The organism is Rothia mucilaginosa, from assembly GCF_964211445.1.
GTDB lineage: Bacteria > Actinomycetota > Actinomycetes > Actinomycetales > Micrococcaceae > Rothia > Rothia mucilaginosa_E.
This window is the reverse complement of sequence record NZ_CAXOQT010000002.1, coordinates 57,672-115,342: the sequence shown is the minus strand read 5'-3', so window position 1 is coordinate 115,342 and position 57,671 is coordinate 57,672. Positions and strand designations below refer to the sequence as shown.

36 protein-coding genes, 1 tRNA gene and 1 CRISPR repeat array (2 of these 38 cut by a window edge) are annotated in these 57,671 nt (G+C 56.4%); of the genes, 26 read left to right on the top strand and 11 right to left on the bottom strand.

Annotated features, from left to right (window positions below):
• From AB8E48_RS01015 to AB8E48_RS00950, 14 genes are all read left to right on the top strand, one after another.
• Positions 1-113, top strand: partial view of a YaaA family protein gene (locus tag AB8E48_RS01015; RefSeq protein ID WP_297606814.1) — the final stretch only. It extends 679 nt beyond the left edge of the window; 113 of the gene's 792 nt are visible here — the last part of the coding sequence; its start codon lies beyond the left edge, outside the window; its stop codon occupies positions 111-113.
• Positions 114-489: 376 nt separating this feature from the next.
• Positions 490-1,560, top strand: coding sequence for an S-layer homology domain-containing protein (locus AB8E48_RS01010; protein WP_368885471.1), 1,071 nt, complete (start codon positions 490-492; stop codon positions 1,558-1,560).
• Between the two features lie 483 nt (positions 1,561-2,043).
• Positions 2,044-5,220: an S-layer homology domain-containing protein gene (locus AB8E48_RS01005; RefSeq protein ID WP_368885470.1), complete on the top strand. Its 3,177-nt coding sequence runs from the start codon at positions 2,044-2,046 to the stop codon at positions 5,218-5,220.
• Between the two features lie 219 nt (positions 5,221-5,439).
• Entirely contained in the window at positions 5,440-8,760 is a 3,321-nt protein-coding gene (locus AB8E48_RS01000; protein WP_368885469.1) for a siroheme synthase, read from the top strand.
• Positions 8,761-8,961: 201 nt separating this feature from the next.
• Positions 8,962-11,019: a superoxide dismutase gene (locus tag AB8E48_RS00995; RefSeq protein ID WP_368885468.1), complete on the top strand. Its 2,058-nt coding sequence runs from the start codon at positions 8,962-8,964 to the stop codon at positions 11,017-11,019.
• A 448-nt stretch (positions 11,020-11,467) separates the two neighbouring features.
• Positions 11,468-13,456 carry an S-layer homology domain-containing protein gene (locus AB8E48_RS00990; RefSeq protein ID WP_368885467.1) on the top strand — a complete coding sequence of 663 codons (1,989 nt, stop codon included), beginning with the start codon at positions 11,468-11,470 and terminating at the stop codon, positions 13,454-13,456.
• A gap of 418 nt (positions 13,457-13,874) precedes the next feature.
• Complete coding sequence (locus AB8E48_RS00985; RefSeq protein ID WP_368885466.1) at positions 13,875-15,710, top strand: S-layer homology domain-containing protein; 1,836 nt, start codon at positions 13,875-13,877, stop codon at positions 15,708-15,710.
• A gap of 445 nt (positions 15,711-16,155) precedes the next feature.
• On the top strand, positions 16,156-17,037 hold the full coding sequence (locus AB8E48_RS00980) for a lysozyme (protein WP_368885465.1): 882 nt from the start codon (positions 16,156-16,158) through the stop codon (positions 17,035-17,037).
• A gap of 376 nt (positions 17,038-17,413) precedes the next feature.
• Positions 17,414-19,360 carry a gluconolactonase gene (locus tag AB8E48_RS00975; protein ID WP_368885464.1) on the top strand — a complete coding sequence of 649 codons (1,947 nt, stop codon included), beginning with the start codon at positions 17,414-17,416 and terminating at the stop codon, positions 19,358-19,360.
• A 317-nt stretch (positions 19,361-19,677) separates the two neighbouring features.
• Positions 19,678-21,651, top strand: coding sequence for a gluconolactonase (locus AB8E48_RS00970; protein ID WP_368885463.1), 1,974 nt, complete (start codon positions 19,678-19,680; stop codon positions 21,649-21,651).
• 362 nt (positions 21,652-22,013) lie between these two features.
• Entirely contained in the window at positions 22,014-23,549 is a 1,536-nt protein-coding gene (locus AB8E48_RS00965; protein WP_368885462.1) for a peptidase, read from the top strand.
• A gap of 367 nt (positions 23,550-23,916) precedes the next feature.
• Positions 23,917-25,482: an S-layer homology domain-containing protein gene (locus AB8E48_RS00960; RefSeq protein WP_368885461.1), complete on the top strand. Its 1,566-nt coding sequence runs from the start codon at positions 23,917-23,919 to the stop codon at positions 25,480-25,482.
• 275 nt (positions 25,483-25,757) lie between these two features.
• On the top strand, positions 25,758-27,329 hold the full coding sequence (locus AB8E48_RS00955) for a gluconolactonase (protein WP_368885460.1): 1,572 nt from the start codon (positions 25,758-25,760) through the stop codon (positions 27,327-27,329).
• 338 nt (positions 27,330-27,667) lie between these two features.
• Positions 27,668-29,296 (top strand): S-layer homology domain-containing protein, encoded by a 1,629-nt coding sequence (locus AB8E48_RS00950; RefSeq protein WP_368885459.1) that lies wholly within the window; start codon positions 27,668-27,670, stop codon positions 29,294-29,296.
• A 130-nt stretch (positions 29,297-29,426) separates the two neighbouring features.
• On the opposite strand, the gene AB8E48_RS00945 is transcribed toward AB8E48_RS00950, so the two are convergent.
• Positions 29,427-30,359, bottom strand: coding sequence for a Nif3-like dinuclear metal center hexameric protein (locus AB8E48_RS00945; RefSeq protein ID WP_368885458.1), 933 nt, complete (start codon positions 30,357-30,359; stop codon positions 29,427-29,429).
• Positions 30,360-30,509: 150 nt separating this feature from the next.
• On the opposite strand from AB8E48_RS00945, the gene msrA reads away from it, so the two are divergent.
• The 11 genes from msrA (at position 30,510) to AB8E48_RS00890 (ending at position 40,582) form a co-directional block, all read left to right on the top strand.
• Positions 30,510-31,031, top strand: coding sequence for a peptide-methionine (S)-S-oxide reductase MsrA (gene msrA, locus AB8E48_RS00940; RefSeq protein WP_368885457.1), 522 nt, complete (start codon positions 30,510-30,512; stop codon positions 31,029-31,031).
• Positions 31,032-31,277: 246 nt separating this feature from the next.
• The gene (locus tag AB8E48_RS00935; protein ID WP_368885456.1) at positions 31,278-32,054 is read left to right on the top strand and encodes a DUF6318 family protein; all 777 of its coding nucleotides are present in this window, start codon (positions 31,278-31,280) and stop codon (positions 32,052-32,054) included.
• A gap of 142 nt (positions 32,055-32,196) precedes the next feature.
• Positions 32,197-32,997, top strand: a complete 801-nt coding sequence (locus AB8E48_RS00930; protein WP_368885455.1) for a DUF6318 family protein — start codon at positions 32,197-32,199, stop codon at positions 32,995-32,997.
• Between the two features lie 219 nt (positions 32,998-33,216).
• Positions 33,217-33,996 (top strand): DUF6318 family protein, encoded by a 780-nt coding sequence (locus AB8E48_RS00925; protein ID WP_368885454.1) that lies wholly within the window; start codon positions 33,217-33,219, stop codon positions 33,994-33,996.
• 270 nt (positions 33,997-34,266) lie between these two features.
• On the top strand, positions 34,267-35,031 hold the full coding sequence (locus tag AB8E48_RS00920; protein ID WP_368885453.1) for a DUF6318 family protein: 765 nt from the start codon (positions 34,267-34,269) through the stop codon (positions 35,029-35,031).
• Between the two features lie 261 nt (positions 35,032-35,292).
• Positions 35,293-36,033 carry a DUF6318 family protein gene (locus AB8E48_RS00915; protein WP_368885452.1) on the top strand — a complete coding sequence of 247 codons (741 nt, stop codon included), beginning with the start codon at positions 35,293-35,295 and terminating at the stop codon, positions 36,031-36,033.
• Between the two features lie 40 nt (positions 36,034-36,073).
• Positions 36,074-36,877: a DUF6318 family protein gene (locus tag AB8E48_RS00910; RefSeq protein WP_368885451.1), complete on the top strand. Its 804-nt coding sequence runs from the start codon at positions 36,074-36,076 to the stop codon at positions 36,875-36,877.
• Between the two features lie 105 nt (positions 36,878-36,982).
• On the top strand, positions 36,983-37,744 hold the full coding sequence (locus AB8E48_RS00905; protein WP_368885450.1) for a DUF6318 family protein: 762 nt from the start codon (positions 36,983-36,985) through the stop codon (positions 37,742-37,744).
• 199 nt (positions 37,745-37,943) lie between these two features.
• Entirely contained in the window at positions 37,944-38,654 is a 711-nt protein-coding gene (locus tag AB8E48_RS00900) for a DUF6318 family protein (RefSeq protein ID WP_368885449.1), read from the top strand.
• A 205-nt stretch (positions 38,655-38,859) separates the two neighbouring features.
• Positions 38,860-39,570: a DUF6318 family protein gene (locus AB8E48_RS00895; RefSeq protein WP_368885448.1), complete on the top strand. Its 711-nt coding sequence runs from the start codon at positions 38,860-38,862 to the stop codon at positions 39,568-39,570.
• 163 nt (positions 39,571-39,733) lie between these two features.
• The gene (locus AB8E48_RS00890) at positions 39,734-40,582 is read left to right on the top strand and encodes a DUF6318 family protein (RefSeq protein ID WP_368885447.1); all 849 of its coding nucleotides are present in this window, start codon (positions 39,734-39,736) and stop codon (positions 40,580-40,582) included.
• A 361-nt stretch (positions 40,583-40,943) separates the two neighbouring features.
• On the opposite strand, the gene AB8E48_RS00885 is transcribed toward AB8E48_RS00890, so the two are convergent.
• The 4 genes from AB8E48_RS00885 to AB8E48_RS00870 form a co-directional block, all read right to left on the bottom strand.
• A tRNA-Glu gene (locus tag AB8E48_RS00885) sits at positions 40,944-41,016 on the bottom strand.
• Between the two features lie 296 nt (positions 41,017-41,312).
• Positions 41,313-43,505, bottom strand: a complete 2,193-nt coding sequence (locus AB8E48_RS00880; RefSeq protein WP_368885446.1) for an LPXTG cell wall anchor domain-containing protein — start codon at positions 43,503-43,505, stop codon at positions 41,313-41,315.
• Between the two features lie 579 nt (positions 43,506-44,084).
• Entirely contained in the window at positions 44,085-47,261 is a 3,177-nt protein-coding gene (locus AB8E48_RS00875) for a DUF5074 domain-containing protein (RefSeq protein WP_368885445.1), read from the bottom strand.
• Between the two features lie 376 nt (positions 47,262-47,637).
• Complete coding sequence (locus AB8E48_RS00870; RefSeq protein WP_368885444.1) at positions 47,638-48,720, bottom strand: S-layer homology domain-containing protein; 1,083 nt, start codon at positions 48,718-48,720, stop codon at positions 47,638-47,640.
• A 491-nt stretch (positions 48,721-49,211) separates the two neighbouring features.
• On the opposite strand from AB8E48_RS00870, the gene AB8E48_RS00865 reads away from it, so the two are divergent.
• Positions 49,212-49,964: a nicotinamide mononucleotide transporter gene (locus AB8E48_RS00865; protein ID WP_296545257.1), complete on the top strand. Its 753-nt coding sequence runs from the start codon at positions 49,212-49,214 to the stop codon at positions 49,962-49,964.
• Positions 49,965-50,122: 158 nt separating this feature from the next.
• Positions 50,123-53,263: a CRISPR direct-repeat array (repeat unit 29 nt; unit sequence CGGCTCATCCCCGCTCGCGCGGGGAACAT).
• Between the two features lie 94 nt (positions 53,264-53,357).
• Here AB8E48_RS00865 and cas2e read toward each other — a convergent pair.
• From cas2e to casB, 6 genes are all read right to left on the bottom strand, one after another.
• A complete protein-coding gene (gene cas2e, locus AB8E48_RS00860; protein WP_368885443.1) occupies positions 53,358-53,696 on the bottom strand; it encodes a type I-E CRISPR-associated endoribonuclease Cas2e in 339 nt (112 codons plus the stop codon).
• On the bottom strand, positions 53,693-54,634 hold the full coding sequence (gene cas1e / locus AB8E48_RS00855) for a type I-E CRISPR-associated endonuclease Cas1e (RefSeq protein ID WP_049361774.1): 942 nt from the start codon (positions 54,632-54,634) through the stop codon (positions 53,693-53,695). Before cas1e ends, cas2e begins: the two co-directional genes overlap by 4 nt.
• 112 nt (positions 54,635-54,746) lie before the next feature.
• The gene (gene cas6e, locus AB8E48_RS00850) at positions 54,747-55,427 is read right to left on the bottom strand and encodes a type I-E CRISPR-associated protein Cas6/Cse3/CasE (protein WP_368885442.1); all 681 of its coding nucleotides are present in this window, start codon (positions 55,425-55,427) and stop codon (positions 54,747-54,749) included.
• Complete coding sequence (cas5e, locus tag AB8E48_RS00845; protein WP_368885441.1) at positions 55,424-56,176, bottom strand: type I-E CRISPR-associated protein Cas5/CasD; 753 nt, start codon at positions 56,174-56,176, stop codon at positions 55,424-55,426. Before cas5e ends, cas6e begins: the two co-directional genes overlap by 4 nt.
• A complete protein-coding gene (gene cas7e / locus AB8E48_RS00840; protein WP_313987843.1) occupies positions 56,176-57,297 on the bottom strand; it encodes a type I-E CRISPR-associated protein Cas7/Cse4/CasC in 1,122 nt (373 codons plus the stop codon). The genes cas5e and cas7e overlap by 1 nt, the downstream gene beginning before the upstream one ends.
• A gap of 28 nt (positions 57,298-57,325) precedes the next feature.
• Positions 57,326-57,671 carry the 3' portion of a type I-E CRISPR-associated protein Cse2/CasB gene (gene casB, locus AB8E48_RS00835; protein ID WP_368885440.1) on the bottom strand. 269 nt of this gene lie beyond the right edge of the window, so only the last 346 of its 615 coding nucleotides appear in the window; its start codon lies off the right edge, out of view — the gene reads right to left on this strand; the stop codon is at positions 57,326-57,328.

Here is a 57,671-nt window from a genome sequence, read left to right as displayed (position 1 = left end):
CGGCTGGTATTGCCGAATTTTTGGAAGCGGTCAGCGAGGATTGGTCGGTGGAGTGTACCCTGCCGACGGCGCGTAAGGCGGGTATTTTGACGCTGCTGGTGCATGAGCAGTAGCGGCTGTTTGCTGTTATTTCTGACTATTTTCATGTGTCAGCACGAAGATTTTTTAACTATTTTTTCGGGGATTTTTAATGTATTTCCCCCTGTAAAACCACTTTTTCCCACATTTTTTGGGCTGGTTTTAACGCATCAAGAAGGCGGATGGTGTCTATCTATCCGCCTTCTTTTTATGCACAGAAGTGCTTATAGTATTTAATGACTCGCCACTGGTGGCGGGCGATTCACTCACTACCATTCACACTTGCAACTCAACACACATGGAACACGAAACACCACATACGTAAAGCAGATAGTCAGCGGTTCACTCCCCTGGCTATAGGTTTGCTAGCGTAAAAATAACCGCTCAGAAACACATCGATGGGACAACGTTATGTCTACTTTTTCCTCTCGTCGCGCCCTTTTTAAGGGTGCAGCAGCACTAACAGTCGCTGGCGCTTTGGGCGCTTACCACGCCAGCGAGCAGAACGCCCAGGCTGCCACCTTGGACGTTAAGACTACTCCGCTGACGTTCAAGATTACCGAGGCGTCGTTTGATATTAGCGGCTTCAACCTCAGCTATGAGATTACCGGCTTGCAGGCCGTGATTGATAGCGGCCTGTACACCCCGTACATTGAGGTCGGCTACTACACCAAGGAGAAGGGCTTCACCCAGTTCTATTTCTTCTCTCTTGAGCCGAAGAAGCGCATCGAGAATGATGTCTACATTAGGCATCACGTCATTGATCCTGAGATCACCGGTGGCCCGAATGCAGACTTTGGTGTTCGCCTGTCTCTTCGTCCGCGCCGTGAGCAGTACACCATTCTGCGCACTCTTGAAGTTCGCCCCAAGATTGACACGGAGTTCGCGTGGGCACCTTTCATTGTGGATATTGATATGGATGGCGAGTACGCCCCCGATATCTACAGGTCATGTAAGGCAAAGGTTCTGCTGCTCGATAAGGAACGTTGCTTCTACCCTAAGCGTGCGGTGACCCGCGGCGACCTGATGGATGCAATCTACCGAGGCGCCCGCTCGCCGAAGGTGAAGCTTCCTGCGCGTTCTCCTTTCCCGGATTTGTCCCCGAAGGATGAGCGTTACCCGGCGTATATTTGGGCGTATCAGAACGGTCTGACTTCCGGCTGGTCTGACGGTAAGATGCACCCGGAGGCGGTGGCTAGCCGCGCTACGATGGCTGCGTTCTTCTACCGTTACTTTATGCTTACCCCCGGTCGTCGTTCTTATTGGTTCCGTCCCACTACCCCGCAGGATATGAAGCCGGGTGCCCCGTTCTACACCGAGTCGGTGTGGCTGCACTCGTCGGTGAATATCGATACGAGATATCACTATAAGAGCAAGGATTTCCGTCCGACCAAGACTGCTACCCGCGAGGAGCTGGCTCGTGTCCTGTCAATGCTCGACATGCTTGACACCATCCCCAACAGCCCCTATATCGATGATTAGGATTCGGCAGGTGCCTTGAACCGTACGGTTGCCCCTGCGTGTTTTAGCTTGGGTTGACTTCTAAGAACAGCAGCTGAAGATAGTGGCTATAGAAGGGGCGGTGAGAGTTTTTCTCTCACCGTCCCTTTTTGTGTGCCCGTTTTCTGGTACTGGCGCTGCTGGGTGCCGTTTTTAGCGTTGGTGATGCTTCCATTTTTGTCTCTCTATTGTGTGGTCTTTTTGGGGTTTGGGCTTTGTATAAAACATGGGCGTAATTTTTGAATTTTTTGTCTTATAACTCTCTTCGACATGTTTTTTCTCGTGTTTTCATTGAATGTTCGAGTCAGGGGTTGGTAGGCTGAGATTGCACTTCAGCATGCTGCCGCTTCGGGTCCTCTACGATATGGATTCGGTGTGGATTCGGTGCGGTGGACTGTCACTCATTTATCCTCTCAACTTCTTTTCTCATTCGTCCTCTTTCATGCAGAAAATTCAGATTGGATAATGATGTCCTCGTTCTTTAAGCCTGCTCGCAGCACGCACCGAAAGGTTGCGGGTGCTTCCCTGGTTTTGGGTTTGAGCCCGCTGCTGGCTTTGACGCCGGTGGCGGCCCAGCCGGCGCCCGCCTCCCCCGCGCAGAACGCACCCGTACAGAACGCGCCCGTGCAGGGTGATAAGCAGGATGCTTCCCTGCCGACCCTGCGCGTATCCAGCGGCTCCCTCGACATTCTTCACGGCGATACCGTGCACGTGGAAGGTACCGGGCTGAGCCCTGAGTTCTTGGCGCATCACGAGCTACGTAGCCTCACGATTGCCCCGAAGGGCTCTTCGACCTACGCCAACCCCTACCAAAAGGTCGATCACCGCGGCCTCGTCTTTGACGCCCCGAAACCAGCTGCCGACGGCAGTTTCAGCGCCGACCTGACGGTTCCAGCGAATAGCCTGCCGGCAAACCTGGAGTACGAGGTCATTCTCACCTACCGCCCCGTAGATGAGGCGCACCCTTACGCATGGAACACTGAGGATCGCGTCCGTACGGCGCTGCCGGTGGAGTTCAACCTCCCGAAGGCGCAGCTCCCCTCCATCACCTATGATGTTTCGGCTATTTCTGAGGAGCAGATTGCTTCCGGCCAGCCGATTGAGGTGACGCTGACGGGTACCGGTTTTCAGGATGTCAGCTCCGTGGACTTCACCCTGTCCGAGCATGATGAGCAGGGAAAGGTCACGAACTCTAATGTGGCTTCGCTTGGTGAGCTGAAGGCACCGGATACGGAAGAGAATCAGCGCATTTTCAAGGGTCTGATTCCTAACGGCTATTTCCAGAAGAAGATTACGATCCCTGCGGGAGTCCTGAAGTCCGGTAAGGGGTATTCCCTGGATGTTTCCGGTGTAGAAACCCACGGGGGGAACGGGTGGAAGAAGCTGTCGCGTAAGTTCCCCTTCGTTCCTGTGGGCAATCACCCTGCGCGCATGGCATATCAGGATAATTCGTTCAGGAATACCCTGCCGAAGGTATCTGTTGCTGCGCAGGATTTTGATCCCGGTCAGGACCGCGTCTATAAGGTGACTATTTCTAATATCTCACCCGAGGTGGACCTGGGGTACTACCTTGAGTCTGTGGCGATTTATAACGCTACCTCTGGTGAGAAGGCACCTTTTGCGAAGAATGATGTAGCCGACCAATACTATAAGCGTGACGAGCTGGTAACCCGCAATGCTGACGGTACTCTGACCGTGGAGGTTGAGTATAAGGTTGACGGTTATTCCAGCTATAGGCCGACTTCTCGCGGTTCAGTGGCTGAAGTGCGTGTGGTGTTCTCGGACTATGAGTATTCGTACGGTCACCATAAGTTCACGGTGAGCACCCAGCTTCCGATGGCGCCTCTTGCCGCTGATGCTTTTGATTGGGTGAACCCGGCAAATGTTCAGTTGAAGGTCGATTCGGGAACCCTCAATATTTCTCAGGGTGGCACGGTGTCGGTGACGACTTCTCCGTTGAGCGCTGAATTCCGTAAGAAGTACACTTTCTACGAGCTGGTTCTGGTGCAGCGCGGATCGTTGTACGCGTATGCGGAACACAATAGTTATGCGCCTCTCGACGAGTACGGCGGGTTTCTCAAGGACTTGAAGCCCCAGGTGCGGGAGAACCCGGACGGTAGCCTCACCTACACGTTTGAGGTTCCCCCGCAGTACATTGAGGCTGCCGACGGTGAGCTCTTCGATGTGGTGATGACGTACTACTGGTCGTCGGATGAAGCTGAGCTGGAACCTTGGAGTTTGGCGGACCGTTTGTATGCCCGCGCCCATATTGATGTGGTTCAGGATGCGCAGCCGACCCGTGGGACCTACACCTTCAGTCAATCCGCTATCAATGACCCGTGGAAGGATACGACGCTGCGGGTTGAGGGACGCCATGTCCTCGTGCGGGCTAGGGAACTGATTTCTAATGATTCTCCGGTCATCGCTATCTATGAGGCTGACCCTGCAACGGGAAAGATGGTGGGTGAGCCTGTGTTCACTCAGCGGGTGGACTACACGTACTACGGGGTTAACTCCAGGTGGTTCCGCAATAACTATTTCAGCACGGAGATGAAGATTCCGGCGGGTACGTTGAAGCCGGGCAAGCTCTACTTTATTGGCATGTATGGGGACGGGTTGCCTTACCCTGGCATGGAAGATTCTCCGGGTTCTATGCTGAATGATGTTGCTGAGTTCCTTCCGGTGCATTCTCCCGAGCACGAGTCCACGGGGCCCACACTGCACCTTGGGTCGGTGGGCCTGAGCCCGTACGCGAAGACGAACTCGTTTACGGCACGCGCTACCGGGCTCTCTGCGCCGGGTGAAGGATCGTACCGTCTCTCGGTGCATCATGTTGATGAGCAGGGACGTTTGACCGGTCAGACGGTACTCCAGCAGGCGATTCCCGCCGATCGCATCCAGAATGGCAGGGTGGAGATGGACCTGACGATTACTCAGCAGCTGAGCTATTCGGGCGCTTATCGTCTGGTCTTGGAGAAGGTCACCCCCGCTAAGGATGGTGCCGCGGAGTCGGTGGAGCAGCTTGATGTCGAGGATATTCCTCTGAAGCTGACGCGTGAGGATGAGCTGCAGGCGGCTGAGAGCTGGTTTGCTGAGCGTGAGATTCTGCCTGGTCCTTCGCCAATGTCCTGGAATAGCAATCTGACGCGCCGCGATGTGACGGTGGCGCTGTACCGTTTGGCTGGTTCCCCGAAGGTTGAGCTACCTGCTTTTAGCCCGTATGCGGATGTGGCATCGAGCGACCCGGACTACGCCGCGTTCATTTGGGCTCGTCAGAAGGGTATTACCTTCGGTTGGGCGGACGGCAAGTTCCACCCGGATGCGCCCCTTTCGACCCCGTCGACGGTGGCGTTCCTGTACAGGTACCAGAAGGCGACGGGTCAGGTCACGCCGAAGGCACCGACCTCTTCTTCGTTGCCGGGTAACCAGGATGCGCCCCAGAGTTCCGGTGGCTGGCAGCATCAGGTTCGTGAGGGTAGCGCTTTCTGGCGTGAGGCTCAGTGGGCTGTTGATTACCGCATGTGGGGTTACAGCGTTGACGGGGAATACGCCTATGAGGGCTTTGATAATTCTTCCATTTCCTCTGGTGATTTTGCGTTGATGCTGTACCGCTTGGAGCACGGCGGCAGCCACCTCAGGTAGCGCCCGGTCGTGGTGAGGAGTGACCGGTGGGCTGGGATGCTCGACGTAGTTCGGCTTTTCAGCCCGCCGGTGCAGCCTCTTTCCCCCCTCCCGAGCGACTTCTCTTGCCTGATACCAGGATTTACGGGGCTTCTTCTCCCCTAGCCTGGCTTTTCAGGCTCTATCCGCTCGACTTCTTCGCTCGCTTCACTCACCATACAGTTTTTTGTAGAAGGGATAATGATGTCTTCATTCTTCACACCACGAGGTGCCTCGCACCACCCGGCGAGCGCCCGTGCGCTCAGCCTATCGTTGCTGCTGGGTTTGAGCCCGCTTGCAGGTATCACTCCAGCGGCACTGGCGGCGCCCGAACACCCGGCGCAACCGGCACAGGTTGCACCCGCTCAGGCAGACCCGGAACAGGCGACCCCAGCCTCCCCCGCTGCAGCTTTGGTTCAGAAACAAGCAGACAACCAGCAGAATCCTGTAGCCCAGGGCGAGCAGACCAGTTCGCTACCGACTCTGCGCGTCACTAGCGGAGCGCTAAGAATTTATGCTGGCGGCACGGTGCATGTTGAGGGTACCGGCTTCACTCCCGAGTTCTTGGCACACCATGAGCTGCGTAGCCTCATTATTGCGCCCAAGGGTTCTTCTACCTATGTGGGCCCTTACCAGGAGCCAACATACCAGGGGCCGCGCTTTGATGTTCCGAGGCTTTCAGCAGACGGAACTTTCAGCGCTGACTTGGAAGTATCCTCCAACGGTATACCTGCAGGCATGGAGTACGAAGTTATCTTGACCTACCGCCCGCTGGATGACGCACACCCCTATCAGTGGAATACTGAGGATCATATTCGTACGGTGCTCCCTGTGACGAATGATTTTCCGGCATCTGTTCTGCCTTCTATTACCTATGATGTGGATTCTATTTCTGAGGAGCAGATTAATTCCGGAAAACCGATTGAAATCAATATGACGGGTTCGGGTTTTGACGGGATGAATAAGCTAAGTTTTACTCTCGTAGAATATGACCCGACTGCAAATGTTACCCATAAATATCTCAAGGAGCTGGAGCATTTTGACCCTTCAGATTCTCCGTACTTGAAGCGGGTTTTTCATGGTCTGATTCCTAACGGTCATTTTCAGCGTAAGATTACGATTCCTGCCGGTTTTTTAAAGCCTGGTAAGGGGTATTATCTGAGCGTGGTTGGATCTTATCCCTCTGGGGTTGATTCTTCTCCCTTCGGCATTAACGCTATAGCGCGCGATTTCCCCTTCATTCCTGTGGGTAAGAAACCCGCGAAAATGCCTTACCAGAGCAATACGTACCGCAATACTCTTCCGAAGGTTTCACTGTCTCCTCAGACGGTTGATCCGTACCATGCAGGGAAATATAAAGTTACTATTTCTAACATTTCCCCGGAAGTTGATTTGGGGTATTACGTCAAATCCGTCGACATTTATAGTAAAACCGCTCGAAAGACTATCGTCGGAATTACTGACATTCCTTACTTTGATCATGACATTATTGTTGTCCGTAACCCTGACGGTACCCGCACCGTAGAACTTGAAATTGACTCTGCAGTCATCAAGGAGTTGCAGAATGTGTACCTTGGTTCTGAGGCAGAGCTGAGGGTAACTTTCTCAGATTCTCTTTATCAGAAGGGTAGTCACATTTTTACGGTCACTGCGCCCGTGCAGCTGGCTGCTCCTCCGACCCCGATAAATCCTCCCGCATCTGATGAAGTGCGTTTGAGTGTCACTTCAGGTACCCTCAATATTTCTGAGGGCGGCACTGTCTCTGTGACGACTGCGCCGCTGAGTGCTGAGTTCCGCAAGAAGTACACGCTCTTCGAGTTCGGCATTGTGGAGCGAGGGAAGGACTACGAGTGGTCAAGCTACGGCAGTAAGCTACCTGAAGCCCAGTACGGTAAGAGAGTCGCTACCCTTCGAAATCAGGGGAAGGTTCATGAAAACCCTGATGGAAGCATTACGTTCACCTTTGATGTTCGCAAGCAAATCTTTGATGTACCCGAGGACACTCTCTTCGATGTCGTGTTGACGTTCTACCCGTCTGATGAAGCTGAGCCGGATTTGCGTTGGGAGTCGACAGACCGCCGTCTTACGGCACGAGCTTCTCTGCCGGTAGTGCGTGACCCTGAGCCGGTTCAGCCAACGTACCGCTACAGTCTCTCGGCAATTGACAAGCCGTGGCAGGATACCACTTTGACAGTTGAGGGCTACCATATCCTCGATCCTCATGCGGTAGGTGGTCATGAATCGGTTGCGCACCTCACCCTCTACGAGGCCGACCCGGCCACCGGAAAGATTATGGGACGCCCTGTTTTCTCCGGCATCATTCCGCTGACAGAGTGCGGACAACTTTGCGGCGGATTCCATAATCGTTACTTCAGCACGGAGATGACAATTCCGGCGGGTACGTTGAAGCCGGGCAGGCTCTACATGATTGGCATCTACGGTTCTAATCTGCCTCGTCCTGGCGAAGAGGAGTACAGCGGTAGCCTACTGACCAGTGTCGCTGAGTTCCTTCCCGTGCGGTCTACGCAGCCTAACCCTGACCAACCTGTAGCGCGTCCGGACTTGTACATTCTGAATAAGCGCATCAGCCCGTACGAGGAGATGAATACCCTCACCGCGCGTGTCTCGAATCTTCCGAAGCTTACCGATGGTCATTACCGTTTCTCGGTTCAGGCAACGGATGATTCTGGCGAGCCAACCGGCGAGAAGGCCCTGGAACAGGTCATTCCTGCTGAGCGCCTTCAGAATGGTTCTACGGATGAGAAGCTGAATATTCCCGGTAGCGCTCTGAATTATGAGGGGTCTTACAGGGTTGTTCTGGAAAAGGTAACCCCCGGCAAGGATGGCGCCGCGGACACGGTCGAGCAGGTCACTTCTGAGGGCCTTGAGCTCTTTGTAAGCTACACTGCGGAGCGGGAAGCGGCTGTTGAGTGGGTTAAGCAGCAGGCTCTTCTGGATGAGCATAAGGCTGTGCTGAGTCGCCGCGATGTCACGGTGGCGCTGTACCGCCTGGCGGGCGCGCCTCATGTTGAGCTACCTGCAACCAGCCCTTACGCGGATGTAGCCCCGGATGATCCAGACTATGCCGCGTACATTTGGGCTCGTCAGAAGGGTATTACCTTCGGTTGGGTCGATGGTAAGTTCCACCCGGAGGCGAACCTTTCGATTGCCTCGACGGTGGCATTCCTGTACAGGTACCAACGAGCGCTAGCCCCTGCGTCTTCGCCGGAATCGAGCAGTTTGCCGTCTTCGTCTATACCGAAGAGCGATACGTCAGATAGCAGTAATGTACCGGAGGAGTCTCCCACACGGGATTCACGTTCGCGCGTGCACTGGCCTGAGTATGAGCGTATGGATACTGCGTTCTGGCGGGAATCATTGTGGGCTACCCAGCAGATTATCTGGGGATACGCAGAATATTATCGAGGCCACGGTGAGAATTTCAGCTTGGATACTGTTTCCTCTTGGCAGTTCTCACTGATGCTCTACCGTATGACGCACGGTGGAAGCCACCTCAGGTAACGCCCGGTTGTGGTGAGGGGGTAACCGGTGGGCTGGAATGTTCGGACTAGTTCGGCTTTTCAGCCCACCGGTGCCGCCCTTTCTATTCGCCTCTCCAGGATGCTTCTTCTCCCCTGTTCGGGGTTTTCTTTTCACGCTTTATCCACTCGCTTCACCTGTTTGCTCGTTTCATTCACCGTACAGTTTTTTGTAGATGGGATAATGATGTCTTCATTCTTCACACCACGAGGCGCCCCTCCGCACTCCGATACCCCGCGCCGCCCGGCGAGCGCCCGCGTGCTCAGCCTGTCGTTACTGTTGGGTTTGAGCCCGCTTGCCGGTATCACCCCGGCGGCGCTCGCAACACCGGCCCAGGCGGCATCTGACCGGCCGACTCAGGTTGCCCCCGCTCAAGCAGCCTCCACCTCCCCCGCCGCAATTCTAGAGGACGCTAACGAGTCCGAGCAGACGCTTCCGCATGTGCGAGAAGAGCCCCGCAACCCTGAAATGGACGGGTTTAAAGTCTCTCCCGAGACTCTCAACATTTCTCGAGGCGGCACCGTAACGCTGACGACGCCTCCGCTCAGCGCTGAGTTCCGTCAGAATTACGAATTCTACGAATTTTCTCTGGTCGAACGCGGTTCTTCTTACTTCCATCTTGGGCACAACTACTTCCGCACGCCGGGTACCCAGTACGGCTACGTCTTTGACCGTGACCCCAACCCGGAGCAGATGGTAGAAAACCCGGATGGGAGCTACACCTTCTTCCTCAATGTTAAGCCGCTCGTTATTGAGGCTGAAGAAGGCACTCTTTTCGACGTCATTCTGACGTACTACCAGAAGGGGTACCATCCGGGGCCTTGGCAGTCTGACCTCCGTCTCGTGGCGCGTGCACCTATTAATGTTGTGCAGGACCCTAAGCCTACCGAGACGAAGTATATTTTCGGTACCTCCGCGATTGATGACCCGTGGAAGGATACGACTCTGACGCTTGAGGGGTTCCACATTACTGCGAGCGGTAATCGTGAATACCTGGGAGGTCCGGCGCTTCTGGCTCTTTATGAAGTCGACCCGAAGACCGGAAAGATTGTAGGCGAACCGGCATTCACCGATTGGATTCTGTATACGGATTGCGGTGAGTTCTGTAGCGGCTTCCTGAATGAGCATTTTAAGACGTCTATTACGATTCCTGGGGGCACGCTTAAGCCGGGTAAGGTCTATAAGATTGGTTTCTACGGTTATGACCGTCCGGATGATGAGAAGTACCCCGGTGAGTTGCTGAAGGATGTTGCTGATTTCATTCCGGTACGTTCGCCTAATAAGGAATCGGCTAGCCCTGAGATGTATCTGAAGGCTACGACGATGAGCCCTTATGATGGGGAAAATATTCTGCCGGTACGTGCTGTGGGTCTGAAGAAGCAGCCTGGGGTTTCTTACCGTTTCTCGGTGCAGCATGTTGATGAGCAGGGACGCTTGACCGGTCAGAAGGCGCTGGACCAGGAGATTGTTGCTGAGAGCATCCATGACGGCACGGTGGATGAGAAGCTGAACGTCCTCGGTGAGGCACTGAATTATGACGGCTCGTACAGGCTCGTTTTGGAGAAGGTGACTGCCGGTAAGGACGGTGCGGTTGAGTCGGTTGAGCAGCTTATTTCGAAGGACCTGCAGCTGGAGGTGACGAAGGATAAGGAAGGCGATGTTGCCTGGGAGTGGTTTAGGTATCGTCAGATTCTTCCTGAGTTTTCTGAGTCAGGTAGGAACAGCTATATGACGCGCCATGATATCACGGTGGCGTTGTACCGTCTGGCGGGTTCGCCAAAGGTTGAGCTTCCGGCGACGACTCCTTATGGAGATATCACCCCGGATGACCCGGATTATGCGGCATATATTTGGGCTCGTCAGCAGGGTGTGACCTTTGGCTGGATTGACGGGAATTTCCACCCGTATGTGCAGCTTTCTCCTCGCTCTATTGTTGCGTTCCTGTACAGGTATCAGCGTTCGCACGGTAAGGTGTCCCCCAGCTTGCCGACTGCCGCACCTCAGCCTCGTAATGGTAGCTTGCCGGGGTCGAAGGATTCTGAGCTGAGCACTAAGAATTGGGCTACGGAGTTGGAGGAGGGTAGCGCTTTTTGGCGTGAATCTCGGTGGGCTGTACAGCAACGTATTTGGGGCTACGCCAAGGATGGGCGACACGAGTACTTTACGTGGGAGCAAACGCCCACCGAAGACTTGGCGTTGATGCTGTACCGCATGGAGCACGGCGGCAGCCACCTCAAGTAGCCGCCTCAAGTAGTTGCCGTGAAGTAGCTATTTAAGAGTCACCTCCTGCGGCAACACGGCATGTTGTTGTAGTGCTTTACAATCGGTGATGGCGGGCTGAAATTTTCGGGCTGATTCGCCCGGCTTTTCAGCCCGCCAGCACTTTCGCTAAGACGCACTGTGCACCCCTTTTTCTACTCAACTTTTCGTTCATTTCTCCCCTTCCACTCAACGTTTTCCCTCACTCACTTCAATCACCGTACAGAAAGCCACCGTGCAGAAAACCACTGTGCAAGAAACACCGTGTAAAGCCCCGGTATAGAAAGCACAGTGCAGAACATTAGATGGGATAACCGTGTCTTCTTTCTTCCGACCAACCACAACTCAGGGCGCTAAGACGCCTGCCCAGAAAAACCGCCTTCAAAATACCCGGGGCAAAAAGGCGATTAGCCTCTCCCTGCTGTTGGGCATGACCCCACTTGCGGGTATTACCCCGGCGGCACTGGCGGCGCCGAACCAGCCTGCGCAAGCGGATGCGGCGAGCCCCGCCTCCCCTGCCGCATCGTTGCAGGCAACCCCCGTAGCTGCCGCCCCCGCTGCCTCAGGTACAGGTGCCGCAGCCACTGGCGTCAGCGATGCTGACAAGATTGATTTGAAGGTCACCACCGGCACCCTCAATATTTCTCAGGGCGGCACGGTGTCCGTGACGACTTCCCCGTTGACCCCCGAGTTCCGTAAGAAGTACAAGCTCTTCCAGTTCGGCCTCGTGAACCGTGGTACCGGTTACGAGTGGTCCCGTACCGGCGAGGCAACCCAGAATCCCCTGTACCGCGGCAAGGTCGATCATCTTCGAGAAGACGGTATCGTCCGCGACAACCCGGACGGGAGCCTCACCTTCACCTTTGAGGTCAAGAAGCAGACCATCCGGGCTACCCCTTCGCCTGCCCTTGACGTGGTGCTGACCTACTACCCAGCGGGTGAGCGCGAGCCGAGCATTGAGGAGTATGAGGATCCCCGTCTTACTGCCCGCGTTCCGCTCAGCCTGACTCAGGACCCTGAGCCGGATCATACTACTTACGTGTACAGCATGCCGGCGATTAATAACCCCTGGGTTGATACGCAGCTGACGATTGAGGGCTACCATATTCTCTCTAAGCAGCTTCTTGAGCCGGGGAGCGCCCCGGCGTATCTGATGCTGTATGAGGTTGACCCCGCCACGGGTTTGATGGTGGGCAAGCCCGTTTTCACTCATGCGGTTCGCTATACGGATTGCGGTGAATACTATTGTTGGAGTTTTCTGAACAACTATTTCTCTGCGGATGTGACAATTCCTGCGGGTACTCTGCGACCGGGTAAGTCGTACATGATTGGCGTCTACAGCGGTCTCTTCCCGAATCCGGATGAGGAGAAGGTACCCGGTAGCCTCTTGACGGATGTTGCCCCGTTTATTCCGGTGCGCTCGCCCAACCCGAACACCGAGGTGAAGGATGCTGCCCCGGTGCTGCGTGTTGAGTCGCCGCAAATGAGCCAATATCATTCTGACTCACCGCAGGTGAGCCCCTATTGGGAGAAGAACACGTTGCAGGTGCGTGCCGTGAATCTGCCGAACCTCGCTGAGGGCCATTACCGCTTCTCGCTGCAGGCTACGGATGCTTCTGGCAATCTGACGGGTCAGAAGGCGTTGGAGCAAGATATTGCGGCTGACCGCATCCAGAGCGGTTACACGGAGGCTACGCTCACTATTCCTGGTGAGGCACTGAATTATCAGGGCGGTTATAAGCTGGTGGTGGAGAAGGTTCTTCCCGGTCGGGGTGGTGCCGCGGATTCTGTGCAGCAGGTTGTTTCTACTGACCTTGGTTTGGTGGTGAACGCGTTTGAGGAGCGTGAGGCTGCGAAGAGGTGGTACAAGGCTCAGCATCTTCCCAAGTCAGAGTCCTATTTTTCTGAGAATTTGACGCGCCGTGATCTGACGGTGGCTCTCTATATGTTGGCGGGTTCGCCGAAGGTTGAGCTTCCGGAGACCAGCCCGTATCCGGATGTTCAGCCTAACGACCCGGACTACGCCGCATATATTTGGGCTCGCCAGAAGGGCATTACGTTCGGTTGGATTGATGGTAATTTCCACCCGGATGCAAAGGTTTACGATTCTTCGGCGGTGGCGTTCCTGTATAGGTATCAGAGGGCGCAGGGTAAGGTTCCTGCGGCGAAACCTCGTCCTGTTTCTTCGGCGTCAAAGAAGAGTAGCCTGCCGGATGGTTCTTCTGAACGCGGGTGGAATACTGTTCTCGGCTGGCATTACTCGTTCCATAAGGAGTCCCAGTGGGCGATTGATCAGCACATTTGGGGCTATATCAGCGAACAGTCTATCTATGAGGCGTATGGGCAGTCGTTTATTGGGCACACGGAACTCGCTACGATGCTGTACCGTATGGAGCACGGCGGCAGCCGTCTCACATAGTGTCTCGCCGTGGCGTTAGCTATTTTGGGTAGCTTTCGTCAAATAGGCGACTTTACGACCCTGTTTATGTGCCACTTTTATTGTGAGTGACTTTTATGTTGCTTTGCCCACCGCATTGTGAATATTCTCAACCTGCAGAGGTTGCATAGGTGTGAATTTTTCGAATGCGGTGGGTTTTTTGTGCTTTCTTTTTTGTACAGTGACCAGTGTTTGTGCTTATCAGCACACTATTTAGGCATATTTTCCACATCATGCAGACACTTTTTAAAGCTATACTTCACCTTAAGATATGCAACAAAACACACAGACATTTTCGCGCTGATGACCTTTCAGGTTCCAGCACGTCTTATCTATTTGCTACGGTGTTTATGCGCACCACACTCGATGCGTGACACCGATAAAAACTGATTGGATTACAATGTCCTCACTTCCCAACCACATGCGCTTTGCGCTACCCAAAAACATGGCCAAGAGCGGCTGCGCCATCACCCTGGCGGGCGCCATGCTCTTGCCCCTCTCCCCCGCATTTGCGGCGCCTACTGCTACTCCGGTAGCAACCCAGGCTGTTGAGCAGGGCGAGGCTCAGGGTGCTCAGCGTCTGCAGGTTACCTCCGGCACTTTTGACATTCTCAAGGGCGGCAACGTGACGGTTAGCGGCTCCGGTTTCTCCAAGGACTTCGTCAAGGGCAAGTCGTTCCGCCTGTACGTTGTTCCGAAGGGTGAAAGCGTTGCTTTCCCGCCGCACCGCCCGCGTGATTACCCGTTCTATGTTCAGGATGTTCCCGCGTCCGCTTTTGCGGCTGACGGTTCCGTGAACCTGACCGCTTCTATCGGCGCTAACTATCTGGAGGCCAATGGCTCGTCCTTCGATGTTGTGCTCGGTTACCGCGATGACGCTGAAGACGGCTGGATTCCCTCGGATGAGGTTCGTGCTGAACTGAAGGTTGCGGATGTTCCCGCCGTTGATTCCCCGACCCTGTCGTACGGCGCTTCGTCGGTGAATGCTTCTGAGAACACTAAGGTCACCGTGAACGGTGCTGGCTTCCAGAACATTTCGTACAACGGTAGCGAGTCGCTGATTGTTGCGGTTCGTGCGGTTGATCCGGCGACCGGTAAGGCGACCGGCCCCGCACTGGCGCAGTCGGAGGCTAAGTTCACCTCCTACTCTGCTTTCTTTGGTCAGTACATGGGTTACACCAACGGCCGTTTCTCGACTGTTCTGGACATCCCGGCGGGCACCCTGAAGTCTGGTAGCTCCTATGTTGTGCAGACTTTCGAGTTCAACGTTCCGGAAGATAACGATGAGGCGAACAGCCAGGCGCTGAGCACTCAGGCGTTTGTTCCGGTGAACGGCGAGAACGTTAAGAAGGCGTCTCCTTCGGTTTCTTTGAGCACTGACAAGGTGGATCTGAGCTCTTCGACCACTATCCGTGTGAAGGGTAAGGATTTCGACGTTCCCGCTGGTGCTACCGTGAACGTGCTGTTCTCGGCTGCTGAGGCTGACGGCAACCCGACCGGTGAGGCTCTAGATAGCATCACTCTGAACGCTGACCGTGTGGCGACCGGCGCGTTTGAGACGACCGTTAACGTTGACGGCACCAAGCTGGATGAGGATAGCCACTACGCTATTTTCGTAACCATCAACTACGCCGATGGTCAGCGTGAGCGCATCGCGGCTGATTACCTGACTCTGACCGGTGAGTCTGCGAACAAGAAGGCTCGTGAGCGTTTCGCTGATGTTCCGGCTGCTCACGCGAACCACAAGGCTGTTCTGTGGGCTGCTGATCAGAAGCTGATTGATTCTCGTGAGAAGGATTGGTTCGGCGTTAATGATGATGCGACCCGCGGCGAGCTGACTGTTGCGCTGTACCGCATGGCTGGTTCCCCGAAGGTTACCCTGCCGGCTACGAGCCCGTACCCGGATGTGAAGACTGATGACCCGAACTACGCTGCGTACATTTGGGCTCGTCAGAAGGGCATTACTTTCGGCTGGTCTGATGGTAAGTTCCACGCGAATGCGTCTGTTTCTAACGCTACTGTTGCGGCGTTCCTGTACCGTTTCGATGGTAAGAAGTCGGTTGCTGTGGCTGAGGCGCCGTACACCGATGTGAAGGTCGGTTCTGCGTTCTACCGTGAGATTGCTTGGGCTAAGCAGCAGAAGCTGCAGGTTTTCCCGGGTTCTGAGTACCACCCGTCTGCGCTGGTGAGCCGTGGTGAGCTGGCTGGTTTCTTGATGAACTACAAGGTCCGCTAGGGTTTTGCTAGTTCGCTGGGTTTAGGTTCTAGGGATTATGCCGGGCTGGCGGCGATGAAACGTTGGTTTCATCACCGCTGGCCCGGCTTTTCTGTGCCCTTGCGGGGCAGCTACAAGGTGCTTACAGGGCGCCTCAAGGGGCGTGATCGGAGCTGTTGTCCGCTAATGTTCCGCGGTTTTTCGGGGTCTTTTTGCCGGTTGCCACGCTAGTGTGGGCTGTACCGCATGTGGGGCGCACCTCATGCGGTACCCGCTATTGGGCGGATTTTTGGGGTGCTCCACTCCCCTTTTTAAGAATGTTCTGTGGAGTGTAAATTAATATTTTTCAAGCTGTGGTTTATGCTTAGGACTGTTGGGCCCCCTTGGTGCGCGCCCTTATCCGGCTGGGTGCGTAGAACTATAGGGAGCCCATTACACACCGATACATCAACCACATTGAGGATTTATGTCCCAGGATTTTAAGCAGTCGACTGATACTGCCCATAATTCTTCTGCACCTCTGCTGGCACCGGAGGGCACCTCCGAGGCTTCTTCTCAGGCTGAGTCGAAGAAGCGTAAGCGCCGCCGTATTGAGCTGGCTGTTGGCGCTGTGGCGCTGGCGGGTGTTTTGTATCTGCCGTTCTCACCTCTTTTCTCTTTTTATGATCCGTCGGAGGCGCGTCTTTCTTCGGCGGATACTGCTGCGCCGGCGACCGCTTCGGCGATTTCTACTTCTGCTCTGGTGTCGAGTTCTTCGACCCAGGGCCCGAAGATTCTGCGTCCGTCCGTGACCGCGCCGGATGCGAACACTATTTTTGCTGATGCCCCTGAGGATTCTGCGTACTATGCGGGTATCCGTTGGGCTGTTCGCACCCAGACGATGGAGCCGGTTTCTGAGGACCAGTTTGGTGCTGAGGATCCGGTGGCTCGTGGCGAGTTGATCACCATGTTCTATAAGCTGGCGGGTGCGCCGGCGGTGGCCCGTCCGGAGCATTCGCCGTATGCGGATGTTGATGAGTCTGACCCGAACTATGATGCGTACCTGTGGGCGCGTCAGGAGCGTATTACGTCCGGTTGGGTTGATGGTAAGTTCCATGCGGAGGCGCGCCTGTCGAATGCTTCCGCTGCGGCGCTTCTGTACCGCGCTGATGGTGCGCAGAAGATTCAGATGTCGGGTACTTCCCCGTTTAGCGATGTTTCGTCTGCGACTCCGTTCTACCGTCAGATTGTGTGGGCTTCGCGCCATGGCGTGTCGACGGTGTCTGAGGGTAATGCTTTTGAGCCTACGGCTCAGACGTCCCGCGGTCGTGTTGCGATGATGATGTACCTATACTTCCGCACTTCGTAGTTTTTACACTTCGTATTTTTGACGCTTTGCTTTAGCGTTTGGTTAGTGTGTTTGGCGGCCCTGTGCTCCTTGTTGGGAGTGCGGGGCCGCTCGTATTTTGAGGACTGTGCGCGGGGTTGCCTGGGGGTTGGGGCCGCCTGGGTTTTGGGTTTCCTGTGCGCAGCATCATGCACGCAGTGAAATATTTCGGAAGGTTCAAGTTTTTCTTGAGTAACGTACCAATTTCTACTTGAAGGTTTGTTAGGGTGAGAGTGTTTCCTGAACCGATGGGGACACTCAACCACTTCTCATTGGGTTGGTGCAGATTCGACGGAGATTTCTCATTCCTATTTAGAACCTGCATCGGCGCAATGGACATGACCGATAAGGAATGTTTATGTCCGCTCTTCCGAACTCTAAGTCTTCACTCCTGTATGCAACTCGCAGCTGCAGTGCACTGGCGCTGGCGGGTGCGATTATTCTGCCGGTGACTCCGGCGCTTGCCCAGAATGCTACTGCAGATACTCCTGTAGCGGCTGGTTCTCTGCCGGGTGATCGCGTCCGTGAGAATCCCACTGATACTTCTACTGAGTTTAATCCCCATTTGGGCTACCACTCGTTGCAGAACACTGACGAGGATCAGGTTCTGGACTTCTGGGGTTGGGGGTTTGAGGGTGATTTTAACTCCCCGAAGGGTGTTCAGGTTGTTGTGCGAGAGGTGGGTTTGAACTCCCCGGTTCTGGTGGTTAGCGACATCGTTGAATATAACCACGAGAATCTGGCTTTCGCTTACCAGAGCGGCTACATCCACGGTACGGCGAAGATTCCGGCAAACACCCTGGATAAGGAAAAGGATTATGTTATCGAGGTGTGGGGTAACAACGGCTATGAGGGCGACGAGTTCATTACCCCCGTCGTGGGTCAGGCACCCGAGGGTCGCGGTACCCTGCTGGCTACCCAGGAGCTGGACTTCGAAGGCTCTGACGGCACGACAGCTGCGGATATTCCGGGTAAGACCCCGCAAAAGGTTACGTTCAGGTATCGGTACGACGGCGAGGATTCGTACCTGTACACCGCTGAGGGCGGCACCATCCATGTGAAGGGTTGGGGCTACACCAAGGAGTGGCATGAGAAGCACGGCAAAGTAGTGTTTTATATTGCTACTTCTCGGGGTGTTCCTGACGACGGTGATTTCCTGCCTGCTAAGGATGTGTTGCTCCGTTTTGAGGAGGGTAAGGATTTCACCATTGCTGAAAACGGCACCCTGAATGCTCAGTTGAGGGTCAAGCCCGGTGAGCTGCAGAACTACTACGAGCCTCGCATCCCCTTCCCCGGTGCTCCGAGTTACGAGAAGCGTTACGAGGTGAATTATGAGATTGGCATGTTTACCGAGAAACAGGGTCAGCCCCAGATGACCCTTGATGATCTGCGGGCTGGCAAGAACGTACTGTTTCATAGTGCGCTGTACACTCAGGCGTTCCGACCCAGCCCGTTTGCTCCCAAGGTGGAGTACAAGGCTCTGGGTGATACTACCGCTGATCAGAACATTTACTTCTTGGGTACCGGCTTCTACGGCCAGTTTAACTTCTCCAGGGGTGTTCAGTATGTGATTCGTGAGAAGGGCTCAAACACCCCGGTTCTGGGGACGAGCGACATTTTTGAATATAACCACCCTAGCCATATTTCTGAGTTCAAGAACGGCAAGGTACGCGGCGTCGTGAAGGTTCCGGCGAATACTCTGGATCCGGCGAAAAAGTACGTGGTGGAGGTTTGGACTAACAACGGCTACAAGAACGGCGAGAATGCCGGCCCTGTGGTGGGCAAGGCACCTGAGGGTCGCAGTGAGCTGTTGGCTTCTCAGGACCTGAACTTCAAGGGGTCTGACGCTGATGAGGGTAAGCAGCCCAGCCTGACTGATGAGCAGCGTAAGGAACGCGCTACCCGCGGCGAGCTGACGGCGGCACTGTACGCTCAGGCTGGTAGCCCCAAGGTGGACCTCCCGGCGGTCTCCCCCTGGCCGGATGTAAAGACCACCGACCCGAACTACGCCGCCTACGTATGGGCTCGCCAGAAGAGCATCACCTTCGGCTGGTCTGATGGTAAGTTCCATGCGGAGGCAAGCATCTCGAACGCTACGGTTGCGGCGTTCACCTACCGTGCAGCGGGTTCCCCTACCCTTGATCATGACTGGCACTCGTACACTGATCTGACCCCGGATTCTGCGTTCTTCCGTGAGATTGTGTGGGCTGGTCAGAACAGGGTTGCGCTAAGCACCAGCGGCACGTTTGACCCCAAGCATATGGTGACTCGCGGTGAGCTGGAGGTTCTAATGATGGCTTTCTAGGTTCGCTAAGATAGCCCCCTCTGAATAACCCCGTGTTCCCGAATGGTTTTTCTGTTCGGGAGCACGGGGTTCTGTTTTTCGAAGTTCAGCGTGCTGGGTTCTTAGCGGCTGGTCAACCTGGGAAAACCCTCAGAACCTTCAAGTCTCTCTTGAGTGTTCCTGACATCTGTTCAACCCTTTGCTAGGGTGAAAGTGTCCCCTGAATCGACGGGGATATTCGACCATTTCTCATTGGGTTGGCGCAGATTCGACGAAGATTCCTCACCACCTTTTAGAAACTGCATCGGCGCGATGGGTTCGACCGATAAGGAATGATTATGTCCGCTCTTCCGAATTTCAAGGCTTCGTCCTTCTTCCGTGCAGCACGGGGTTGCGGTGCATTGGCGTTGGCTGGCGCGATGGTTTTGCCGATGGCTCCGGCACTTGCCCAGAATGCTACTGCAGATGCGCCTGCAGCTGCGGCGGCTGGTTCTCTGCCGGCTGACCCTGCTCCGAAGGCCGCTGTCGCCCAGAAGGCTGAGGCTGATGCTTTCGCTCCTCATTGGCGTTACAACGCTCTGACTGATACGTCCAAGGATCAGGAGCTTCGCTTCTCCGGTTGGGACTTCAACGGTGACATTCAGTCCCCCAAGGGTGTGCAGATTCTTGTTCGCGAGAAGGGTTCGAACACCCCGGTTCTGGCTATTAGCGACATCATCGAGTACAACGACCCCGAGTATTCGTCCCAGTACCAGCATGGACTCCTCAACGGTAACGTTAAGATTCCCGCTAACACCCTGGATACGGCGAAGCAGTACACCGTTGAGGTGTGGGGTAACAACGGCTACGATAACGACGAGTTCATTACCCCTGTCGTAGGTAAGGCACCCGAGGGCCGCGGCACCCTGCTTGCTTCTCAGGCGCTGAACTTCAATGGTTCTGATGGTTCGCAGGCTGCGGATGTTCCGGGCGCTAAGGCCACCCAGGAGTCTACCCCGACGTTTGAGGTTCTGTACGACGGCAAGGCTCAGCTGCTGTACACCTCCGAGGGCGGCGCCGTTCACGTGAAGGGTTCGGGTTTCACGAAGGAATGGCGTGAGAAGCACGGCAATGTGGCTGTTTATATGACTGCTTCTCAGGGTGTTCCTGCTGGCGCTAATCTTTTGCCCGCTGACGATGTTCTGCTCCGTTTTGAGGAGGGTAAGGACTTCACCATTGCCGAGGACGGCACCCTGGATGCTCAGCTGACCGTCAAGCCGGGCGCTCTGCTGAACTACTACGAGCCTCGCAACTACTTCCCCGGTATCCCGCGTTACGAGGTGCGTTACGAGGTTGACCTGGTTGCTGAGAAGCAGGGCGACCCCCAGCTGACGGTTAAGGACCTGTGGGCTGGTAAGAACGTGGTGCAACGTATTGCGGTACAGACTCAGGCGTACCGCCCTGAGAAGTTTGCTCCCAAGGTGGAGTACAAGGCTCTGGGTGACACCGCGGCAGATCAGGATATTTACTTCTCGGGTACCGGCTTCTACGGTGAGATTGCTTCCCCCAAGGGTGTTCAGTATGTAATCCGTGAGAAGGGTTCGAACACCCCGGTTCTGGCAACCAGTGACCTTATTGAGTACAACCACCACGACCGAGCCTTTGAGTTCGTAAACGGTGAGCTGTCCGGTAGCGTCAAGGTCCCGGCGAACACTCTGGATCCGGCGAAGAAGTACGTCGTGGAGGTGTGGGGTAACAACGGTTACGAGGACGGCGAGTTTGTCGCTCCCGTGGTGGGTAAGGTACCCGAGGGCCGCGGTACTCTGCTGGCTTCTCAGGACCTGAATTTTAAGGGTTCTGATGCGTCCAACACTGATGATAAGAAGCCTAGCCTGACCGATGAGCAGCGCAAGGAACGCGCTACTCGCGGTGAGTTGGCGGTGGCTCTGTACCTTCAGGCTGGCGCGCCCGAGGTGAAGCTGCCGGAAGTCTCTCCCTGGCCGGATGTGAAGACTGACGACCCGAACTACGCTGCGTACATTTGGGTTCGTGAGAAGGGCATCAGCTACGGCTGGTCGGACGGCAAGTTCCACGCTGACGCTGGTATTTCGAACGCTACCGTTGCAGCGTTTACTTACCGTGCGGCGGGTTCTCCTGCGGTGACGGGTAATTCCCCCTACGTGGATGTTAAGCCTGGTGCTCCGTTCTATCGTGAGATTCTGTGGGCTAGCCAGAACTTGCCTACTGTGTACGGTGGTCAGTATTTCCTTCCTAAGCAGCTGCTGACTCGCGGCCACTTGGAGACTGTTCTGACTGCTTTCCAGTCTCGCTAAGCTAGCTCGCTAAACTGGCTCTACTTATCGACTAGTCGCACGAATAACCCCGTGTTTCCGAGTGGTGTTTCTATTCGGGAGCGCGGGGTTCTGTTTTCGGGGTTTAGCTTGCTGAGTTTAGCTTGCTGGGTTCAATTTTTAGTGGCTGATCAACCCGTGAAAAACCTCAGAACCTTCAAGCCTCTCTTGAGTGTTTCCTGACATCTGTTCACCCCTTTGATAGGGTGAAAATGTCCCCGAAACCGACGGGGATATTCGACCACTTTCTCATTGGGTTGGCGCAGATTCGATGGAGTTTTCTCACCCCCAGGAACCCTATGAACCTGCATCATCCCGGTGGGTACGACCCGTTAGGATGATGTATGTCCACGCTTCCGAACTCCAAGTCTTCTTTCCTCCGTGCAGCACGGGGTTGCGGTGCATTGGCGCTGGCTGGCGCGATGGTTTTGCCGATGGCTCCGGCGCTTGCCCAGGATGCAGCACCTGCCGCTAATGCACCGGCAGCAAATGCTGTAACCCCCAAGCCGGCAGCTCAGGACGCTGCCGCGCAGCCGACGTACTCCACCGACTATGACGGCATTCTGTACACCGGTGAGGGCGGCACCGTGACTCTGAAGGGTACCGGTTTCACCAAGGAATGGCGTGAGCAGCACGGCACCGTTGTCTTCTACATTGCTGCCACGAAGGATCGCCCCGGTAACGCCGAGCCTTCAACGTCGATGCTCCGCTTTGAAGAGGGTAAGGACTTCACCATTGCCGATGACGGCACTTTTGAGGCAAAGCTGACCATCAAGGCTAAGGCTCTGGAGAGTTTCTACACTCCCATCGATTATTTCCCGGGTATCACCCTGGATGAGGTGCGTTACGAGACGGGTATTTTGACCGAGGCTAAGGGCCAGCCGCAGTCGAGTATTGAGGATATTTGGGCTCGCAAGAACGTTATCGCCCACCACCCGATGTACACCCGCGCCTACCATCCTGAAGTCATGGCACCTAAGTGGAAGTATGATGCTCTGAAGGACACCACGAAGGATCAGGAACTGCTGGTCCAGGGTGAGGGTTTCGTTGGTGAGGAGCTGCCCGGCCGTGAGGGTGCCATGTACGTGATTCGTGAGAAGGGCACCGGCACCCCCGTCCTGGCGATGAGCGATATGAAGTCCTACTATGAAGGTCCCGATGGCGTAACCCGCCTGGAGGGAGGCACTCTTTACCGCACCATCAAGATCCCCGCAAACACTCTGGATCCGTCTAAGCAGTACGTCATTGAGGCGTGGAGCGACTACGACTACGACCTCACCAAGAAGGACAGGCCCCTCATCACCCCGATTGTGGGTTTGGCGCCGGAGCACCGCGGTGTTCTTATGGGCCGTCAGGATCTGAAGTTTGAGGGTGTTCAGGACTTCGCGGATGCTACCGTGCCTAAGGGAGAGTACAAGAGCCTGATTTCGAAGCTCACCTACCAGGAGCAGCAGCAGCGCGCTACTCGCGGTGAGCTGACGGCTGCGCTGTACGCTCAGGCTGGTAGCCCCAAGGTGAATCTCCCGGCAGTCTCCCCCTGGCCGGATGTGAAGACCACCGACCCGAACTATGCCGCCTACGTGTGGGCTCGTCAGAAGGGCATTACTTTCGGCTGGTCGGATGGTAAGTTCCACGCGGATGCAGGCATTTCGAACGCTACGGTTGCGGCGTTCACCTACCGTGCAGCGGGCTCTCCGGCTGTTTCTGGTGTTTCTTCGTTCACGGATGTTAATCCGAGTTCCGCCTTCTACCGTGAGATTCTGTGGTCCACGCAGCAGTATGTCATTAATCCGGATTTCGGCGCTTTTAATGCGACGGACCTGGTGAATCGTGGTCAGCTGGAGCAGATGCTGTTCAACTTCCAGAATCGAGCTAAGTAGAACGGTGCCAAGTAGAACCAAGCCAAGTAAGGCGGACTATTTCTAAGCTGAATACCCCGTGTTCCAGAATGGTTTTTCTATTCGGGAACACGGGGTTTTCTATGCCCGTTTTCTCTGCTTTTTTCTGCACTATTTTTGGGTGCTCGCGGAATCATTGCGGCACAAAAATTCAAAACTTTCAACTATTCCTTGAGATTTCTCGCGACTTCTCATTAAGGGTTTGATATGCTGAGGCTACCCCCAAAACCGATGGGGATAATCAACGATTTTCTTATTGGATTAGCGCAACTTCGACGGTGAAGATTCGGCCGGAAATCATCCTGCAGGAATTGCAAACATCCAATGGGACGTACCATAAGGATGCTTTATGTCCTCACTTCCGAGTTCTAAGTCTTCATTCCGCCGTGCAACGCAGGGTTGTTGCGCTCTCATGTTGGCTGGCGCTATGGTTCTGCCGATGACTCCGGCGCTGGCTCAGGATACAGCACCGGTCACTAACATTTCTACCCCTAACGCACCGGTTGCCAATACCGCGTCCCCGGTTTCTCAGGACGTCACGGATGGGCCGTCTTTCACCATTGATTATGGGGAAGGCGCTGCTTTGTACACCGATGAGTACAACCAAATTACGGTGAAGGGCACCGGCCTCACCAAGGAATGGCGTGAGCAGCACGGCAAGGCAGTCCTTTACATTGCCGCTACAGAGTATCATCCCGATAACGTTGAGCCTTCAAGGTCGGTGCGTTTCTTTGAAGAAGGTTGGCGTTTCCCTATTGCCGATGACGGCACTTTTGAGGCAGAGCTGACGATCAGATATGGCGACCTGGAGAGTTTCTACACCCCCGCTTATGGGGTCCCGTATTTCCGCGGGGAGGATGTGCACTATGAGATTGGCATCCTCACCGTGGGCGAGGATCAGCCGTGGCCGACCATTGAGGATATTTGGGCTCGTAAGAACGTGGCTATTCACAAGCCAATATATACCCGTCGCCATCCTGAAATTATCGGGGCCCACTGGAGGTACGATCCACTGAAGGACACCACGAAAGATCAAGAGCTGATGATTAAGGGTGAGGGTTTCAGCGCGTATGAGCTCCCCGGTCGTGAGGGTGTCATGTACACGATTCGAGAGAAGGGCACCGGCACCCCCGTCCTGCTCATGAGCGAGATGGAGCGCTACTACGAACGTAGCGATGGCGTAATGGCGCTGTGGGGAAACGCTGTTTACCGCACCATCAAAATTCCCGCGAACACTCTGGATCCGTCTAAGCAGTATGTCCTTGAAGCATGGAGCGACTATGGCTATGTCAACCAGACGGATAAGACTCTCATCACCCCGATTGTGGGTTTGGCGCCGGAGCACCGCGGTGTCCTTATGGGCCGTCAGGACTTGAAGTTTGAAGGTCTTGAGGAATTCACGAATGTATCTCTACCCAAGCCCAAGTATAAGCATCTCTTCTCAAAGCTTAGCGATGAGGAACAGCAGCAGCGTGCTACTCGCGGTGAGCTAGCTGCGGCACTGTACCTTCAAGCTGGCGCCCCCAAGGTGAACCTCCCGGCGGTCTCCCCGTGGCCGGATGTAAAGACAGACGACCCGAACTACGCTGCGTACATTTGGGTTCGTGAGAAGGGCATCAGCTTCGGCTGGTCTGATGGTAAGTTTCATGCGGATGCAGGTATTTCACGCGCTACTGTTGCGGCGTTCACCTACCGTGCAGCAGGTTCCCCAGCTGTTTCCGGTGTTTCTTCGTTTACGGATGTGAATCCGAGTTCCGCCTTCTACCGTGAGATTTTGTGGTCTGCTCAGCATGGTGTCATTAACCCGCAGAGGGGTATTTTTGAGGCGACCACGATGGTAAATCGTGGTGAGCTGGAGCAGATGATGTTTATTTTTCAGAACCGCACTGACTATGGTGGGTTGCTTCTAGTCTGAGTCATAACCCCGTGCACCCTGAGAGTCTTCTTCTCACCGGGTGCGCGGGGTTCGGTTTTTATCGGCTGATCAACCTGTGAAATACCTCAGAACCTTCAAGTCTCTCTTGAGTGTTCCCTGACATCATTTCGAAGGTTTGATAGGGTGAAAATGTCCCCGAAACCGACGGGGCTTCCACCCACTTTTCTCATAGGGCGCAGCAGATTCAACGGCGAATTCCCTACCCGCCGGTGAACTCGCAGGGCCCTGCGAGAAACAACTTTTAAGGATGTGTTATGTCCTCGCTTCCGAGCTCTAAGTCTTCATTCCTCCGCGCAGCTCAGGGTTGCGGCGCGCTGGCGTTGGCTGGCGCCATGGTTCTGCCGATGGCCCCGGCGCTGGCTCAGAATGCCGCTCCTGCCGCTGATGCAGCCGTTGCTGCCGCCACCCCGCAGGCAGGTAACCAGGACGCTGCGGATACCCCGACCCTGGATGTATCCATCCCTGACGGTTACAAGTACGACGGCGTGAACCCCTTCCTCATCACGACCGAGGGCGGTACCGTTCATGTGAAGGGTGCGGGGTACACCAAGGAGTGGCGTGCTCAGCACGGCACCGTGGCGCTGTACATTGCCCCCGCGAACTACGCACCGTCCGGCTACGAGATTCCGACTTCGAAGATGCTGCGCTTCGTGGAGGGTCAGGACTTCACCATTGCCGATGACGGCACCTTTGAGGCTGACCTGAAGGTTGAGGCGTACAAGCTTGCCGCCTACTACTTCGTTGATGATGACAACTTCCACGATCCGACCGGCGGCACCAAGTACGATGTCCGCTACGAGATTCACGTGGTTGCTGAGCAGAAGGGCCAGAAGCCTCTGACCGCTCAGGAGCTGTGGACCAGCAAGAACGTGGTGAGCACCCAGGTGCTGAGCACTCTGGGTGAGAAGCCGGCACCGTTCGCACCGCGCCTGGGCTACAACGGTGTGGCTGATCCCGCGAAGTCGCAGGATCTGAACGTTGGTGGCCAGGGGTTCAACGGCGATATCCACTCCGTTAAGGGTGTTCAGTTTGTGGTTCGTGAGAAGGGTTCGAACACCCCGGTTCTGGCAACCAGTGACATCATCGAGTTTGATCACCCCACTGAGTCGTCGGCGTACCGTGACGGCAACCTGTACGGTAACGTGCATCTTCCGGCAAACACTCTGGATGCTTCGAAGAAATACGTGATTGAGGTGTGGGCTAATGACGGTTACAGCGAGACGGGCGAGCTGCTCGCACCGGTTGTGGGCAAGTCCACTGAGGGTCGCGGCACCCTGCTCGCATGGCAGGACCTGGATCTGAACGGCACGAACGGTTACAAGGATGCGAACCTGCCCAACGCTCAGGACCCCAAGAAGGACGACAGCCAGAAGCCTGATCCTTCCGATGAGAAGCTGAAGACCCCCGCAACCCGCGGTGAGCTCGCGGCCGCCCTGTACATTCAGGCGGGCACCCCCGAGGTGAAGCTGCCCAAGACTTCTCCCTGGCCGGATGTGAAGACCGACGACCCGAACTTCCCCGCCTACGTGTGGGCTCGTCAGAAGGGTATTACCTTCGGCTGGTCGGACGGCAAGTTCCATGCTGATGCCGGCATTTCGAATGCTACCGTTGCGGCGTTCACCTACCGTGCGGCTGGTTCGCCCGCAGTGACGGGCAACTCTCCCTACAGTGATGTGGCTCCGGGTTCGGCGTTCTACCGCGAGATTCTGTGGGCTCAGCAGAACAAGGTGGTGCTGAACGCTAGCGGTGCTTTTGACGCTCAGCATATGGTGACTCATGGTGAGCTGGAGACTCTGATTGAGGCGTTCCAGGCTCGCGCTAAGTAAGGTCGCTTAGACCGCCTGCGTCTCCCTCGTACCTTGAGGGAGAGTGCGGCGCATCGGATAGTTCTCTGAATCCCCCGTGTTCCCGAATGGTTTTCTATTCGGGAGCACGGGGATCAGCTTTTAACAGCTACCGCTGTGTGAGATTTCCAAGAACCTTCAAGTACCCCTTGAGTGTTTCCTGACAATCGTTCAACGCTTTGATAGGGTGAGGATATCCCCGAAACCGAGGGGGGATTTTCAACCACTTTTTCTCATAGGGCGTGCGCAGATTCGACGGTAGATTCTCAGCCGGCCGGTAAGCTCGCGTAGCCCCGGAGAAATGACCTTAAGGATGTCTCATGTCCTCGCTTCCGAACTCTAAGTCTTCATTCTTCCACGCGGCTCGGAACTGTAGCGCGCTCGTACTGGCGAGCGCGATGGTCCTGCCGATGACCCCGGTGCTGGCCCAGGACGCAGCCCCCGCCGCAAATGCACCTGTGGCTAACGTGCCGACTGCCAATACCCCCGCTCCTGCAACTCAGGATGTCGCGGATGAGCCGTCTTTCACCGTTGTCTATGAGGATTACTACTACCAGGACGGCCGTGACGTCTTCATGCAAGAGGGCGACGGCCTGTACACCGGTGAGGACAGTAAAATTACGGTTGTGGGCACCGGCTTCACCAAGGAGTGGCGTGAGCAGCACGGCAAGGTGGTTATCTATATCGCACCCGAGGAGAACGTCCCCTATAACGCTCTGCAGATTACCGACACTCTTCTGCGGTTCGAGGAGGGCAAGGACTTCACCATTGACGAGGACGGCACCTTTGTCGCTCCGCTGAAGGTTGAGGCTAATACTTTGCCGAGTTACTACACCCTCACGGAGTATTTCCCGGATATGACCCTGGACAAGGTGCGTTACGAGGTTGGCATCCTTGCCGAGCCCGAGGGTCAGCCGCAGTCAACCGTTCAGGATATTTGGGCTCGCAAGAACGTTGTGACGCATCATGGTCTGAGCACCAATGATTATCACTTCGATACCTTCGCACCTAAGTTGAAATACGATGCTTTGAAGGACACCACGAAGGATCAGGAGCTGCTGATTCAGGGTCAGGGCTTCGTAGGGACTGACATCCCCGGCGTTGAGGGCATGATGTACGTCATTCGCGAGAAGGGCACGGGTTCCCCCGTCCTGGTTATGAGCGAGATGAAGCATTACGTCCAAGGCGATGATGAGTACGAGAGGAGCCTGGAGGGAGGCTTCGCTTTCGTCAATCTCAAGATTCCCGCGAACACGTTGGATCCGTCCAAGCAGTACGTCATTGAGGCGTGGAGCGACTACGGTTACCCGAGCAAGACGGATAAGACTCTCATCACCCCGATGGTGGGTTTTGCCCCGGAGCACCGCGGCGTTCTTTTGGCGCACCAGGATTTGAAGTTTGAAGGTGTCCAGCGGTTCACGAATGCTTACGTACCCGTAGAGGAACGTATGTACTTCTCGACATCGCTGAACGACGAGGAACGGAATCAGCCCGCCACCCGCGGTGAGCTGGCTTCCGCCCTTTATGAGATGAAGGGCAGCCCCAAGGTGGATCTCCCGGCGGTCTCCCCGTGGCCGGATGTGAAGACGGACGATCCGAACTACGCCGCCTACATTTGGGCTCGCGAAAAGGGCGTTACTTTCGGCGGACCTGACGGAAAGTTCCATGCGGAGGACGGTCTCACGAATGCAACCGTTGCCGCAATGATTTACCGTGCGTCTGGTTCACCGGAAGTATCGGGTGTTTCGTCCTTCCCGGATGTTACTCCGGATTCCGCGTTCTACCGTGAGATTCTGTGGGCTACCCAGCAGAATGTTATTACTCCCGAGACTGGCGTGTTTGAACCGAATCATGCTGTGACCCGCATTGAGTTGGACTGGATGTTGTTTTATTACCGGCATCGTGTGCTGAACCCCATCACTACCGGCTTGTATCGCATCGCCAACTAAGTAGGCAGGGCCGGTTCTAGCCCGGGCACCTCGTCACGATGGACGGGGTGCCCGGGCTCTTACGCACTGAGTACGCTCTGAGGGAATCCGCGCGGATTCTTCTAGAGTTCTCGCCCCTAGAATTCTCGCCTTAGAGTTCCCATGCGGGGGCTGCGGCGGTGCTTGCCGAGTGCGCATCCTGACCGGTTGCCACGCCGGTGGAGACGGTGAAGTCCCACGGGTCGGTGTTCAGCGCGGACAGCTTCGTTTCGATGGCGAAGCCGCGCTCGGCGAGCAGGGCACGCAAGCGGTCGGCTGCCGAACGCAACCACAGCGATTCACTGGCCGGATGGGAGCAATCAATTAGCGCAATATTGCTGCCGGTAACGCGTGCGGTTTCACGGAACTCGCTGGCGGGGTGGTGACGCAGGTCTGCGGTAATGTACACCTGCGCGTCGGTGGCGCGCACAGCGTCGAAGAGGGAGTCACCGGCACCACCGCAGAGGGCGACGCGGCGGATCGGCTGGTCGGCACGTCCGGCGATGCGCAGGCCTCCGGCGGTTGCGGGCAGTGCCGCGGCGAGGCGCTCGGCGAGCTCCTTGAGGGTGATTTCTTCGGGCAGGGTGCCGAGGCGGCCGGTACCTACCGCGTGCTCCTGCTCGTCGAGCACCTGGGTCTGTGCCTCGGTGAGCGGTTCGCGGTCGATGAGGCCGATAGCGTCGCAGAGTGCTTCGTTTACGCCTTCGACGGCGGCATCGGCGTTGGTGTGCGCGCCGAGCAGGCCACATCCGCCCTCGATGAGGGTGTGCAGCACGTTGCCCTTGTAGTCGCTGTCAGGGATGAACTTTGCGCCGCGCAGCAGCAGCGGGTGGTGGGTAATGAGCAGCTGCGCACCTTCGGCGATAGCCTCCTCGGCGGTAGCGGTGAGGGCGTCCACCGCGAAGAGCACGGTGCTCACTTTGGCGGCAGCGCGACCGGCGACGAGGCCGGAGGCGTCCCATCCGGCGGCGAGTTGCGGCGGGAAGAGCGTGTGGAAGGCGTCGACGACTTCTGCGAGGGTGGGGGTTTCTAGTTTTTCAGTCATACCTCTATTGTGGCAGGTGGCGCGGCGGGAGTACTGGCGGTTTACGCTGATGCAGGCGGGAGCTCAGGAATATCTGCCCGCCCTGCGGTGTTCTTTAGGTAGTGTGGATTTCTAAGTGTTAGTTCAAGGCTAAATATTCGAGGAGGAATCATGACTGATGTTGTTCTTGCCGGCGGCTGCTTCTGGTGCCTGGATGCGGTGTACCGCCAGTTCCGCGGCGTTGAGGCGAGCGTCTGCGGTTATACGGGTGGTGAGACTCCCGACCCTGATTATCGTTCGGTGTGTTCGGGTACGACCGGTCACCAGGAGGCGCTGAAGCTCAGCTTTGACCCGCAGGTGATTGACCTGGATACGGTGCTGGATATTTTCTTCACGAGCCACGACCCGACTAGCTGGGATCGTCAGGGTGCGGATACCGGTTCGCAGTACCGTTCGGTGCTTTTCTACGCTGATGAGCAGCAGCGTGAGGCGTTTGAGCGTGCGGTGGCGCGTGCTCAGCAGCTGTATTCCTCCCCCATTGTTACGGAGATTAAGCCGCTGGGTGTGTTCTATGAGGCTGAGGAGTATCACCAGAATTATTACGCATTGAATCCGGCGCAGGGTTATTGTGCGTTTGTGGTGAGCCCGAAGGTGGCGAAGGCGCGCCGTAATTTTGCGCATCTTCTCCGCTAGGTTGTACGCCTCTCCAGTTATTTTGCCCCGCGGCTGTTGTTCCTTCTTCGAAAATATTCGGAACAACGGCCGCGGGGCTTCTTCGCCTATACCCGTCTATACCCGGTTGCACTCCCCTGTGCTCGGCTATGCTCGGGTATTTGTTGTTCGCCGGTTGCTTTACGGTGGCTCTAAGGTGTGCCCGGTATGATGGGGGTGTCGACTCACTCCTCCTCCTCATCTGTTGACCTCTTCGAAAGACTGCTGATGACTAGCTCTTCTTCTAAGTCCATCGCTTTGAGCCGCCGCGCCGTATTGGGTGTGGGCGGTATTGGTCTTGCCGCTGTGGTGTCTGCGTGTGCGCGTACGGTGCATCCGCCAGCTGATGTTGCTGAGTCTGGCTCGGCGAGCGCGAGTGCTTCAGCGAGCCCGTCTGCTTCGTCGGCGCTACCGCCTGCGAATAAGTCGTATCAGGGTAAGGTCATCTTCGATAACTTTGAGAAGAACGGCGAGTATGTTCCTGCTACGGCTGAGCAGAAGGCGCAGAACGTACCCAAACCGATCATGCCGGAGAAGGTGCAGGAGCTGAGCGTTGACGGTATTTATGCGCTGATTGGCTATTGGATTTCTAGTTTTAATTATTTGGCGCTGACGGGTGATATTGAGCCGTTGAAGAAGACGGATCCGAGCAGCGATTACTATAAGGAGCTTGAGCCGATGGTTAAGCTCTATGAGACGGGGCGCGGCTGGATTTATGACACGAGTGAGCCGATGTCTGTGTACCTGTTGACGGATACTCCCACGCAGATTGAGGGTGACCGTATTCGTTATTTCTGGCGTGCTCGTTCCCTGGTTGATCAGAATGCGAAGAGGCATCTGACCGAGGGCGATAACCGCGATAAGTCCCTTGTGGGGGCTGAGGATTCTCAGGGCCAGGCGATGCGGATTGTTGTGGAGTATAAGGAGGGTGCTTGGTTTATGAGCACTCAGAAGGATAAGGATGCTGATAAGAGCTCGGATTCTGCGAGCCCCTCGGCTTCCTAGTGCACTAATTGCAGCTTTTTGGGTTTCTTCTACTCAAAAGTATATGAATAGCAACATTTGATAGTCATTCACACACTTTAGGGTATGATAAGGGTGTCAACTCACTCTATTTCCTTTGTTGACCTCTTTTGAAAGGCCAATTATGATGAGCCCTTCCCCCATCTCTGCTGGCGTGAGTCGTCGCGTGGCGCTGGGTGCAACCGCCGCTGGTGCACTTGCCGCGTTGACTGCGTGTGCCAGCGATATTCGTCCACTGGCTGATGGCTCAGCGTCAAGCCCCGTTTCCGGTTCTGCTAGTGCATCCGCGAGCGATTCAGCTAGCGCCTCACCCAGTGCTTCGGCTAGTACTTCGGCATCTGCTTCTTCCGGCAAGCCTTATAAGGGCCTCGTGAAGTTCGATAACTTCGAGAAGAACGGCGAGTACATTCCGGCAACCGCCACTCATAAGGCACAGAACGTGCCCAAGCCCCTCGTTCCGGCGAACATGAACGAGCAGAACGTTGACGGCATTTACGCGTTCGTTGGTTATTGGTTGGCGAGTTCCAACTATCTGCTGATGACCGGTGATTCTGAGCCGCTGCAGAAGGTTGAATCTGCGGATGCACTGGAGAATTACCGGAATTTGACGGTTGCCTATGAAAATAATGCGGGCTGGCTCTACGGTGCGGATACTCCTATTACTCTTGAGTTGCTTTCTGATTCACCGCAGAAAATTTCCGGTAGCCGAATTCGCTATGACTGGTTGGGATACATGAGTTACAGCGCGGATATGAAGATTCACGCTGAAGGTCAGGGCCCTGACGAACCCTTTATGGAGGATAGTTCACGGGAACTGACGAGGGTTGGTGTGGAGTACAAGGACGGTAAGTGGATTATGGTCACCAGTGAGGATGGCTCTTCTTCGGCGGCTTCTGGTTCTTCCTCGAGCTCTTCTTCTGTCTAAATTTCTGGGAGCTTGAGATAGGCTTCTCCCCCGCCCGCGGTAACGCACCGTGGGCGGGGTTTCTTTTTGCCGGAACTCGGTAATGCTTCGCAGCGGCGTGAGGTTGCTATGTCATCGGCACCATATGACGACCGTTAATGGGTATCTGCGTTTTTGCCGGTATGATGGGGGTGTCAACTCACTCAATTTCCTTTGCTGACTTCTTTTGAAAGGCTGATAATGATGAGCCCTTCCCCCGTCTCTGCTGGTGTGAGCCGTCGCGTGGCGTTGGGTGCTACCGGTGCCGGCGTACTGGCGGCATTGACTGCGTGCTCTAGCGATATCCGTCCGCTGGCTGATAGTTCCCCCTCCGGTGAGGCTTCAGCGAGTGCGTCCGAAAGCGCATCCGCGAGCGCCTCAACATCGGCTTCGTCTTCCTCTTCCGACAAGTCCTATAAGGGCCTTGTGAAGTTCGATAACTTCGAGAAGAAGGGTGAGTACATTCCTGCCACGGCTGAGAAGAAGGCACAGAATGTGCCCAAGCCTCTCGTTCCGGCGAACATGAACGAGCAGAGTGTTGACGGCATGTATGCGTTCATTGGCTACTGGCTGGCGAGCTTCAACTATGTGCTGATGACCGGTGATGCTGAGCCGATGAAGAAGGCTGACCCTGCAGATGTGTATGCGAAGAGCCTGCAGGAATTTACGTTGATGTACGAGAGTAATCTGGGTTGGATGTACGGTACGGACACCCCGGTTACTATGGAGTTGATTAGTAGTTCACCGCAGAAGGCTTCCGGTAGCAGTACCCGTTACAACTGGCCGGGCTACATGAACTACAGTGCCGATGCAAAGATTCATCGTGAGGGCAAGTCTGACCTACCTTTTAAGACGTCTTCTAGTCCGAACGGCAAGCTGATGAAGGCTGCTGTGGAGTACAAGGACGGTAAGTGGTTTATGCTTACCGGCGATGAGGGCTCTTCTGCATCTGCTTCTTCTGGTAGCTCTTCGTCTGTCTAGGCCGTTGTCTTTGACAGCGTGAATAGGCTTCTCCCCCGCCTGCGGTAATGCACCGTGGGCGGGGGTTTCTTTTTGCCGAAACGCTGCCAGAACTCTGCGGAAACCCAGGGAACACCCAGGGGGAAACTCAACAAATGTTCTGAGTTGGCGGAGGGTGCCTCGGGTACGCTTAACGTATATACATTGACGTACTACATGTGGTCTTTGCCTGCAGGTTGTGAGCCCCGTACCGACGGCTTTGTGGGTGAAGAATCCGACGAAGGACTTCTGATGACTACTTTCTTCACTCGACGTACCGCCTTGGGTATTGCTGTTGCGGGTACGCTCTCTGCGTTGACTGCGTGCGCTAGTGATATTCGCCCGTTGGCTGGTGGTACCGGCTCGGCTTCTCCGTCGGAGGCGGCGACCGCCTCCGAAACTGCGTCTGCTTCTGCAAGTGCTTCGGCTTCTCCTTCTGTTTCAGCGTCTGCGAGTGCTTCTGCTGCTTCGGGTCTTCCGTCTTCAGGTAAGTCCTATAAGGGTCCGATGAAGTTCGATAGCTACGAGAAGACCGGCGAGTACGTTCCGGCGAGTGTTACGCATAAGGCTGAGAATATGCCGAAGCCTGTTCCTCCGGCGAATATGAAGGAGCACAGCGTTGATGGTGCATATGCTTTCTTGAGTTTCTGGCTTGCTAGCTTGAACTATTTGATGATGACGGGTGACCCTGGACCGATTGAGGTTGTTTACCATGATGGCTACGGCATAGAGAAGTATCCTGGCACGCTGAAACTGTATGCGTCGGGTTTGGGTTGGGTGTACGGTACAGAAACTCCGTATATTGTTGAGCTACTGACGGATGCTCCTCGTGAGGTGCCGGGTAGCGACAATACCCGCTTTATTTGGGAAGGCTATTCCTATATGGACCCGAAGATGATGCGGCATTATGAGGGTCAGCCTGAGAAGGCGACGAGCGCTGATGAGTCGAAGAAGAAGGTGGCGAGGTTCCGTCTGGAGTACAAGGACGGCAAGTGGGAGCTGTCGAGCGCCGCTTAGCTACCGCCTAGTTACCGCCTTGCAGAGGGCTCGCTCTCGTAGTGATTTCTTATGCGGTAAGACCCCGCACCTGGTAAAACGCTGGGTGTGGGGTCTTAATTTTCTGAACACTTGAGGTGGTCGCGGGGCTAGGTGGTGGCTCTCGGGTAACCTTAAAGGTGTATACATTGACGTACTGATAGGTCTTTACAGGGCGTCTACGCCTGCTCTGGCGCACGGTGTTTTTATCTGCTCTGTATTGGCTCCTACGAAGGGCTTCCGATGACTACCTTCTTCACTCGACGTACTCTCCTGGGCGTGGGTGCGACCGGCATCCTTGCGGCGCTGACTGCGTGCGCTAGCGATATTCGCCCGCTGTCGCAGAGTTCCACCGGTTCCTCTGGTTCGGCTTCTGATGCTGCTTCTAGTGCGGCTTCCTCTTCTGCGAGCACCTCTGCGTCGCCTTCTCCGACCGATGATCACACTCCCGGCTCGTATGTTGGTCCGATTAAGTTCAATAACTACGAGCGGAACGGCACCTACATCCCTGCGACTGCGGATGCGCCGGCGCAGAACGTGCCGAAGCCTCTGATTCCGGAGAAGATGAAGGAGAACAGCCCCGAGGGTGCTTACGCTCTGATGGGTTATTGGCTTGCTTCCCAGAATTACCTGATTCTGACCGGCGATGTTGAGCCGCTGATGAAGGCGGACCCGGCGAAGGCTTTTTTGAGGAACTCTCGGACCATGATTAAGCTCTATGAGTCGGGTCTGGGTTGGATTTACGGTTCGGATCAGCCGTACAAGATTGAGATTGCGGAGAATGAGCTTCAGCCGGTTGCTAATAAGCCGGACCGTTACGAGTGGCTTGTGACCGTCGCGTATGACGCTGCCGCTAAGTACCACATTGAGGGTGAGCCTGATGCGACTATCGTTGAGGAAGAAAAGACGATTCCTCGCACGACAAAGTTCATCATGGAGTACAAGGAAGGCATGTGGCGCATGCTTCTGGACAACAACAGCTAGTTTTCCTCATCTTCTGATACGCACTATTTAAGGATTTCTGATGACGACTTTCCTTTCTCGACGTGCAGCCCTACTAGCTGCCGGTGCGGGCGCTATTACGATGCTGAGCGCCTGCTCCAGTGATATTCGCCCGCTGGCGGATAGCTCCCCGTCTGCTTCTGGGGAGGCTTCCTCTTCAGCAAGTTCTAGCGCCTCTGCTAGCCCCTCTGCCTCCGCTAGCTCTTCTGCCTCTGCGGGTGGTTCTTCTGAGAAGTCTTATCTGGGGCCGGTAAAGTTCGATAACTATGAGAAGAAGGGCGAGTACGTCCCCGCGGATGAGACGCATAAGGCGCAGAACGTGCCTAAGCCCCGCCCGCCGGCAAATATGCATGAGAACAGCATTGATGGCGCATACTCTGCCTTTAGTTTTTGGCTTGCCAGCGTCAACTATCTGGTGCTCACCGGTGACAATGAGCCCTTGAAGGAAGCTGACCCCTCCGGCAGGGACGTTACGGCTTTCAAAGATTACGTGAGTTTTTACGAGTCCAATGAGGGGTGGTTTTACGGTTCGGAGCATGCGCTCCAGGTTGAGATGATGACCCCGCAACCTGTAAAGGCGGAAGGCAGCGAGCCTCTCTATTACTGGCGTATCACGCTGTCCAAGGATTCTAAGGCGATGATGCATGTTGAGGGTAAGGGAAACAGGCCTATGTACCAGAACACTTCCATGGAGCCTGAGCTTTCCGACCTGAAATTGTCGTATCAGGATGGCAAATGGTTCACTTACCCCACCAAGGTACGCGGCCAAAGCACGGCGAGCCCAAGCGCTAAAGCATCCGATAAGGCAAACTCTGATAACTTCTAAAGCATCGTTGCAACGTTCGTCTTAGCGGCGAGGATATACTTCGCTCACAGGCCCATAAAATCTAGGGACTCGCTCCCTCCCCTACATATCACCTAAGGATTTTTCATGGCAACTTTCCTTTCTCGACGTGCCGCACTAGCGGCTGCTACCGGTGCCGGCGCGGCTGTGGCGCTGGCTGCCTGCGCTAGCGATATCCGCCCGCTGGCTGATAGCTCCACCTCCGGTGAGGCTTCGCCTTCGGCAAGCGCTTCCGAGTCTGCGAGCGCATCCGCCTCGGCATCTGCGACTACTTCCGCTAAGAAGTCGTATAAGGGCACGGTGAAGCTCGATAAGTACGAGAAGAACGGCGAGTACGTTCCGGCAAGCAACACTCAGAAGGCGCAGAACGTGCCCAAGCCCGTTGTTCCGGAAAAGATGAACGAGGCGACCGTTGAGGGCATGTATGATTTCCTCTGCTACTGGGTGGCAAGCTTCAATTACATGTTCATGACGGGCGATTACGAGCCGCTCAAGAAGGCTGACGCTGAAGGCCACTTTGCGAACGAGGGCAACAATGCTGTTCTTATCTACTCTTCCGGCAAGGGCTGGGTGTACGACACGGAGGCACCGGTTACCGTTCAGCTTCTGACCGACGCCCCGAAGAAGGTTGCTGGCGGCCCCAACCGCTACGATTGGCTCGGACGCATCATCTATGATTCCAACGCGAAGGTCCACGTTGAGGGTCAGGATCCTATTCCCTTGGTGGAGGGCTCTACCAAGAGTGAGGCGACCAACTTTGCGTTGGACTACAAGGACGGCGCGTGGTACATGCTCGATGATGAGACAGCTGATGCTTCCTCGTCCGAGAAGAGCAGCGCTAGCGCCTAATACGCGTTCCTAGTCGCTTATGGTGAGGGAAGCTCCCGTGTGCAGTCATGGCTGCACACGGGAGCTTCCCTTTTTTCCTGCTTGACTTGCTTGAGGTCACGTAGGAGCGTTCGCCTATGCGACCATGAGCGGGCTTTGAACATGTGTCAGTTCCTTCGGGTACGCTTAAAAGTACAGAACAAACTATTGAGGGGTTCCCATGCCTACCTTCGTTACCCGACGCACCGCCCTGGGTGTTGCCGCTACTGCTGCGCTCGCCTCCCTGACCGCCTGCGCCAGCGATATTCGCCCACTGGAGGACCCGAGCGTGGTTGACCCGATGGGCCCCTACAAGGGTGACTTGAAGTTCAATAGCTACAAGTCCACCGGAACGTACCGCCCCGCAAGCGCCTCGAAGAAAGCGGAGAACCCGCCCATGCCCGTTCCGCCCGAGAATATGAAATCGAAGACGACCTCGGGCATGTACGCAGCTATAGGCTACTGGGTCGCGTCCGTGAACTATCTGACGGTTACCGGCGACGATACGCCACTCAAGGCCGTGGATATGGACGTCATCTACGTGCAGAAGATGGAGTCATACGTAGTGTTGTACGCGAAGAATGAGGGGTGGATGTACGGCACCGAGACGCCGCTCTTGGTTGAGCTGACCGAAGAGACCCCGCAGAAGGTTAACGATGAGCAGTACCGCTGGAAGGGTGTTGCCCGTAGCCATAAGGATGCTGTTCTCCATTATGTGCCCGAGGACAGGGATATTCATATTGCAGATACGAGCGGTGACTCCAGCGACGATGAGGTCACTTTTGTGGTGGAATACCGGTATAGCGCGTGGGCAGTCACCGTTGAGACGAAGAGTTCCTCAACGACTTCTCCCGGATCCTCGAGTGGAAGCGGTTCTGGCCTCAACGTATAGGATGCGGCGGCGCGGCACGATACCGGCGCGGGAAACGGCTGCATCGGAAGATAATGGCTTTTCCCCTAGTAAACAGTACTTTTCGTTAGCTAACGTAGCTTTTGTAGCATTTTCCCAGGTTTGACACCTAAAAAATCATAAACATACCCAAATGCACTAAGGTACCCTGAAATAGATACACCGATAATCTATTGAAGGGTACCTTATGTCTACCTTCGTGACCCGACGCGCCGCCTTCGGCATCGCCGCCACCGCCGCGCTCGCCTCTTTGACCGCCTGCGCCAGCGATGTCCGCCCGCTCAGCGACCCGAGCATACTTGATGCTCAGCGCGTTTACAAGGGTGAGCTGAAGTTTAACAACTACGAGTCGCGAGGAACTTATATTCCGGCGACCCATGAGAAGAAAGCCGAGAATCCGCGCAAACCCCTGCGCCCTGCAAACATGAGTAACAAGACTAAGGGCGGCATGTACGCAGCTTTGGGATACTGGATGGCTTCCCAGAACTATCTCATGATTTCTGGGGATATTGAGCCTCTCAAGAGCGTAGACGCAACCGTAGACCAATACTGGGAAAAGATGAAGAAGGCATACGTAAAAATGTATTCAGAAGGTAGCGGCTGGCTATACGGCACCGAAACACCCTGCCTATACCAACTGACCGAAGAATCTCCTCGAAAGATTGACGAAGACCGCTACCACTGGGAAGCTACAACCTACATGCATAATAGGGCTGTAGTCCACACCACGGCCCAGGGTTTGGAGATTTCGCTGGCCTACACAAATGACCCAGATGGTCCCCGCAAAATCATGTTCGAGCTGGTGTACCAAAATGGTGCTTGGACAGTCGGCCCTGCTGGAGGAAGCAACGTAGCAAATTCGATCCAGCCTACGACAAGCAGTTCTTCTCCGGCTTAGAAAGCAATGATGTTACTACCTCACAGTGTCCCGTGTTTTTCGTCATCTCCCGCCGCTGTTACGGTTATGGAGGCACGCACAACATTGGGCTGGCCGCTCCCCTGCGATATTCTGGAATTAGTTCAATACCGGCACATACTTTATTCACCTCAGAAAGAGCCCCATGTCTACCATGTATACCCGCCGCACTGCCCTGACCGCACTGGGCCTGGGCACCGCCGCACTTCTTGCAGCTTGCTCCTCGAAGTCTTCCGAGTCTTCGGCAACCGCGAGCGCATCCGCTACCGAGTCTTCGACCGCAAGCGCTACCCCGTCTGCATCCCCCACTGCGGAGGCAACCACCACTGTTGAGCCTGGCCCCAGCATGAAGGGTGAGGTCGTTCTTGCTGACTATTCCTCCACCGGCACTTTTGAACCCGGTACCAAGGAGCACAAGGCAGCGAACGTCGCAATCCCCGTGGAGCCGGCGAAGCTGCGTGAGAACACTGTTGAGGGTCTGCACGCGTTCATTGCGTACTGGCAGGCTACCCTGAACTACCTGCTGCTGACCGGTGACGGCACCCGCTTCACGAACATTGACCACACCGGCGATTACTCGACTGTGGCTGAGTTCTTCCAGAGCATGTACGCTTCGGAGACCGGCTGGGTTATTGGTTCGGAGCGTCCGATGGTTCTGTCGCTAACCGCTGACCGCCCGACTAAGGACACCCGCACCGGCTACTACACTTGGGCAACCGAGATGGTGATTGATGGTACTGAGGGTGCTGGCGTGTACAGCAAGACCAACGATCGTGTGCAGCCGCTGACCGAGGTGTTCAAGTACCCGGGTAAGCCGGTGGCTGGTCAGATTGTGGCACACTACCAGGACGGTACTTGGCGTATGGTGCGCCGTGCTCCGGGTACTGCGTCCGCTTCGCCGGTTCCGTCACTGAGCCCGAGTGCTTCTGCTGAGGCGACTGCTGCAGGTTCGGCGGAGGCGACTACTGCTTCTGCTGAGGCGTCGGCACAGTAGACCAGAAGGCACTGTAGACTCCGGAGGGTAGTTTTCTGCTCCCCCTATACTGCCGAGAAGCTACATGTGTTTGAAACACATGTAGCTTCTCGCTTTTATTCTTTAATCAGATAAACAAAAAGCCTGGTTTCCGAAGAAACCAGGCTTTTTCCTAGTGTGACCCCAACCGGATGCGACCCGGTGACGGAGGGGCATGATGCCGAGCGCGCGAGGGATTCCATCATGCCCCGCAGTGCCGCGACGTAAGGAGCGGCGCCGTGAGAGGCTCACGGCGGCACCATAGAATCTAAAAGGTTTACCGACATATACAGCCATAAACAAAAAAGCCTTGATTCCGAAGAATCAAGGCTTTTTCCTAGTGTGACCCCAACCGGATTTGAACCGGTGTTGCCGCCGTGAGAGGGCGGAGTACTAGGCCGCTATACGATGGGGCCGTGAGATTTACATCTCTTTTACCAGGTCTCCCTGGCAACACATATAACTATACAGAGGTTCCCGGAAACAACCAAATCGAAAAGTGGTGAAATAGGTCACATATTTTACACTGAGTGCAAGGCGCTCAGCATAGGCTCTTTTCCAGCTACACCAGACACTCCCCCGGCAGCTACCCAGTACCTGCCGCGCCCGCCTCCGCACCCGTGCCCGTCTCATTCAAATACAACGACATCAAGGCACAAAAATGCGCCCCGCACAGTGTACGGGGCGCATCCGCTCAAACTAGAGCAAGAAACTATGCCTTACGGCGGCGAAGCACCATCACAGCGGCACCGGCAATCAGCGCGAACGCACCGACAGCAGCCAGGCTCAGAACATTCTGAGCACCGGTCTTAGCCAGCGAGCCCTTGCTCTGAGGCGCAGACTTGGTAGCCGAAGCGCTCACCTGAGCATCGGAGCTAGAGCCCTTAGGCTGGGACTCCGACTTCACCGAAGAAGAGTTCTTCAGCGGCGCGGTCTTCGCGGTGGTTCCCAGCTGGTCGTTAGCTTCCTCACCCTTCGGCTGTTCACCCTTGGGCTGATCAGCCGCCGGCTTCTCCGCTACTGCAGCAGATGCGGAAGGCGATGCCGAGACGTTGGCAGGGAATGCCGGCTCGTCAGCCTCATCGCGGTTATCTGCGTTGCCAGCGTCCTTCGCATCGTTGACGATCAGCGAAACAGCCGAATCATAATTGCGGTTGGTAGCCACATCAGAACCAGCGGTGACGGTACCGAGCAGGTAGCCCTGGCTGTACTGCATGGTATTCGCGGGAACACGCAGGGTCGCGTCGAAGGAGTACTTGCCGGTGCGTGCGTTGTAGACGAACGCGCTCGCCGGAACGATGGTGGACACCTTCTGGATGCTTGCCAGTTCACTATCGGTCAGCTTGTCGAAGCCCATCGACCATTCGCCTTCCTTGACGAGGAACAGGCGAACACCTTCGGCCGGGGGCTTCTCAAAGTCGTAGCCGGACACGTGGAAGGTGTAAGGGCGGGTGATGTCGACGGTGCCCTCAGCGAAGTTCAGGGTGGGGTCGATCAGCACTGCGGTAGCCTGCTTCGGGTAGCCCTGGAAGGGAACCTTAGCGGGGTTAATGGTCGCGGTGGAGGTGAACTCACCCTCGGAAACCTCAGCATAGAACTTCACGATGGAGTTCGGCACCAGCTTCTGCTGCGAGGAAGGAACAGCCTTGCCGTTACGGTCCACGGTCGCCTTGGAGGTGTAGGTGTCGGTCATGGAGCCGTCACCGGTCTTCGAATTCAGCACATAAGGTACCGCCGCGGTGGTGTTAGCAATGTCCTGCTTGTCCACTGCAATGACGGAGCCGTCCGCGGTGACAGTCAGGTCGTTAGCCTTACCACCGTTCATCTCAACCTCACCGATGACGCGGTCGGTCTTAGCGTCGAAGATGGCGATCTTGCCGGTGCCGAAGTCGGTCACATACACCAGATCGCGGCCCTCATCGTTCTCCATGGACAGCGCCTGGGTACCGAACTTAACGAACTTCTTGAACGCGCCGGTGCTCAGGTCGTAGACAGAGATACCGGAGTTCACGCCGTCAACACCCTGGGAGGAGACGTAAATTTCGTTCTCGGAGTGGTCGATGGTGACGTCAGAGGGACGAACCTCAACGGAGGAGTTCTCGCCGCGAGTCTGGATAACCTGCTCAGTCTTGAAGGTCTTAGTGTTGATGACGAAGACCTTACCGCCGGTGCGCTCAGGCACGTACAGCTTGTCGCCATCAATGGTCATGTTCATGCCGACGTAGCGGGTACCGCCGTTGGGGGCGCCCTCCAGCTGCAGCTTGGTTACCTCGAAGGTCTTCATGTCGATTGCGGACACATAGTAGCGGCCGGTCACGAACACCTTGCCGGAGTTGTGATCCACCAGCACGGAGCGGGGGTGCTCAATCCAGTTCGGGTCGCTCTCGGCGATACCGTGGTTAGTCCAAATCTGCTCCATGGTGTTCTGATCGAACACAGACAGGGAGTTGTCAGTGGTGTTAGTAACCCACACGGTGCCGGACACGTCATCAACAGTGATGCCGTACGCGGAAATGTAGCCAAATTCGCCGTTCTTATCCAGCTCGAAAGGAAGCGCTGCTACTTCTTCAATCTGAAGAGTGTCTGCGTTGACACGAGCAATGGTGGAGGCGAGGTCGCCGCGTGCACCCACGCCGACCATCCAGATCTTGTTGGTCGCCTTAGAGTAGGCAACCTGGTACTGACCGGGCAGACCCTGGGTAATCTGCGCGACGGATGCGGAGGTGTCAACAACGCGGCTCAGCGATGCGGTGGAAGGAACCGAGGCGCTGGTGGTCGCGGTCTGGTTTGCGGTGTTCGGTGCTGCGAAGGAGGCAGGAATCATGGCTGCGCCGGAGATTGCGAGCGCGAGGGAGCCGACAGCGAGCCCCTTCAGTGCTTTACCCGAGGAGGGAGTGAGGTTCAATGTGTGTCCTTCAAATGTGTAACGGAAGTGCTCACATGCCGCATGCGAATGCTAACGAGACACCCGTGAATACGCGGTGACATATTCGACGGCACGAAAAGCAGAAATGCAGGTAACGCATAAATTTACCTACCTTCTAATCCTCAGTGTTTTCTCAGGAAAATACAAGCAGCAACGTGGGTGTGTTTTGTGTTTTTGTGAGTGATCCCCTAATTCGCCTTCAGTATCACGTGAAGGTTGAGGTGTTTCCCGGGTTTTTCCTTGCCCTTGCAGGCAAAAACCCAGGTCGCGAGGGGTGTTGTGATGCTTTTATATTTACACATTAATGTAAAAGTTTAGGTGAGGCGCACTTGCGAGATTCACCACGGGTTTCACATTTTCTCGGCATTCAAAACCTATATTTTTACAGGCAAGTGCACATATATAAATATGTCCTAAAACCACCTACCCAGCATTAGCCCAAGCGGGCACACAAAAGGCGGGTACCCCTCCCCCAGATTCGAAGAATCCGAAAGAGAAAATACCCGCCTTTTCACGCGTTATATCGAGCAGTTACGCCCGAGGGCTAAACGCTACGCTTTATGCCTTGCGGCGGCGCATCACCAGAGCAGCACCCGCAATCAGAGCCACAGAAGCGAAAGCAACCAGCGGCATCACAGCGTTAGCACCGGTGTTCGCCAGAGCGCCACGCGAGGAGCCAGCCTGCGAGGAGCCTGCGTCGCTCTTAGCTACCGAGGAGCCACCGCCCAAAGTATCGGAACCGCCTGCGGAGGAACCGCCGTTCTTCACAGCCGAACCGGACTTATCAGCCTTCACAGCATCCGGAGCAGACTTGGAATCCTGTGCACCGGTCTTAGCGTCAGACTTGGAGTCAGACTGAGAAGCCTGGTCCTTGGAGGTCTGGTCCTTAGTGTCTGCGGTGTTCTCAGACTTAACGTCCTCAGACTTCTTATCTTCAGCCTTCTTGTCCTCTACCTTCGGATCTGCAGGCTTCGGATCTGCAGGCTTCGGGTCTGCAGGCTTCGGGTCTGCAGGCTTCGGGTCAGCAGGCTTCGGGTCAGCAGGCTTCGGATCTGCAGGCTTCGGGTCAGCCGGCTTCGACTCCTCAGCCTTCACACCGGTCACCGTCGGGTAACCAGCGAACTGCAGCGAAGTCGGGGTGATACCCACCGGAGCTGCGCTCGCGTCAGTGTCCTTCAGACCAACCTTGAACTTCAGAATCGAGTTAGCCTTCAGCTGCTGAACCGATGCGGGAACGTCGTTACCCTGGCGGTCCTTGGTGGGCAGGGTGGTGTACTCGCTGGCGGTGGTGATCTCGCCGGTGGTGCCGTTGAGCACGTAGGGCAGGGTGACCTTTTCGTCGCGGTCCTTCTTGTCGAGGACCAGCACGGAGCCGTCCTTGAGCAGGGTCACGTCGTTTGCTGCGGCGCCGTTCATCTCGACTTCGCCGATGACCTCATCAGCACGGCCGTCGAAGACAGCTACCTTGCCGGTACCGAAGTCGGTAACGTACACCAGGTCGCGGTCCTCATCGTGCTCCAGAGCGAGCGCCTGGGTGCCGAACTTGACGAACTTCTTGAACGCACCGGTGTTCAGGTCGTACACGGAGATACCGGAGTTAACGCCCTTCACGCCCTGAGAAGAAACGTAAATCTCATTCAGCGAGTGGTCCACAGCAACGTCGGAGGGGCGAACCTCAACGTTGGAATCCTCACCCTGAGTCTGGATGGTCTTCTCAACCTTGAAGGTCTTGGTATCCACGACGAAGAGCTTGCCGCCGGTACGCTCGGGAACGTACAGCTTACCGCCGTCCAGGAACAGGTTCATGCTCACGTAGCGGGTGCCGCCGTCGGGTGCGCCCTCGAGCTGAATCTTCTCAACCTGCTTGGTCTTCAGGTCGATTGCGGAGACGAAGAAGCGGCCGGTCACGAACGCCTTGCCGGACTCGTGGTCAACCAAAACGGAGCGGGGGTGCTCGATCCAGTTCGGGTCGTCTTTCTTCACGCCCTCGTTGGTCCAGATGAGCTTGAGGGTCTGCTGGTCGTATACTGCCACGGAGTTGTCGGTGGTGTTGGTGACCCAGACGGTGCCGTCCACGTCATCAACGGTCACACCGTATGCGGAGGTGTAGCCGTACTGGCCCTTGTCGTTCTTCTTCACGGGCAGCTCGGCGAATGCCTCGGTCTGCAGGGTGTCTGCATCCACGCGTGCCAGGGAAGAAGCAAGGTTGCCACGCGCACCCACGGTGGGTACGAACAGCTTGTGGTTCTTCTTGGAGTAACCAACCTGGAACTGACCGGGCAGACCCTGAATGATGTTCGCAACGCTACCGTTTGCGTCCACGGTGCGGTGAGCCTCGGTGGAGGGGGTGGTTGCGTTGTTGTCAGTTGCCTTGGTCTTGGTGGCGGTTGCCGGGTAGCCCTGGAACTCGCGGGTTTCAGGGGTGACCTGCTTGACCTCGGAGTTGTCGCCTGCGGTTGCGGTGACCTTGAACTTCAGGATGGAGTTCGCCTGAATGTCGGTGGTCTTGGCGGGTACGTCGTTGCCCTGGCGGTCCTTGCCGGGCTTGCTGGTGACCTTGTCCGAGGTGCTGACGGTGCCGGTGGTGCCGTCGAGCACGTAGGGTACGGTTGCGGTTGCGCCAGCCTGCTTGTCCACAGCAACTACGGAGCCGTTGGGCAGTACGACCAGGTCGTTTGCCTTGCCGCCGTTCATAGCGACCTCTGCGATCAGCTTATCTGCTGCGCCGCCGTCAATCACGCCGACCTTACCGGTGCCAAAGTCGGAGACGTACACCAGGTCGTTCGCCTCGTCGTTGTCCAGGGAGAGTGCCTGGGTGCCGACCGGGATGAACTTCTTGAACTCGTGGGTGGTCGCATCGTAGATGGACACGCCAGAGTTCACGCCCTTCACGCCCTGGGAGGAGACGTAAATTTCGTTCTGGGAGTGGTCAATCGCGATGTCAGAGGGGCGAACCTCGCCCTCAGCGTTGCCCTTGGTGTCGAAGCTGCTCTCCACCTTGAAGGTCTTGGTGTCGATGACGAAAATCTTGCCGCCGGTACGCTCGGGAACGTACAGCTTACCGCCGTCAACCAGGATGTTCATGCTGACGTAACGGGTACCGCCGTCGGGTGCGCCCTCGAGCTGGATCTTCTCAACCTGCTTGGTCTTCAGGTCGATAGCGGATACGAAGAAGCGACCGGTCACGAACGCCTTGCCGGATTCGTGGTCGACCAGAACGGAGCGGGGGTGCTCAATCCAGTTCGGGTCAGTCTCTGCGATACCTGCGGTGGTCCAAACCTGCTGCATCGTTGCCTGATCGTACACAGAAATGGAGTTATCGATGGTGTTGGTAACCCAGACGGTACCGTCCACATCGTCAACGGTGATGCCGTAGGCCGCGTCGTACTGGTAGCCCTTGTCGTTCTTGACGATGGGCAGCTCGGCGACTGCCTCAATCTTCAGGGAATTCGCGTCAATGCGAGCGATAGTGGAGACGTGCTTGTCGCGGTCAGCGGTGCCCGCAACCCAAATCTTGTTGGTCTTCTTGGAGTATGCGACCTGGAACTGGCCGGGCAAGCCCTGGGTGATCTTTGCCATCGCCTTGTCGGTGATGGTGCGAGCGTCAGTGCTCTGGCTTGCCGCCGGGGTGGAGTCTGCCGCGAACGATGCGGGGATGGTGGCAACACCTGAAATTGCCAGTGCCAGCGATCCAACGGCGAGGCCCTTGAATGCCTTGCTCGAAGCGAGGTTCATATGTATGTCCTTTATCGTGTGGGTGGTGTGTGGAGGGGCGCCTCTCCCCCGCCTACGGGGGGGGCGGTGAGGCACCGTGTTTTTCTGCCTTTACGGCGGGTGTTTCGTGCACCCACAAGGAGTGAACTAGCCTTCACACAGTATTAAGTAAGGCAATCATTAATTTACCTTCTAGGTAATACTTACTTAGCTTCCAGGTTTTTGCAAGATTTCAGGTATATATGACGCAAAATTTCATATGACAGGCACAGCCTGTCACTAAACCCGCACAACAAAACCCCCGCCTCCAGCAAAAGCCAGAAGACGGGGGGGGTTCACGAACCCCAACAGGCACGCGCAGTGCCGGGGTTAGCTAAATTTAGGAGCCGTACGAGGTTTAAGAAACGTACGAGAAGTCAGTGAACAGCAGGTTCTGCAGCTTGTAACGGCGAATGAAACGAGCCAGCTCCGCGCGAGTAGTCGGCGCGGTCGGCTTGAACATACCCGAAGCGTCGAGCACGATGTCGTTCGCGCCAGCCCATGCAACGTAACGGTGCAGGGTACCGGCACCGAGCACGTCGCGGAAACGAGAACCAGCAGCCTCGTTCATTTCGGTCAGCTGAACCTCCGCGTTGTACTGGAACAGCACAGCCGCCAGCTCTTCGTGAGAAACCGGTGCGGTCGGGTCAATCTTGTCGCCACCGGTGAGCGGCTCGGTAATCTTGCGGTCACGAGCCCAGTGCAGGGCGTTCGCGGTCGGGCGGCCTGCCGCATCCGCGAAGGGCGCAACCTCAGAGTTTTCACTCACGCCAGCGTGGCCGGCAGCGTGGTTCAGCAGAGCAATAAGCTCCTCACGGGTCACGGGGCGGTCCGGCTCGAACGCGCCAGTCTGCGGGTTTGGCATCAGCCACTTCTTCTGGTTCGCCATGCGGATATCCTCAGCGAACGGGTGGTTATCCGGAACGTCTTCGAAAGAAGTCTTCAGAATCTTGGTCTCGGCCACGGGGATGCGTGCAGCAATCTGGTGGGTAATCTCCTGGCCCCACGGGTCGGAGCAAATATCCAGCTGCAGGGCGTAATCGACACCCTCACCCTGCATCAGCTCGATGGGGAACTGGTCGCTACCGCTGAAACTGTCAGCGTCACCGTCAAATTCGGGGGTGAGCGGCCAGGAGCGCAGAGTTTCGAAAGAGTCGTTACGAACGTAGCCGTGGCGTACGGTCAGGGTGGTGCCTTCGGTGAGGAATTCGCGCAGACCGTGTGCGGTGTAGTTGACGGTCATACCGGTTTCGGTGATGGTGGCGCGCTGAATGACGAGGCGCGGGCCTTTAGTTTCCTCGGTTGCCGGGGCGGCAATGTTGGTGGGTGCTTCGTCTGCCTGAGCGGCCTGTGCCTGCAGGGTCAGTGCGCCTGCAGCGGCGGCGGCGGAAGCACCCTTTACGAAGAATCGTCGTGAGAGTCGATGGGTAAGCAAGGGCATGATTGTCCTATTCAGTTCTTGTTTGAGTTGAGTGAGTTACGGGTGGCAGGACGCGCGGACAGCGGCGTAAACGGTGAGTGAGGCCGATACGTTGGGTTCCCTCCCCCTCTGGCGTGCGTGAGTGAGACGCAGCGTGCGGGGTGCGGGTGTCTGTCGGGCGGATGCGCGGTGAGTGAGACCGGCATGATTCCTGGACCCAGTCATCTAGCGTACCTTAAGGTTTCTGTTAAAGCGAAGATGAACCGGCGGTGATTTTACGCCCATTTTCGGTGTTCGGCGAGGTAGGGGCGTTATCTGGCAAGGTTTGCCGGAAGTTGGTATGGGTTTTTGATGGGGTGACTTCGGGTTGTTGTACGCCGAGGCGTTCCGGGATGTGGAATATGTGGGCTTCTGCGGTTTTATGTGCGACACGCCGTTTCAAACCCTTTTCAAAGAGTTATAGTTATTGGTACCCTATCACTGTTTCTATATCCTCAACAAAGGAGTTACCCATGGAGGCCAAGGAATTCTCTGAGAAGGCCCTCCTCTTTTTCGCCAAGTCCAAGTACGCCGACCTCTTCGGCGTGGCACTGGTTATCACCATCGCAGTCGCATCAGGATACCTGAGCACCCGCCTCGACAAATACGTCGACTGGGGCCCGATCACGGCCTTCATCCCCCTCGGCGTGATCTCCGTGATTAACGTGGGTATTTCAATGATGTCTACCCGCCTGACCGGCCGCCTCTCAAACATCGGCAACGTGCTCGGCATTATTAACACGGCGCTGTCTGGCGCGATTGACTACATTCTGGGCAACAAGGCAGCAATCATCACCTACCCGGTGACGTTCATCGTGTACACCTTCGCGATTCGTAGGTGGCAGAACTCCGAACGCGGCAAGGCAATGGAACCGCCGACCGGCGCTAAGGGTCAGCTGATTATCAGCAGCATTGTGGTGGGCTCGTTCGCGTTCTCCCTGGCTGCGAACTACATTGGCTACGGCGGCAAGACCTCGTTCCTGTTCTGGATCACGACCGTAGTGTTTGGTCTCTCCCTGTCAGCCAATATTTTGAACGCGCTCAAGTTGACGATGCAGTGGCAGTTCTGGTTCGTGTACAACACCGTGCAGTGCGTGAAGGCGCTGACCCAGGGCAACTTCGCGAACGTCGGCAAGTACATTTTCTACATCATCAACAGCGTGGCAGCGCTCCTGCTGTGGACCCGAAGCGGCACCGCAGCCAAGGGCACCGTGGCGGTGGCGTAAGGGGTGGTTCCCTAGTTTTCTAGGGCTGACCTTTCTACCAGCTAATGCATGAGGAGGCCCCTCGACCTGCAGCTTATTGCTGCGGGTCGAGGGGCCTTACCCATGCCCCGCGAGTGTGGGGAGTACACCCGCAAGGGCTTTGCCGAGACCACGCAGACGGGCTCATCCCCGCTACTGCGGGGAACAATGCGGACGTCATGATTGGCCTTGCCGGCATGGTCGGCTCATCCCCGCTCGCGCGGGGACCATACGCGGTTTGAAATCACCAGGTGGTCGTGCAAGGGCTCATCCCCGCTCGCGCGGGGAACATCACCATCAACGCACTCAGCATCTCCAAGCGCTTCGGCTCATCCCCGCTACTGCGGAGAACACAAAACGACACCGCACGCACGCTTCGTCCCTCAGGCTCATCCCCGCTCGCACGGGGAGCATCAGGGTCACAAGGCAGACGGAAGCCCCGACGCCGGCTCATCCCCGCTCGCGCGGGGAACATCGGCTATTGCAGGCGGTATCGGTGTTCTTGCTCGGCTCATCCCTGCTTGCGCGGGGAACATCGCCAATCTGTCGGGTGCTCATGGCCACCTTCCGGCTCATCCCCGCTCGCGCGGGGAACATCTCCAGTCGCCCTTGATAATTGCGGTCACCGTCGGCTCATCCCCGCTCGCGCGGGGAACATTTCTGGAACTCTTCTACCCAGCGGCCGGGGTTCGGCTCATCCCCGCTCGCGCGGGGAACATGGATGCGGTGGCGGGAATGGTGACGCTGCGTCCGGCTCATCCCCGCTCGCGCGGGGAACATGCTCTGCTGCCGGTGCGTGGGCTGCGGGTTGGCGGCTCATCCCCGCTCGCGCGGGGAACATTGAGCCTCGGTTACCTCAGCTAGGCGGCGGGCCGGCTCATCCCCGCTCGCGCGGGGAACATGGCGAGTGGAAAATCACGCACTCCCCTAAGGACGGCTCATCCCCGCTCGCGCGGGGAACATCCCCGAAAGGTTCTCTTGATTGGTGCCGTTGCCGGCTCATCCCCGCTCGCGCGGGGAACATATCCTTGAAGCTGAGGCCGCAAACGCGCAACTCGGCTCATCCCCGCTCGCGCGGGGAACATGGTTTTCTCGAAAGTTTCAGGAACACTCTCGGCGGCTCATCCCCGCTCGCGCGGGGAACATTAACCTATCCCGCCGCGTACGCCTATCCTGGGTGGCTCATCCCCGCTCGCGCGGGGAACATGCCCGTCAGGGAGCAGACCGCGAATTGTGTTCCGGCTCATCCCCGCTCGCGCGGGGAACATCGTGGTTCCGTGAACGAAGCCAGACATGCCGCCGGCTCATCCCCGCTCGCGCGGGGAACATAGCTCGACGAGACCAATAAGCGACTCATCCAGCGGCTCATCCCCGCTCGCGCGGGGAACATTCTTACGGGGGGTTGCCATTGTGGTGTGTCTCCGGCTCATCCCCGCTCGCGCGGGGAACATCGTCTAGTACAGGGTCGCCCAGGTGGCGAACCTGGCTCATCCCCGCTCGCGCGGGGAACATAGCCCCTTGATGACCTCAAAAATGGTGGTGGTCGGCTCATCCCCGCTCGCGCGGGGAACATCGTCGCTTACTAACCGCAACGTCCCGGTGAATCGGCTCATCCCCGCTCGCGCGGGGAACATTTGAGACCGTCTTCATTGACATAACCCAGCTCCGGCTCATCCCCGCTCGCGCGGGGAACATTCCGACAAGAGTTCCAACATCATGGCGGTGGTTGGCTCATCCCCGCTCGCGCGGGGAACATCGGGCACCATGACCGATGGTCTTTCCGTCAGTCGGCTCATCCCCGCTCGCGCGGGGAACATCGCCACAATCGGCTCAAACCTGACAGTTACAGCGGCTCATCCCCGCTCGCGCGGGGAACATCTACCATGCTTGCGTGGTCTTGGGCGCTCGCACGGCTCATCCCCGCTCGCGCGGGGAACATGCGTATGCACGTGCCGCGCGGGACTTGTCTACCGGCTCATCCCCGCTCGCGCGGGGAACATGTCTTGATCTCTACGAGTGCTGCAACATGGTCAGGCTCATCCCCGCTCGCGCGGGGAACATTCAGTAAACCTTTCTGTGAGGTTGGCGAGTAGCGGCTCATCCCCGCTCGCGCGGGGAACATCTCCCTCTAGATTTTTATACGGTGCGTGCCGCCGGCTCATCCCCGCTCGCGCGGGGAACATACCATCAACGCGGTCAGCATCTCTAAGCGCTTCGGCTCATCCCCGCTCGCGCGGGGAACATAGAGCGGTATCGACGTCAATCTCCTCTAGGGGCGGCTCATCCCCGCTCGCGCGGGGAACATCCCTTCTTAAGCTTCTCGCCACGCTCTATAACCGGCTCATCCCCGCTCGCGCGGGGAACATTTGCCCAGGCCGCCGGTCGCCGCCTCTGCTTCCGGCTCATCCCCGCTCGCGCGGGGAACATAAATCCTCACCGAATTTACCGCCTAGGCCGCTCGGCTCATCCCCGCTCGCGCGGGGAACATTCTTAGGGGTCTTCTCGGTCATTATCGGTTTCCGGCTCATCCCCGCTCGCGCGGGGAACATAACATACCTAGTCAAGCGCAATGATGATTATGCGGCTCATCCCCGCTCGCGCGGGGAACATGCGACCATCCAGTGGCGTGATGGTGCGGGTCTCGGCTCATCCCCGCTCGCGCGGGGAACATTTGCTTTAGCCATTCTTGCCGGTAAGTGCCGCCGGCTCATCCCCGCTCGCGCGGGGAACATATGCCCAAGGAGGGCGTCGGTCGCTGCTACCTCGGCTCATCCCCGCTCGCGCGGGGAACATCGTAAGACCCGCTCTGGAGAGTGGGGCACCCCAGGCTCATCCCCGCTCGCGCGGGGAACATGTATTTCAGTGGCCCGCGCTCGCCCTCCGGCGCGGCTCATCCCCGCTCGCGCGGGGAACATTGGACGATACCCGCCGGCTCGTACTTGCCGCCCGGCTCATCCCCGCTCGCGCGGGGAACATGCGCGCTCGCCGCCGCCGGCCTGTCGCTAGACCGGCTCATCCCCGCTCGCGCGGGGAACATAAAGTAGCGCACCACTTCCGATTGGTGCGCTACGGCTCATCCCCGCTCGCGCGGGGAACATTACCGGGCCATTGTGTCGAGTCCAGCTAAAAGCGGCTCATCCCCGCTCGCGCGGGGAACATGACTGCATCTTCACCATCTGTTGCAACCTCAGCGGCTCATCCCCGCTCGCGCGGGGAACATCGGGTATGAATGTTTTGTAGTGCATCTTTTACCGGCTCATCCCCGCTCGCGCGGGGAACATACTTGTTGACATGGGGATTTACCCCCTACATCAGCAAAATAGAATCACTTTGGAGCCAGAGCCTGCATCCAGAATACACGATAAACAGCAGCTCCTAACCACGACGAGCACGGCGATACTTACTCGCCTTACTCCACCCAGATTTCGGCGCCGTTTTACGAACCACCGGACGATAAATCAGCTTCACACCCTCAAAATCGACAGGCTCCCAATCCGCATTATTCACCCGGAACTCAAGCCGCTGCTCATTATCCGCCGGAAACACCATCGTCGCCCGACCAGTACCACCCGCCTCCAACACGCGCGCCCACAACTTCTCACGAATCCTGGCACTCACACGACCCACAAACACGCCAGGATTAATCTCCAAAAGCCACTTCGTCAAATCACCACGAAGACTCACCGGACAAGCAGACAACACAATCACAATCATGACTCGTCTCCAGAGAAGTTCGCACGCGCCGTAGTGCCTCCCGTGTACTCATCCCACAAAAGCATCTCAGTACTATCAAGCATCTCCTCAGGAACCTCCTCAGACAGCAGAAGACGCTGAATATCCCGCACAACCCGCTCCATCACCTTCTCAGAACGGATCCGGTCACGCACCGCCCTACGCGTCACAGACCCAATATCCATGCCCTCCGTATAGCCAGCAACCACCTCAAACGCAGCAGGAATCGTAACCTCAGCCTTATACAAATCAGCAACGTCATACACAAAAGAAGAAGCATGACCCGTATGCACAAAACCCAGCCCAGGCGCACACCCCAGAGACACAATCGCCGCATGAACAATCCCATACAACGCAGCATGAGCAGCCGACAACGCTTGATTAATCGGTGACCCATCACCAAAATTATTCGGATCATACTCGCGGCGCTCCCACGGAACACCAGTCCGCTCAGACCACTGCCTATACACAGAACGCACCCTAGCGCCCTCCCTACCACGCAGCTGCTGCATCGTCAGCTCGCTCGTGTCCTCACCAGGAAAGCGCCACTGATACATCATGCGTGCCACAGCCAAACGGCTCCGCGTATTCGATACCAACTTCGCCTGAGCAATCAACAGACGCGAAGAACGCGCCACAGACTTACCGCTCGCATAATAACGAACACCCTGCTCACCAACCCACACCACCGTAGTACCGCACTCCCCCAACAAAGCCATCGCCTGATGAGTAATACGAGTACCCGGCCCCAGCAACAAAGCGCTCAAGCTCGCAGCAGGGCAATGAACCACGCCCTCTTCCTTCACAAACGTCACCGCGCTATCCGCACGGGAAATCGTCGCATGCTCCACATACACAAAACTCAAACGGTCAGAACTACGAAACAGCTCAGACGAGCTCGGAGGAACAGCCCCCTGCATGATCTTCTCCTATGAACATCAGCGTGCCAGCGTCGGCACAAAAGTATGAGTGAATAAAGAAAGGGCGGGGTACCATCACGCAGGACAGTCCCCCGCCCTTCACCCGCGTTACCTAGCGGGACAGGGGCGCCAAGGTCAGAAGGCCCATACCGTACGCCTTGCCCCTACCCATACCGGAGAGCAGAGACTGACGGAACAGCTCAACATTAGTGATGCGAAGAGCACCATCAAACTGAGCCTTACGGTGAGTCACTTTACCGACCTTACCCTCAGCATTGCGGCGGGCAAACGCGAGGTCCTGACGAGAAGAAACCATCGGGCACTCCTCAATATCCTGACCCTCAACCGCGGGAATTACTTCAAACCCCCACTGCGGCGCGCGCTCACGAATCCACGCCTGCTGCTGCGCAACAGTCACGTGCGGGTACACTTCACGCTTCCCCGTCTGCTTATTCGTGTGACGCTTCACCGGGTTCACGGCAAGACGGAAAGCCCACTCCTGCCCGTTCTCCAGCTTCGCCAGCAGACGACCATAATGAGCGCTCTCACCAGGGCGAGTCTGCCAACCAGCCTGCTCCACAAGAGCGGAAAAATCAGGCTTCTCAGGGCTCAACATGTACAAAATCGGAGCATGCTGAGACTCGTCCAAACGCCACAGGATGCGACCCTCAGAATAGTCCGTATCCGGCGGCAAAGTCGCCATCACGGCTGCATGCATCGCCTGCGGGCTACGCAACAACTTCCACGCGCCACGACGCTGCGGATTAATCATGAAACGAGAAAAATACGTCATGCTTCCATCACCGCCTTCATATAATCAGGTTCAGAATCCTGGACAGAAGAGCTCTTCGCGGAAGCCCCTTCCTCCCCGTTCTGTGCAAGCTGATCGTCCTTGGCATTTACGAGGACAGGCTCAACCGGCACAACCTCACGCGAAGCATACTGCCGATGCTCCGAGCTGAAGCTCACCGGAATATCCCGCACCAAATCGCCACGCTCACCAGGCAACGCATCACGCAGGATACGCAACGCAACCGGGCTCGGAAAGTCCTTGCGACGGTACTCAGGCACCTGCCACTCCAAGGAACGCAGAGTCTCCTCAGCAGACTCATCACGAATACCCATGACAAGGTCGTAACCAGCCGGGCATGCGCGCCGCCCAAGATACAGAGGATATACGGGCTTCTTCAGCGCAGACTCGATAGTCTCCAACTGTTCACGTTCACCTTCCAGAGCCACCACAAAAACAGCATCCGAAAGGTACATGCGGGTCGAAAGAGAAGCCGCACCATTCGGGTTCTTAGCCCAATTCTTAGCGGTCTGATAGTCACGAATCAGGGTACCCGGGGCATCTGTACGCACCGCGAACTTCAACGAAACCAAATCGTCAACCGGCTCGTTACGCGAGCGCCCCAGGGCTGCAGCGACCATTCCAATCACGCCAGACTTGCTCGGCTCATGACCAGCATCACGGCGACGGAAACGGCTCTGAGTACCCCATGACTGCAACGGCCCGCTCATCTTCAAGAGCAGGGTAGGCATTAGGACTCCTGAGAGGTGAGAGCAGTCAGCTGAGCTTCCAGGGAATCCAGCAGGCCCTTCAGAGAAACAGACTCGCCCAGACCAGCCAGTTCTTCCTTGAGGTCGCCCAAAGCCAGAACATACGATACAACCGGCTCGTAACCGTACGCTTCCTCAATGTTCTTAGCCTCAGATGCGAGCGCACGAGCTGCAGCCACGCGGCGGCCTTCAACCTCGGTAATAGCCTTCTCGAAGGCGTTCACGTAGGAGATGGGGCGGTCGTTGCGAACGGTCACGATAACCGCGTCAGGCAGGGTACGCGCAGCAAAAGAATTCTGCTTACCGGTAGGCATGGAGTTGATGAAGGAACGGACAAACGCCAGGGTTGCCTCGACGCTTGCAGAAGCATCACCCAGGTTAGTGTTCAGTGCATCCAGGTTGATGTTGGCGTAGCGGTAGAAGGTGCTTGCCGCCATCTCAACGGTGCCAATCATGCCTGCGCCGGTTGCGTCATCAGAAGAACGAACGACGTCATCTACCGCGGTGTAGTAATCGAAATCGGGTTCAGAGCCGTGAACGCTCAGGGCGTGTGCTACCTGGCACGCGGCGTCAACATTGAAGTCAGCGGCTTCTGCCAGCATACGACCGAAGAGAGCAATATCAACGCTGTGGTTGGTGTCGAGGATTTCCTTAACATCCTTAGCAACGAGCTTCTCACCGTTAGCATCAATAATTGCCTGCGCCAGCTTATCAATCTGCTGGTTGCTCAGCAGAATCAAGTAGCCAGAAACAGCACGGCCTGCTTCTTCGTCTTCCTTCTTCTTCGGCTTCTCCAGCTTAATCTTTGCCGCCTTGAATGCCTCAACGACAGCCTTCTCAGCCTGATCAGCATCAAACTCAGGTGCAAGGTCCAGGATGCGCGCCACTACCTTGTCAGCAACCAAGCGGGTGCGTACGCCCAGCTTCGAACGGTCAAGGTGCGATTCAAAATCGCGGCGAATAACGGACTTCCAGGCCTGGCTGGAAACGCGCTGGCGCTGAACGCCGCCAAAGAAAGCGGACTTAGGGCTGCCAGTGTCGTCACGGTTAATGTTCGACGGGGGCAGGGTCTGCAGGGCGTGGATATCGACGAAAGTAGTCATGATGTTTTCCTTCTTTCAGGAGTGATAGTTAATTAGTGGTTTTGTTCGCAGCAGCGCGAACAGGAACGATGCCGTAGGAGAAGTCGCGGTTCCAGCGGTACAGAACCTTCTGACGCGTCGTGGGGTTCAGAAGGTACATATAGTCCGCCGCGAATCGACCGTAGTCAAACGCAATACCTTCGGAACGGAGAAGAGTAATCAGGCTGCGCAGGTAATGCTGGCGAGCGTTCTCCGTCTGAGCAGTCAGCAGAGAATCAAAACGCTTCTTCACTGAAGGGGTAGTCTGACTGACCAAGCGACCGACTGCCTGGCCGAAAGAAACACCGGCAACATGCATAGGCTGATTCTGCGCCTGCTGGTGCAGAGCAAAAAGA

What these genes read in the sequence shown, in the direction of transcription:
- AB8E48_RS01010 (WP_368885471.1), top strand. Translation starts at nt 490, where the DNA reads ATGTCTACTTTTTCCTCTCGTCGCGCCCTTTTTAAGGGTGCAGCAGCA.
- AB8E48_RS01005 (WP_368885470.1), top strand. Translation starts at nt 2,044, where the DNA reads ATGATGTCCTCGTTCTTTAAGCCTGCTCGCAGCACGCACCGAAAGGTT.
- AB8E48_RS01000 (WP_368885469.1), top strand. Translation starts at nt 5,440, where the DNA reads ATGATGTCTTCATTCTTCACACCACGAGGTGCCTCGCACCACCCGGCG.
- AB8E48_RS00995 (WP_368885468.1), top strand. Translation starts at nt 8,962, where the DNA reads ATGATGTCTTCATTCTTCACACCACGAGGCGCCCCTCCGCACTCCGAT.
- AB8E48_RS00990 (WP_368885467.1), top strand. Translation starts at nt 11,468, where the DNA reads ATGACCCCACTTGCGGGTATTACCCCGGCGGCACTGGCGGCGCCGAAC.
- AB8E48_RS00985 (WP_368885466.1), top strand. Translation starts at nt 13,875, where the DNA reads ATGTCCTCACTTCCCAACCACATGCGCTTTGCGCTACCCAAAAACATG.
- AB8E48_RS00980 (WP_368885465.1), top strand. Translation starts at nt 16,156, where the DNA reads ATGTCCCAGGATTTTAAGCAGTCGACTGATACTGCCCATAATTCTTCT.
- AB8E48_RS00975 (WP_368885464.1), top strand. Translation starts at nt 17,414, where the DNA reads ATGTCCGCTCTTCCGAACTCTAAGTCTTCACTCCTGTATGCAACTCGC.
- AB8E48_RS00970 (WP_368885463.1), top strand. Translation starts at nt 19,678, where the DNA reads ATGTCCGCTCTTCCGAATTTCAAGGCTTCGTCCTTCTTCCGTGCAGCA.
- AB8E48_RS00965 (WP_368885462.1), top strand. Translation starts at nt 22,014, where the DNA reads ATGTCCACGCTTCCGAACTCCAAGTCTTCTTTCCTCCGTGCAGCACGG.
- AB8E48_RS00960 (WP_368885461.1), top strand. Translation starts at nt 23,917, where the DNA reads ATGTCCTCACTTCCGAGTTCTAAGTCTTCATTCCGCCGTGCAACGCAG.
- AB8E48_RS00955 (WP_368885460.1), top strand. Translation starts at nt 25,758, where the DNA reads ATGTCCTCGCTTCCGAGCTCTAAGTCTTCATTCCTCCGCGCAGCTCAG.
- AB8E48_RS00950 (WP_368885459.1), top strand. Translation starts at nt 27,668, where the DNA reads ATGTCCTCGCTTCCGAACTCTAAGTCTTCATTCTTCCACGCGGCTCGG.
- AB8E48_RS00945 (WP_368885458.1), bottom strand. Translation starts at nt 30,359, where the DNA reads ATGACTGAAAAACTAGAAACCCCCACCCTCGCAGAAGTCGTCGACGCC.
- msrA (WP_368885457.1), top strand. Translation starts at nt 30,510, where the DNA reads ATGACTGATGTTGTTCTTGCCGGCGGCTGCTTCTGGTGCCTGGATGCG.
- AB8E48_RS00935 (WP_368885456.1), top strand. Translation starts at nt 31,278, where the DNA reads ATGACTAGCTCTTCTTCTAAGTCCATCGCTTTGAGCCGCCGCGCCGTA.
- AB8E48_RS00930 (WP_368885455.1), top strand. Translation starts at nt 32,197, where the DNA reads ATGATGAGCCCTTCCCCCATCTCTGCTGGCGTGAGTCGTCGCGTGGCG.
- AB8E48_RS00925 (WP_368885454.1), top strand. Translation starts at nt 33,217, where the DNA reads ATGATGAGCCCTTCCCCCGTCTCTGCTGGTGTGAGCCGTCGCGTGGCG.
- AB8E48_RS00920 (WP_368885453.1), top strand. Translation starts at nt 34,267, where the DNA reads ATGACTACTTTCTTCACTCGACGTACCGCCTTGGGTATTGCTGTTGCG.
- AB8E48_RS00915 (WP_368885452.1), top strand. Translation starts at nt 35,293, where the DNA reads ATGACTACCTTCTTCACTCGACGTACTCTCCTGGGCGTGGGTGCGACC.
- AB8E48_RS00910 (WP_368885451.1), top strand. Translation starts at nt 36,074, where the DNA reads ATGACGACTTTCCTTTCTCGACGTGCAGCCCTACTAGCTGCCGGTGCG.
- AB8E48_RS00905 (WP_368885450.1), top strand. Translation starts at nt 36,983, where the DNA reads ATGGCAACTTTCCTTTCTCGACGTGCCGCACTAGCGGCTGCTACCGGT.
- AB8E48_RS00900 (WP_368885449.1), top strand. Translation starts at nt 37,944, where the DNA reads ATGCCTACCTTCGTTACCCGACGCACCGCCCTGGGTGTTGCCGCTACT.
- AB8E48_RS00895 (WP_368885448.1), top strand. Translation starts at nt 38,860, where the DNA reads ATGTCTACCTTCGTGACCCGACGCGCCGCCTTCGGCATCGCCGCCACC.
- AB8E48_RS00890 (WP_368885447.1), top strand. Translation starts at nt 39,734, where the DNA reads ATGTCTACCATGTATACCCGCCGCACTGCCCTGACCGCACTGGGCCTG.
- AB8E48_RS00875 (WP_368885445.1), bottom strand. Translation starts at nt 47,261, where the DNA reads ATGAACCTCGCTTCGAGCAAGGCATTCAAGGGCCTCGCCGTTGGATCG.
- AB8E48_RS00870 (WP_368885444.1), bottom strand. Translation starts at nt 48,720, where the DNA reads ATGCCCTTGCTTACCCATCGACTCTCACGACGATTCTTCGTAAAGGGT.
- AB8E48_RS00865 (WP_296545257.1), top strand. Translation starts at nt 49,212, where the DNA reads ATGGAGGCCAAGGAATTCTCTGAGAAGGCCCTCCTCTTTTTCGCCAAG.
- cas2e (WP_368885443.1), bottom strand. Translation starts at nt 53,696, where the DNA reads ATGATTGTGATTGTGTTGTCTGCTTGTCCGGTGAGTCTTCGTGGTGAT.
- cas1e (WP_049361774.1), bottom strand. Translation starts at nt 54,634, where the DNA reads ATGCAGGGGGCTGTTCCTCCGAGCTCGTCTGAGCTGTTTCGTAGTTCT.
- cas6e (WP_368885442.1), bottom strand. Translation starts at nt 55,427, where the DNA reads ATGACGTATTTTTCTCGTTTCATGATTAATCCGCAGCGTCGTGGCGCG.
- cas5e (WP_368885441.1), bottom strand. Translation starts at nt 56,176, where the DNA reads ATGCCTACCCTGCTCTTGAAGATGAGCGGGCCGTTGCAGTCATGGGGT.
- cas7e (WP_313987843.1), bottom strand. Translation starts at nt 57,297, where the DNA reads ATGACTACTTTCGTCGATATCCACGCCCTGCAGACCCTGCCCCCGTCG.